General features: G+C 58.9%; 48 protein-coding genes (1 of these 48 running past the window's edge). 26 read left to right on the forward strand and 22 right to left on the reverse strand.

Features of this window, described 5'->3' with window-relative positions:
* Positions 1-27 precede the first annotated feature (27 nt).
* Positions 28-543, reverse strand: coding sequence for a hypothetical protein (locus A1355_RS13040; RefSeq protein ID WP_064028783.1), 516 nt, complete (start codon positions 541-543; stop codon positions 28-30).
* A 372-nt stretch (positions 544-915) separates the two neighbouring features.
* Between A1355_RS13040 and A1355_RS13045 the strand changes: the two genes are divergently transcribed.
* The gene (locus tag A1355_RS13045; RefSeq protein WP_064028785.1) at positions 916-1,206 is read left to right on the forward strand and encodes a hypothetical protein; all 291 of its coding nucleotides are present in this window, start codon (positions 916-918) and stop codon (positions 1,204-1,206) included.
* Positions 1,207-1,365: 159 nt separating this feature from the next.
* Positions 1,366-2,733: a DNA repair protein RadA gene (radA, locus tag A1355_RS13050; RefSeq protein ID WP_064028787.1), complete on the forward strand. Its 1,368-nt coding sequence runs from the start codon at positions 1,366-1,368 to the stop codon at positions 2,731-2,733.
* Here radA and A1355_RS13055 read toward each other — a convergent pair.
* Together A1355_RS13055 and A1355_RS13060 are read right to left on the reverse strand one after the other, a co-directional pair.
* A complete protein-coding gene (locus tag A1355_RS13055) occupies positions 2,730-3,323 on the reverse strand; it encodes a hypothetical protein (protein WP_064028789.1) in 594 nt (197 codons plus the stop codon). The genes radA and A1355_RS13055 overlap by 4 nt on opposite strands.
* Positions 3,323-4,150, reverse strand: a complete 828-nt coding sequence (locus A1355_RS13060) for a leishmanolysin-related zinc metalloendopeptidase (protein WP_064028791.1) — start codon at positions 4,148-4,150, stop codon at positions 3,323-3,325. The genes A1355_RS13055 and A1355_RS13060 overlap by 1 nt, the downstream gene beginning before the upstream one ends.
* A 268-nt stretch (positions 4,151-4,418) precedes the next feature.
* Between A1355_RS13060 and A1355_RS13065 the strand changes: the two genes are divergently transcribed.
* Genes A1355_RS13065 through waaC form a run of 3 tightly spaced genes read left to right on the forward strand, consistent with a single transcriptional unit; the run spans position 4,419 to position 7,380 of the window.
* Positions 4,419-5,345 (forward strand): branched-chain amino acid transaminase, encoded by a 927-nt coding sequence (locus A1355_RS13065; RefSeq protein ID WP_064028793.1) that lies wholly within the window; start codon positions 4,419-4,421, stop codon positions 5,343-5,345.
* 57 nt (positions 5,346-5,402) lie between these two features.
* Entirely contained in the window at positions 5,403-6,359 is a 957-nt protein-coding gene (gene waaF / locus A1355_RS13070) for a lipopolysaccharide heptosyltransferase II (RefSeq protein ID WP_064028931.1), read from the forward strand.
* A gap of 4 nt (positions 6,360-6,363) precedes the next feature.
* Complete coding sequence (waaC, locus tag A1355_RS13075; protein WP_064028795.1) at positions 6,364-7,380, forward strand: lipopolysaccharide heptosyltransferase I; 1,017 nt, start codon at positions 6,364-6,366, stop codon at positions 7,378-7,380.
* A 15-nt stretch (positions 7,381-7,395) separates the two neighbouring features.
* On the opposite strand, the gene A1355_RS13080 is transcribed toward waaC, so the two are convergent.
* Together A1355_RS13080 and A1355_RS13085 are read right to left on the reverse strand one after the other, a co-directional pair.
* The gene (locus A1355_RS13080) at positions 7,396-8,556 is read right to left on the reverse strand and encodes an HD-GYP domain-containing protein (protein WP_064028797.1); all 1,161 of its coding nucleotides are present in this window, start codon (positions 8,554-8,556) and stop codon (positions 7,396-7,398) included.
* Between the two features lie 20 nt (positions 8,557-8,576).
* On the reverse strand, positions 8,577-9,773 hold the full coding sequence (locus A1355_RS13085; protein WP_197471804.1) for an HD-GYP domain-containing protein: 1,197 nt from the start codon (positions 9,771-9,773) through the stop codon (positions 8,577-8,579).
* A 473-nt stretch (positions 9,774-10,246) separates the two neighbouring features.
* On the opposite strand from A1355_RS13085, the gene A1355_RS13090 reads away from it, so the two are divergent.
* Complete coding sequence (locus A1355_RS13090) at positions 10,247-11,704, forward strand: GumC family protein (protein WP_064028801.1); 1,458 nt, start codon at positions 10,247-10,249, stop codon at positions 11,702-11,704.
* A 232-nt stretch (positions 11,705-11,936) separates the two neighbouring features.
* On the opposite strand, the gene A1355_RS13095 is transcribed toward A1355_RS13090, so the two are convergent.
* Positions 11,937-13,163 (reverse strand): HD-GYP domain-containing protein, encoded by a 1,227-nt coding sequence (locus A1355_RS13095; RefSeq protein WP_231883661.1) that lies wholly within the window; start codon positions 13,161-13,163, stop codon positions 11,937-11,939.
* Positions 13,164-13,319: 156 nt separating this feature from the next.
* Here A1355_RS13095 and A1355_RS13100 point away from each other — a divergent pair, with 156 nt between their 5' ends.
* The 3 genes from A1355_RS13100 to A1355_RS13110 all read left to right on the forward strand — a co-directional run bounded on the left by A1355_RS13100 (position 13,320) and on the right by A1355_RS13110 (position 15,436).
* On the forward strand, positions 13,320-13,595 hold the full coding sequence (locus A1355_RS13100; protein ID WP_064028806.1) for a cupin domain-containing protein: 276 nt from the start codon (positions 13,320-13,322) through the stop codon (positions 13,593-13,595).
* A 115-nt stretch (positions 13,596-13,710) separates the two neighbouring features.
* Complete coding sequence (locus A1355_RS13105; RefSeq protein ID WP_064028809.1) at positions 13,711-14,916, forward strand: MdtA/MuxA family multidrug efflux RND transporter periplasmic adaptor subunit; 1,206 nt, start codon at positions 13,711-13,713, stop codon at positions 14,914-14,916.
* A gap of 13 nt (positions 14,917-14,929) precedes the next feature.
* Positions 14,930-15,436: a M48 family metallopeptidase gene (locus A1355_RS13110; protein ID WP_064028811.1), complete on the forward strand. Its 507-nt coding sequence runs from the start codon at positions 14,930-14,932 to the stop codon at positions 15,434-15,436.
* Between the two features lie 64 nt (positions 15,437-15,500).
* Here the strand turns inward: A1355_RS13110 and A1355_RS13115 are convergent, their stop codons facing one another.
* The 5 genes from A1355_RS13115 to A1355_RS13130 form a co-directional block, all read right to left on the reverse strand.
* Positions 15,501-16,337, reverse strand: coding sequence for a penicillin-binding protein activator LpoB (locus A1355_RS13115; RefSeq protein ID WP_231883662.1), 837 nt, complete (start codon positions 16,335-16,337; stop codon positions 15,501-15,503).
* A 324-nt stretch (positions 16,338-16,661) separates the two neighbouring features.
* Complete coding sequence (locus tag A1355_RS13120) at positions 16,662-19,694, reverse strand: DEAD/DEAH box helicase (protein WP_064028817.1); 3,033 nt, start codon at positions 19,692-19,694, stop codon at positions 16,662-16,664.
* 151 nt (positions 19,695-19,845) lie between these two features.
* Positions 19,846-19,992 carry a type II toxin-antitoxin system HicA family toxin gene (locus A1355_RS24610; protein ID WP_231883664.1) on the reverse strand — a complete coding sequence of 49 codons (147 nt, stop codon included), beginning with the start codon at positions 19,990-19,992 and terminating at the stop codon, positions 19,846-19,848.
* A gap of 62 nt (positions 19,993-20,054) precedes the next feature.
* The gene (locus A1355_RS13125) at positions 20,055-20,264 is read right to left on the reverse strand and encodes a type II toxin-antitoxin system HicB family antitoxin (protein ID WP_064028819.1); all 210 of its coding nucleotides are present in this window, start codon (positions 20,262-20,264) and stop codon (positions 20,055-20,057) included.
* Between the two features lie 828 nt (positions 20,265-21,092).
* Positions 21,093-26,405 carry a RecQ family ATP-dependent DNA helicase gene (locus tag A1355_RS13130; RefSeq protein WP_082885533.1) on the reverse strand — a complete coding sequence of 1,771 codons (5,313 nt, stop codon included), beginning with the start codon at positions 26,403-26,405 and terminating at the stop codon, positions 21,093-21,095.
* Positions 26,406-26,600: 195 nt separating this feature from the next.
* On the opposite strand from A1355_RS13130, the gene A1355_RS13135 reads away from it, so the two are divergent.
* The 17 genes from A1355_RS13135 (at position 26,601) to A1355_RS26415 (ending at position 45,494) form a co-directional block, all read left to right on the forward strand.
* A complete protein-coding gene (locus A1355_RS13135; RefSeq protein WP_064028821.1) occupies positions 26,601-27,710 on the forward strand; it encodes a sensor histidine kinase in 1,110 nt (369 codons plus the stop codon).
* A gap of 2 nt (positions 27,711-27,712) precedes the next feature.
* Positions 27,713-28,129 (forward strand): response regulator, encoded by a 417-nt coding sequence (locus A1355_RS13140; protein ID WP_064028823.1) that lies wholly within the window; start codon positions 27,713-27,715, stop codon positions 28,127-28,129.
* Entirely contained in the window at positions 28,126-29,469 is a 1,344-nt protein-coding gene (locus A1355_RS13145) for a PAS domain S-box protein (protein WP_064028825.1), read from the forward strand. Before A1355_RS13140 ends, A1355_RS13145 begins: the two co-directional genes overlap by 4 nt.
* Before the next feature lie 189 nt (positions 29,470-29,658).
* On the forward strand, positions 29,659-30,426 hold the full coding sequence (gene rfbF, locus A1355_RS13150; RefSeq protein WP_064028827.1) for a glucose-1-phosphate cytidylyltransferase: 768 nt from the start codon (positions 29,659-29,661) through the stop codon (positions 30,424-30,426).
* Entirely contained in the window at positions 30,390-31,502 is a 1,113-nt protein-coding gene (gene rfbG, locus A1355_RS13155; protein ID WP_231883663.1) for a CDP-glucose 4,6-dehydratase, read from the forward strand. The genes rfbF and rfbG overlap by 37 nt, the downstream gene beginning before the upstream one ends.
* Positions 31,499-32,050 (forward strand): dTDP-4-dehydrorhamnose 3,5-epimerase, encoded by a 552-nt coding sequence (rfbC, locus tag A1355_RS13160; RefSeq protein ID WP_064028829.1) that lies wholly within the window; start codon positions 31,499-31,501, stop codon positions 32,048-32,050. The genes rfbG and rfbC overlap by 4 nt, the downstream gene beginning before the upstream one ends.
* Positions 32,047-33,270 (forward strand): class I SAM-dependent methyltransferase, encoded by a 1,224-nt coding sequence (locus A1355_RS13165; protein ID WP_157197874.1) that lies wholly within the window; start codon positions 32,047-32,049, stop codon positions 33,268-33,270. The genes rfbC and A1355_RS13165 overlap by 4 nt, the downstream gene beginning before the upstream one ends.
* A gap of 48 nt (positions 33,271-33,318) precedes the next feature.
* Positions 33,319-34,164 carry an NAD-dependent epimerase/dehydratase family protein gene (locus A1355_RS13170; protein WP_064028831.1) on the forward strand — a complete coding sequence of 282 codons (846 nt, stop codon included), beginning with the start codon at positions 33,319-33,321 and terminating at the stop codon, positions 34,162-34,164.
* A gap of 49 nt (positions 34,165-34,213) precedes the next feature.
* Positions 34,214-35,242: a radical SAM protein gene (locus A1355_RS13175; protein ID WP_064028833.1), complete on the forward strand. Its 1,029-nt coding sequence runs from the start codon at positions 34,214-34,216 to the stop codon at positions 35,240-35,242.
* Positions 35,243-35,267: 25 nt separating this feature from the next.
* Positions 35,268-36,593: a glycosyltransferase family 4 protein gene (locus tag A1355_RS13180; protein ID WP_064028835.1), complete on the forward strand. Its 1,326-nt coding sequence runs from the start codon at positions 35,268-35,270 to the stop codon at positions 36,591-36,593.
* A gap of 5 nt (positions 36,594-36,598) precedes the next feature.
* On the forward strand, positions 36,599-37,597 hold the full coding sequence (locus A1355_RS13185) for a radical SAM/SPASM domain-containing protein (RefSeq protein WP_064028836.1): 999 nt from the start codon (positions 36,599-36,601) through the stop codon (positions 37,595-37,597).
* Positions 37,598-37,642: 45 nt separating this feature from the next.
* The gene (locus tag A1355_RS13190; protein ID WP_064028838.1) at positions 37,643-38,836 is read left to right on the forward strand and encodes an FkbM family methyltransferase; all 1,194 of its coding nucleotides are present in this window, start codon (positions 37,643-37,645) and stop codon (positions 38,834-38,836) included.
* Positions 38,833-39,930 carry an FkbM family methyltransferase gene (locus A1355_RS13195; RefSeq protein WP_064028840.1) on the forward strand — a complete coding sequence of 366 codons (1,098 nt, stop codon included), beginning with the start codon at positions 38,833-38,835 and terminating at the stop codon, positions 39,928-39,930. The genes A1355_RS13190 and A1355_RS13195 overlap by 4 nt, the downstream gene beginning before the upstream one ends.
* Before the next feature lie 36 nt (positions 39,931-39,966).
* Positions 39,967-40,785 (forward strand): cephalosporin hydroxylase family protein, encoded by an 819-nt coding sequence (locus A1355_RS13200; protein WP_064028842.1) that lies wholly within the window; start codon positions 39,967-39,969, stop codon positions 40,783-40,785.
* 37 nt (positions 40,786-40,822) lie between these two features.
* Positions 40,823-42,010, forward strand: a complete 1,188-nt coding sequence (locus tag A1355_RS13205) for a glycosyltransferase family 2 protein (protein WP_064028847.1) — start codon at positions 40,823-40,825, stop codon at positions 42,008-42,010.
* Positions 42,011-42,573: 563 nt separating this feature from the next.
* Positions 42,574-43,845 (forward strand): HD-GYP domain-containing protein, encoded by a 1,272-nt coding sequence (locus A1355_RS13210; protein ID WP_064028849.1) that lies wholly within the window; start codon positions 42,574-42,576, stop codon positions 43,843-43,845.
* Positions 43,842-45,494, forward strand: a complete 1,653-nt coding sequence (locus A1355_RS26415) for an ATP-binding protein (protein ID WP_064028851.1) — start codon at positions 43,842-43,844, stop codon at positions 45,492-45,494. The genes A1355_RS13210 and A1355_RS26415 overlap by 4 nt, the downstream gene beginning before the upstream one ends.
* Before the next feature lie 381 nt (positions 45,495-45,875).
* On the opposite strand, the gene A1355_RS13220 is transcribed toward A1355_RS26415, so the two are convergent.
* From A1355_RS13220 to A1355_RS13265, 11 genes are all read right to left on the reverse strand, one after another.
* The gene (locus A1355_RS13220) at positions 45,876-46,979 is read right to left on the reverse strand and encodes a glycosyltransferase family 2 protein (RefSeq protein ID WP_064028853.1); all 1,104 of its coding nucleotides are present in this window, start codon (positions 46,977-46,979) and stop codon (positions 45,876-45,878) included.
* 228 nt (positions 46,980-47,207) lie between these two features.
* Positions 47,208-47,411 (reverse strand): hypothetical protein, encoded by a 204-nt coding sequence (locus A1355_RS13225; RefSeq protein ID WP_157197876.1) that lies wholly within the window; start codon positions 47,409-47,411, stop codon positions 47,208-47,210.
* Between the two features lie 215 nt (positions 47,412-47,626).
* On the reverse strand, positions 47,627-47,941 hold the full coding sequence (locus tag A1355_RS13230) for a hypothetical protein (protein ID WP_064028857.1): 315 nt from the start codon (positions 47,939-47,941) through the stop codon (positions 47,627-47,629).
* Between the two features lie 79 nt (positions 47,942-48,020).
* On the reverse strand, positions 48,021-48,287 hold the full coding sequence (locus A1355_RS13235; protein ID WP_064028859.1) for a hypothetical protein: 267 nt from the start codon (positions 48,285-48,287) through the stop codon (positions 48,021-48,023).
* A 91-nt stretch (positions 48,288-48,378) separates the two neighbouring features.
* The gene (locus A1355_RS13240) at positions 48,379-48,834 is read right to left on the reverse strand and encodes a hypothetical protein (protein ID WP_064028862.1); all 456 of its coding nucleotides are present in this window, start codon (positions 48,832-48,834) and stop codon (positions 48,379-48,381) included.
* Positions 48,835-49,713: an RHS repeat-associated core domain-containing protein gene (locus A1355_RS26420; RefSeq protein WP_064028865.1), complete on the reverse strand. Its 879-nt coding sequence runs from the start codon at positions 49,711-49,713 to the stop codon at positions 48,835-48,837. It abuts the gene before it with no gap.
* A gap of 238 nt (positions 49,714-49,951) precedes the next feature.
* A complete protein-coding gene (locus A1355_RS25245) occupies positions 49,952-50,365 on the reverse strand; it encodes a hypothetical protein (protein WP_157197877.1) in 414 nt (137 codons plus the stop codon).
* Positions 50,366-51,860: 1,495 nt separating this feature from the next.
* Positions 51,861-52,928 carry a cobalamin-independent methionine synthase II family protein gene (locus A1355_RS13250; protein WP_064028867.1) on the reverse strand — a complete coding sequence of 356 codons (1,068 nt, stop codon included), beginning with the start codon at positions 52,926-52,928 and terminating at the stop codon, positions 51,861-51,863.
* A 275-nt stretch (positions 52,929-53,203) separates the two neighbouring features.
* Positions 53,204-54,943: a tetratricopeptide repeat protein gene (locus tag A1355_RS13255; RefSeq protein ID WP_197471805.1), complete on the reverse strand. Its 1,740-nt coding sequence runs from the start codon at positions 54,941-54,943 to the stop codon at positions 53,204-53,206.
* Positions 54,944-54,969: 26 nt separating this feature from the next.
* The gene (locus A1355_RS13260; protein ID WP_197471806.1) at positions 54,970-56,313 is read right to left on the reverse strand and encodes an HlyD family type I secretion periplasmic adaptor subunit; all 1,344 of its coding nucleotides are present in this window, start codon (positions 56,311-56,313) and stop codon (positions 54,970-54,972) included.
* Positions 56,310-57,671: the 3' portion of a peptidase domain-containing ABC transporter gene (locus tag A1355_RS13265; RefSeq protein WP_064028874.1), read on the reverse strand. 780 nt of this gene lie beyond the right edge of the window; only the last 1,362 of its 2,142 coding nucleotides appear in the window; its start codon lies off the right edge, out of view; the stop codon is at positions 56,310-56,312. Before A1355_RS13265 ends, A1355_RS13260 begins: the two co-directional genes overlap by 4 nt.

Below are 57,671 nucleotides of genomic sequence, written 5' to 3' on the forward strand. Positions count from 1 at the left end.
TCCTTCAAAGATCGCTTACGTTAGACGTCACTTTGCGTTGGCAGGCAAGAGTTGCTTGAAGGCCGATTGAAGGATGTTCAGGCGCGATTCAATCAAGGGCTTGATTTCAAGAGCCATTCTTGGATCCCCATGAATTCTGCTGACAAAAGTTGGTAGCGTAACCGACAAGAGGTCGCCGTCTGTGCCATATCTCTTGAGCGCAGCTGTAGCGACTTGTATAAGTGAGGAGGTTCCGTATACTGCACGCATCTCCGGTGGAAGCTCTTCGCTTGACTCTGCTTCAAAGGTCTTCACGTATACCTTCTCGGCTGCCAATATGGCCTTGTCCAGAAGTTCCGGACGAACTTCGTTTCGAATAATGTCTCGACAGATGCTTCCCATGAGAAATGACAGCTCACAGGTTACTGCATTGTTTGGAAGGTCGGTCTTCCTAAAGTCCGATGCGACTTCCCAGTTCTTATCCGGATCGGTTGCCATGAACATCAGATTTCCGGCCAGTTCTTCCAAGGGCAGGGAGTCTTGCTTCTTCTTGCGCCAGAACATGTGAGTAGTCCTCTTGGTTAACGGGTCTGAAGGGTGGACTTGTGACGCCTAACTAGTTATTAGAAAGTTTCCGTATATCCACCGAAGGCAAATAGGTAGTACCGGCCAACATCACATTGCCGACATTGAATCAGATCAGGCGATAGACCGCAATGGGGCTGCGCCTGACCTAAAAGCTGCGACAATCAGTCACTCGCAAGCTTAGAAACTTAGCTAGCGCTGCTGCGTCACCCGATTTCCGCCCGAACCGCAGGTTTTTCATCAATGCCGATAGCGGTCGAAAAACTGCAAAGCAGGAAAATTTTGCTATGTAAGACAACCTAAGGCTCATAATACCGAGCCAAATTTTGCGCCAACGAATCAGGAGCCGCCATGAGTATTGCCGTCACCGATATAGTGCCGCTTTCCGAAGCCTGGACTCAGTTATCCGCTTGGGCGAGCGAGGCGCAAACCGGCAAGAAAAAAAACGGCGAAAGCGTAGCGGCGTTGATCGGCGCGGAACGCTTGGATCGTTACCATCGCCTGGAACGGGCGCATATCCACTTATTGTTATTGCATGAAATCGAACGCGGATTGGCCGATGTAGCGGCGGGGTGCCACCAGGATGCCCGCGAAGCCTTGAAGCAAATCAAACAAGCTCGGGCAAATTCGGCATCCGTTTGAACCGCTCTGTAGGTTTTGCCGATCACTTTCTCGCCAATTTGCAAGACATCAACAGCAAATTGTACCGGCCGACGCATGTATCCGCTCGCTATTAAACACCACCAACAACTCGGCTATGACTTGGCTGGCTTGTGGCTAAATCGTTAAACCTTTATCGCTATGGCTAAAAAAACCAAATCCGCCTACGTCTGCACCGAGTGCGGCGCCGATTATCCCGGCTGGTCCGGGCAATGCAATCAGTGCGGGGCGTGGAACAGCATCAAGGAGGTGCAGTTGGGTGGCGGCAAGACCGCGCGCGACAAATCCGGTTACGCCGGCGCGCGCAGCGAGGTGCGTTTGCTGTCCGAGGTCAATTTGGCCCAGGCCGAGCGGATTTCCAGCGGCCTGGCCGAGTTCGATCGGGTGCTGGGCGGCGGTATCGTCACCGGTAGCGTGGTGTTGATCGGCGGCGCGCCGGGGGCCGGCAAGAGCACCATTCTGTTGCAGGCCATCGCCCATATCGCCCGGCATTTGCCGGTGTTGTACGTGTCCGGCGAGGAGTCCTTGCAGCAGATCGCCGAACGCGCCCACCGTCTGCAATTGAATACCGTCGGCATCAAGATGCTGGCCGAAACCTCGGTACAGCAGATTTGCCAAGTCTTGGACGAGGAACAGCCCAAGGTGGTGATCATCGATTCGATTCAAGTCATGTACACCGCCGATTCCGATTCGGCGCCAGGCTCGGTGTCGCAGGTGCGCGAATCCGCCAGCTATTTGACCCAATACGCCAAGCGCAGTGGCGTGTCATTTTTCATGGTCGGTCACGTGACCAAAGACCAGTCGCTGGCCGGGCCGATGACCTTGAGCCATATCGTCGATGCGCAAGTGGTGTTGTCGTCCACCGACGACTCGCGCTTTAGAGTATTGCGCGCCGACAAGAACCGTTTCGGCAGCGTCGGCGAATTGGGCTTTTTCGCGATGGAAAGCAGCGGTTTGAAGGAAGTGAAAAACCCGTCGGCGATGTTTTTATCCCGCGCGGAAAAGCCGTCGCCGGGCAGCGTCGTGACGGTACTCTGGGAAGGCACGCGGCCGCTGCTGGTGGAGATTCAGGCCTTGGTCACCGAAAGCCAATACGGCAATCCGCGCCGCTTGGCGGTGGGTTTGGATCAAAACCGGCTGGCAATGCTGTTGGCCGTGCTGTCGCGCCACGGCGGCATCTTCACCGGCAACGACGAGATTTACGCCAACGTGGTCGGCGGCATCAAGGTATCCGAAACCAGCACCGATCTGGCGATCCTGGTCGGGGTGGTATCCAGCCTAAGAGACCGCATCATTCCCTACGACACGGTGTTTTTCGGCGAGGTGGGCTTGAACGGCGAGATCCGCCCGGTCGCCAACGGCCATGCTCGGCTCAACGAAGCCGCCAAGCACGGCTTCAAGAAGGCGATTATTCCTAAGAGCAACAAGCCCAAGGACCCTATCAAGAATCTGGAGATACACGCGGTCAGCAACATTCAGGAAGCGCTGGCGGTATTGGCCGAGCTTTAACGCAGACTGTCCAGCACTTCGCGCAAGCGGTTTTGGATCGCCCGCAACCGCTGTAACTCGGCGATCTCCGGAAATTGGCTGGCGCCGGCATCGACCGCGTAAAATTCGACGCTGTGCCGGTGTTCCGGTAACGCCAGCTCGATGCGCGTGGTTGGCGCGTCGGCGATATTGAATAAACGCCCGTCGGCGGCCCGCAAGGCCCGTATCCGTTCGGCGATCGAGGCGGCGGCAAGATCGGGCAAGCGCTGGTCGGCCAGCAGATACGTCAACAAGGCTTGCACCTCGGCCGGCGCCAGTTGGCGGCTGCGATCCGCGCCGTCGCCGAACCAGGCGGCGGACCCGGTCAAGCGGCCGCCGGCCGTCAACGTCAGTAACGGCGAGTCGGCCGGCCGGGACTGCATTCCGCCGGCCAAATCGAAACGCAGTATCACCGCGTCGGCGTCGGCCGGCAACGCATACCCGCCAGCCCCGGCCGGCCCCGACAACGCCAGACCCAATACCAGCCAGACCCGCGCCGGAAACGCCCGCCACCATCGGCGGGCCGAGCAGCCGGATGCGCGCCGATGCCGACCGCTACCCGCGCCCGCCATCAAGCCGGCCGGCGTCGGCCGGGCAATCCGACGAATCCCAGCAGCGCGCCCGCGAACATCCATAGCGAAGCCGGCAGCGGCACCGGCGCGACCACGGAATAACCCAGGTCGCGGAACGACTGTATCGTGGTATTACTCAAAAAGGCAGGCGCATTCAGCCAGCCGGTCATCAGTTCGTAACGCATGTCGTGGCCTTCGGTATCGACGATGCCGGTATTGGCGGCACCTTTGTCGACCTCGTTCCAATGGCCGTCGGCGGTACCGCTGCCGCCGCCCTGTTCCACCGGTACGTAAGTCGCGCCGGCTTGACCGAATTCGCTACGGTAGGCCGCCACCCCATATTCGCCGGTGTATTGGCCGCTGCCGCTGGTGTATAAGCCATTGGCTTCCCACAAGGTACCAAAGCCCAGCACGTGAGCCATTTCGTGCTCGATCACCGATAAGAACGTGCCGTTGCTGATCATGTTGGCGATGTCGGCGGTATCGAATTTCATGTCGCCAAGCCGGGTAAGCGAGTAGCCGCCGGTGTTGTAACGACTGGTTTGCCAGGTCTGGGTAGGTCCGGCCGAGCCGAGGGTTCCGCCGCTACCGTCGATGGCCGCCGCCGAGGCGCTGATCGTGACGCCGTTGATGCGTTGATCAGTTACCGCGCTATCGTAGCCGGTGATAATGGATTCCCAAAATCCGGCGGCGTCTTGGAAATAGCTTTCCTGTTCGCTGGTCAAGCCGCTAAAGTTCAAATTGATCTGAAACGATGCGGCGTCGGCCTGACCGACCGCCAGCATCAAACCGGCGGCAACTCCGGCCCATTTCCTTTCACTGCACATGCTTCCTCCTGATTGTTAAAGTCGATCGCAAACGCCGCCCCCTGAATATCCGCTACGGAGCGACCGTGGATGAATTTTAACCGGCAAGGCGCGTAAAACCATGCCTGGAAAGGTAAATTTTGGTAAACGCGGCGCTGGAGAATGGCCCGGTTGGCGAAAACCGCCCGGCGTGCCCGACCAGTGCCGCGATTGTCGGGTTTATAGTACAATTTGCGCCCGATTCTCGCCGTAGCGGCGCGCTAACTCAACAACACAGCAGGTTCAGACGATGACAACGATGGATGACAGAGACGGTTGGATATGGCTAGACGGCCAATGGGTCGCTTGGCGCGATGCGAAAGTGCATGTACTGACTCATACCCTGCATTACGGCTGCGGCGTCTTCGAAGGCTTGCGCGCCTATAAAACCGACGCCGGCACCGCGATTTTCAAACTGGCCGAGCATACCGACCGCCTGTACCGTTCCGCGCATATCATGAACATGAAAATGCCGTTTTCCAAGGACGAAATCAATCAGGCTCACCGCGACGCGGTCGCCAAGAACAACCTGGACAGTGCCTACATCCGCAGCATGGTGTTCTTCGGCTCCGAAGGCATGGGATTGCGCGCCGACAACCTGAAAGTACACGTGATGGTTGCCGCCTGGACCTGGGGCGCGTATCTGGGCGCGGAAAACATGGAAAAAGGCATTCGCATCCGTACCTCGTCCTATACCCGCAACCACGTCAACAGCACCATGTGCAAGGCCAAGGCCAACGGTAATTACATCAACTCCATCCTGGCGCTTCAGGAAGCCTTGTCCACCGGTTACGACGAAGCGCTGTTGCTGGACCATGAAGGCTTCTGCGCCGAAGGCAGCGGCGAGAACCTGTTCATCGTCCGCAACGGCAAGCTGTACACGCCGGAAACCACCTCGGCGTTGGAAGGCATCACCCGCGATACCTTGATCACGATCGCTCGCGAGCAAGGCTACGAAGTCATCGAAAAACGCATTACCCGCGACGAAGTTTACGTGGCCGACGAAGCCTTCTTTACCGGCTCCGCCGCAGAAGTGACGCCGATCCGCCAGTACGACAACCGCGACATCGGTTCCGGCAGCCGGGGACCTGTCACCGAAAAACTGCAAGCCTTGTACTTCGATTACGTTCACGGCCGCCGCGCCGACCGCAAGGAGTGGTTGAGCTTGGTGTCCTAAGCCAACGTGCCTTCCCCGCATCGCATCCTGGTCGTCGGCCCGTCCTGGGTCGGCGACATGGTGATGGCCCAAAGCCTGTTCATCGCCCTCCAGCAACAACACCCCGAGTGTCACATCGACGTCCTGGCGCCGGCCTGGTCGCTGCCTCTGTTGGCGCGGATGCCGGAAGTGCGCGACGGCATCGCGATGCCGTTGGGGCACGGCGAGTTCGGGCTGAGCGCGCGTTTTAGACTGGGCCGGTCAATTCGCGGGCGTTATGACCGGGCCATCGTCCTGCCTAACTCGTGGAAGTCGGCTTTTATACCGTTTTTCGCCGGTATTCCCCAACGCACCGGCTATCTCGGCGAACTGCGCTGGGGCTTGCTGAACGACGCTCGCCGGCTGAATAAGCGCCGCTTGACGATGACGGTGCAACGCTTCGTCGCGCTGGGCCTGCCGGCCGACGCCGAACAACCGCCGGCCTATGCGTTTCCGAAATTGGCGATAACCGCCGAACAACGACAGCGAGTCGCAGACCAGTTTGAGGTGGCGACCGACACTAACATCTTGGCGCTCTGCCCCGGTGCCGAATACGGTCCGGCCAAACGCTGGCCGGCCGAGCATTTCGCCGCCGTCGCCAAGGCCAAACACGCGGAGGGTTGGCAGGTATGGCTGTTCGGATCGGATAAGGACCGCGAAGTGGCTAACGCCATCAACGATCTGACAGGCAGGGTTTGCCGCAATTTCGCCGGCGCAACCGCGCTGGCCGAAGCGGTCGATTTACTGTCGCTGGCCGATGCGGTCGTCAGCAACGACTCGGGCTTGATGCACGTCGCCGCCGCCCTGGACAAGCCGGTCGTCGCGCTGTACGGCTCGTCCGATCCGGGATTCACGCCGCCTTTACACCCCAACGCACGAATTCTGACCCTGGGCCTGGACTGCTCGCCGTGTTTCCAGCGTGACTGCCCACTCGGTCACACCCGCTGTCTGGCCGACATCGCGCCGGAACGGGTATTAGCGCTACTCGCCCCCTGAGCGGATGAAAATCGCCATCGTCAAACTGTCCGCTCTGGGCGACATCGTCCATGCGATGGTCGCGCTGCAATTTATCAAGGCCGCCCTGCCCGATAGTGAAATCGACTGGATCGTCGAGGCTGGCTTTGCCGGTGTCATCGAGCACAATCCGCACGTCAACCGAGTCCTGACCGTCAATCTGAAAGCGCTGAAATCGAACAAAGCCGCGATTTTTAGCGAAATTGCCAAGGTGCGCGGCTATGCCGCCGCGAATTACGATCTGGTCATCGACGCCCAAGGCTTAATTAAATCGGCGCTGGTCGCGCGCCTGTTGTCGGCCAATTGCGTCGGATTCGACCGCGATTCGATCCGGGAGAAATTCGCGGCCTGGTTTTATCGGGAAACCGTGGCGTTTCCCTACGATGCCAACACGATAGACCGCAACGTCGCGGTGCTGACCCAACCGCTGGGCCTGGACATCGGCCCCGACCGGATTTTAGCCAAACAACCCTTTCTGTACTTCACGCCGCCGACCGCCGAGTTGAACGAGTACTTCGCACCGGACCAAGCCAACGTCATTTTGGTGATCGGCTCGACCTGGGCCAGCCGCAATTATCCGCTGGAGCAGTACCTGCGGGTCATTTTCGGCTTGGAAGCTAATATGCTGATTTGCTGGGGCAGCCAGCAAGAACACTGGATGGCGCAATGGCTGGCCGAACGTAGTCTGGCGCGGCCGCTGCCGAAACTGAGTTTTAACGACCTAAAGGCCGCGATTGCCCGTTGCGACCTGTTGATCGGCAACGACACCGGACCGACCCACATGGCTTGGGGTTTGAACCGGCCATCGATTACGCTGTTCGGACCGACGCCGGTCAGCCGAGTTTACCAGACGGCCATCAACAAGGTGTTGAAGTCGCCGTCCGTCGTCGACCCCTTCAAACTGAACAAGCTGGATTTCTCGATCAATCAAATCAAGGCCGACAGTGTCGTGGAGTTGGCGAGAAGCTTGCTGCCGGCCCGCGCTAAAAGCCAACCGGGCTAAGTTTCGCCGACGGCTTTAATGGCCCCCGCATTGCCGCAGGTAATAGCGGACAAATCGGGCAATCGGGTCCGCCAACGACAGTATGCGGACGATTTCACTCGCCGATACCCTCACCGTGCGATTGGGATCGGCGGCAAAATCAAGCAACTCCTTCGCCGAATTGGTGACCGGCCTTAGGCTAAGCGCGCCGAATTCGGATGCCGGAATGTCTCCAACCACGGCCAACTCGCCGCCGGCCAGTTCGACCAAACAACCCGGCGGCCAAACGCCTAGCGCCCGCACGAAATCGGCCGTCAAATCGCCGTCGAATAGCCGCGCTCCGGCGTTATAAATGCTTGCCAAGGCTTGTAAACCGCTCATCGCCGGGCGACCGGCGTGTTCCCAGCACAAATCCTCGCACTCGGCGGCCATCGCCGCGATTTGCCCCGCTCTGCTCAAATCTCCCCCGCCGAGTCCGCGCGGATAGCCGCTGCCGTCCGCTCGTTCATGGTGCTTTAGCACGATGTCCAATACCTCGATCGGTACGTCGGAAGCCGCCAGCAACATATCGCGTCCGCATTGCGGATGCTGCCGAAACAAAGCCGTTTCGCCGGCATCCAGGGGCCGCTCGGCCGCTCGTATCGCGTCCGGCAAACGTTGTAGGCCAATGTCGAGTAACAGCGCGCCGCTGCCCAAGTGTCTTAAAGCCTCGGCCGACAGTCCTGTCGCCAGCCCCCAAACCAACGCCAACGCGGCGGCATTGACCGCTTTCGCGGCCGGGTCCGGTTGGGTGTCGCGCATCAAGCCCCCCCAAACCCGCCCGGAGTCCGGCGAAATCCCCTGCTCCAACTCCGCCGCCAGCTTATCAACCGTCGCAAAATCCAGCGTATTTTCCGCCGCCGCGCGCCGCAAAACGTCGGCGTAGCCGAGACGAACCGCCGCGTAACAGCCTTCCCAAGTCGTCGTATCCAGATCCGCGCTCGAGGGAATCGCGCCGGCCGGCGGCGAATCGCTAATATCCTTGCCTTTGGCGGTGTCAATGCACACAAACCGGCAATACTCGCGCAAGGTCGCGACTTGTTTGGCCGAGGTCACCGGAAAGCGGGTTCGAAAAAACGGCAAGTCCAGCCATTTTCGATCGGTATCGACGATATACATCCCGATCTCCAGCTGCTCGGCGTTAATTTTTTTGATCATGCCAGCCGTCCGCCGCGCCCCTAGGCTCCGGCTATGGCGTAGTCCTTGACGAACAAGCCATCCCGGTAATATTCGTTCAAATCCAACCGATAATCCTTGGCTCGCACCACTTGCTTGACGGCATAGCGGTTTCCCTGTGGATCGGCCACCGGTTTGGCCAAGTCCAGCAACCGGGGCTCGATGTCGCTACGCTGGCTATCCTTGACGATCAATATCTTTGGTTTCAAACGATCGGCCTTGTTTTGTTCGACCACGATGCCGATTTCGCCGCTACTCAATTCGACGGCATTGCCCTGCGGATAAAAGCCGATGCAGTTAATGAAATGCGTGACGTAATGGGCTTCGTAACGTTGGCTCATCCCCTTGACCAGCGTGCCCAACGCAATCAAATGCGGTTGACCGTGCTGATAAACCCGGTCGCTGGTCATTGCGTCGTAGGTATCGACGACGGCAACCATTTTGGTGAAATCGGACAACGCCGATTTATCCAAGCCGCGCGGGTAACCGCCGCCGTTTAGTTGTTCATGGTGATTGTGCGCGACATCGACCGCGCCGGGGAATGCCCCTCTGGCCGACATCAACACGTTGCGGCCGTAGACCGTGTGATTGCGCATGATGTCCAGTTCGAACTTGTCGAGCTTGCCGGGCTTGTTCAAAATCTCCAACGGCACCTTCATTTTGCCGACGTCGTGCATCAACCCGCAAAAGCCGATCTTGTTGAGGTCTTCGACCGAATACTTCAATTCCCTGCCGAGCAGGATCGCCAAAATGCACACATTCATACAGTGTTGAGCGGTGTATTGATCCTGGTCCTTCAACTGGGTCAGCAATAACATGGTTTCGGGATGTTCCAGCACTTGGTCGACACATTCGGCAACCGCTTGCTTGACTGCCTCGGTATTGAATTGATTGCCGAAGCGAATATCGTCCAGCACGGTCTTAATCAAATTGCCGACGCGCTGAAAGGTGACGGCGGTCTGTTCGAAAGAACGGGCAAAACTGAGCTGTTTGCGCGCCTCGGTCGAGCGAGTCGGAATGGCTCCGGTATGGTCTTTTTGAAACTTGACGTCGATATAAACGTAATCGCAAACCGCCTGTATGGCCTGAATATCCGCATGGCTTTCGATGACAATGCGATCCAGCATAAACGGATTTTCGCCTTTCGGTGCTTCCAACTCGCATACGCACATTCCGACTCTGAGTTCGTAAACATGCATTCTGATTATTCCAGCTTTATTCGCAGACATAGACCCCACCAAAATCGAGCCGGCATTGTGCAATAGATCGACCGGCCTAACACGCTTGGATGCCACAAAATATTGATTTGTCTCGCACATTTTGCGAATCCGCCGCCGTGCCATTCCAAGACCGCTCGCATCGCGGCGCACCGTGGGCGAGCCAACGCTTCTCCCCTTTCCCCATCCACCGCTATTCCCGGCGGCGCGCAAACGCCCATCGCAATACATGAATAGGACTATAGCCGACGCACGTCGCCCGACAACCTGGAAAACCCGATTACACTCGCCGCCGATTGCGTTACACTGCGTACCTCGGCGGACCTCCCTGCCCTTTCCAGCCACGCCGGCGATCTTCCGGCGCCTTGCTTCGGCCCAGCTCCACCGCACGGTCCGGCACATGCGCCGGCCGCAAGAACCACCGTAATTTGTGCCGACATGAGGAGAACACAGCGATGTTTCTCAAATCGTTCCGACAATACGCTAACGCGTACCCAACACCGCCATTAAGAATTCCGCAGCGCATCAGCTTGTTTTTGCTGGCCTTCCTGCCGTTGTTTACGATTTCTCAAATTCTGATTTTTATGCAACCGGCCATATACCGTAGCGAGGCTTCGGTATTGACCAGCGAATCCGCCCAGGTCGACCAAGCGCCGGCCGAGGCCGATCCGCAACAGACCGGCATCCAGGCCCAGGTCTTGCTCGGCCAGGACATCCTCGAAAAAACCGCCGCGCGTCTCAGCGAGCGGTCCGCGCCGACAGACGTCGCGGATCTGCATAAGATGCTGGGCGCCACGCCGGTGGCCGACAGCAATCTGATTAAATTACACGCCGAAGGCTACGACCCTGGAAAACTGCAGGTGATTCTGAACGCCTGGATAGAAACTTATCGACAACTCCGCGAAGACTACATTCGCCAAGTCACCGCCCAATCCACGGCGACCCTGGACGGCGAACTGGATCGGGTGGGACTATTGTTGTCGGCAAAACGCCGCGAATTGGATCAGTTCCGACTAACCCACAATATTCTGTCCCAAGATAGTAGCGACAACCAAGCCCACGCCCGCCTGCAGGGTCTCAACGCCTCCCTGAATAACGCGCTGGAAGAAGAAGCCAAGGCGAAAGCGAAAGTCGGAGCGATCCGCGCCGCGATCGAAGAAGGTCGGCCGGTAATTCCGAACCAAGACAGCCGCAGTTTGGCGGTTCTGCAAGAAACCGCGGAGCGCTTGCGCGACAAACTGGAAAACCTGCGCGGCCGCTACACCGAGCATTACATCGATTTTCATCCGACCATGAAAATCGTCAAACAGCAGTTGAGCGAACTCGATGCCAAGATCAGCGAAAAAGAGCATAGCGGCACCGATTTCATGTTGCAGGAAGCAAACACCGCCTACGTGGCCGCCCGACGCACCGTCGCGGATTTGCAAAAGCAACTGGCTCAACACAAGCAAAAAGCCGCCGAATACACTGGACAATTCGAAAAATACCAAGCGATGCTGCAAGAACTGGAAGGCCTGGAAAAACTGCAGCAAGACACCAAGCAGCGCTTGGCGGACATCGAAGTCAAACAGCGCCAGACCCATCCGCAATTGAGCGTGATCGATTGGGCAACCCTGCCGACCGAACCGATTCGACCGGATTATTGGCTGGCCGCCGCGATCGCGTTGGCCGCCAGCGTGGGGGCGGGTCTGTTCGCGGTCTGGCTGGCGGACTATCTGAATCCCAATCCACAATTGCGCAACTTGCAAACGATAACCGGCATTCGGGTTTACCCGCACCGGCCGTCTCCGAACGATCGCCGACAATTGCTGGACAGGCGCCGACCGCCCGACGCACTGGGCTTCGATCCGCTACAAGCCATTAACGAATCGCCGCGCGAAGACGGCGAGGACCGCCGCCGCGACCGGCGCTAACCTAACGGTCCCTCCCCCTGCATCCCCACGAAAAATGAAAGCCGGTGGCGTAGGCCGGGATTTAGCCGTGCTGGAAGGCTCTCCGGCACCGGAAGAGTTTTGGTCTTTCCGACGAACGCCGCGAACGACAAACGCCCTTCTCCCTACAAATCCTGCCTTTTCGAGCGGTCTCCGCTGCCGAGCGAGTACCAGAACCTTGGTCAAGACAGAGTCGGTCGCCGACAGTCTAGCGTCAGGCACTCGCCAATTGATAGTAAGCCTCCGCGCGCGCCGCCAACTTGCCGACTACGTCCGGGTCCAGCTTGCCTTCCGCGACGCGCCGGCGCAAATCAGCCAAAGCTTCTTCCGCCGTCACGCTGGGACGGTAAGGCCGTACCTGAATCAATGCCTGAAAAATATCGGCCACCGCGATGATCCGGCATTCCAAATCCAATTCCTTGGGCTGACTACGGAACGGATAACCGTCTCCCACCAGGGTTTCATGGTGATAGCCGGCCCAAATCGGGATTTTGGAATCGGCGAACACCCGCAGTAAAATCCTGAAGGTATCGTAACTGTGCCGGTGCATCGTCGCCCGTTCGGACGGCGTCAAGCCTCCCGGCTTATTGATGATGTCCTCGGACACGCGCAGTTTGCCGATGTCGTGCAGCAAGCCGGCGATTTCAATCTGCTCCAGATGGCAACCGGATAATCCGAAATCGGCGCCCAATTCGCGGGCTATCAACGCCACCCGCTGCGAATGCTCGTCGGTAAATGGGGTCTTGGCGTCGACCACGCGGGAAAACAAAGTCGCCAAATCTTTAAGCTCGGCCATGTCCAGCAACACCGGTTCCAAACCGGCGCCAATCACGCGCAAGTCCTCGTCGAGGTATTCCGGCTCCATCGCCAGCCAGAACGCCTCGACCTCCGCCAACTCGGCGAACGCCTCGACCAATTCCGGGCAAAACAGCAAGCCGGCCAAACCGCGAATCCGGGCGATGATATTCGAAAATTCGTTCAGAATATGCTCGCTATTCAAGAACGGCGCCTGCAGCACATCAATACGATCGGCCAGAAACAGCAAATTGGTCCGCAAGCGCAAGTCCGGCGCCAGCGGCAATTCCAGCAAGGTCCGCCAACGGGTGTGGTGATAGCGAATGTCGTCGGCCAGATGGGCAACCGGCCGGCAGGCCGCCAAATACTCGGCGCCGCGGATGCAATGATCTTCCGCGCCGTCCCATTCCAGCGTCTCGGTCAACTGACGGTGCTCGTGAATCCGCGACACGCCGCAATCGTGCAACATGCCGGCATGCAACATCGCCATCCGATCGGTGGCCGACCAACCCAGACGATCGGCAACGCCGCGCGCGATCATGGCCACCCTTTTACCGTGGCGGACTTCGTCGACGCCCACCAGGTCCAGAGCGCCGCTCAACGCGGCGATCGCCTCGTGCATATTGACGTGTTGTAGAGTCTTCAAAATCGGCCCCCGCCCGAAATGTGCCGGACTCGAACTGTGACGCCCGGCCCCGCTTGACTAAAATTACCGAGCCATTCTAGCACGCGGCCGCGTGGCCCCGCGCCGCCGACAATGGTAGAATCAAACCCTCTTACCACCCGAACCCGAAAGGAAGTCATGAGTCAGATTATTATCGAACACAATCCCAGCGAGGAGCGTTTACAGGAATTGGGCGTCTCCGAATGGCCGATCTGGGAAAAAGAAGTGTCCAAATTCACGATCGATTTCGACGAAACCGAAACCGCCTACGTCCTGGACGGCGAAATCTTGGTCACGCCGACCGGCGGCGAAGCGGTGCGCATCGTCCCCGGCGATCTGGTGATCTTTCAAGCCGGTTTGGACAGTCATTGGGAAGTAGTCAAACCGCTACGCAAACACTATCACTACGATTAAGGCGCGGCCGGCCCGAGGTTTGGAAAAGGCATCCACCGGATGCCTTTTTTATGACAACGCCTCGAAGTCGCCGGGCCACTCCGCCCCGCCGACAAGGACACCACGGTAAGCCCGCATGGACAATCCACGACCTCCCGAAACCCGCGCCGCCGGCCGGTCAGGTTGGCCGACCGCCGCGCTGCTGTTCGCGCTGACCGCCGGCTACGGCTACTGGCGCCTGCACGCCACCGAAGAACCTAGAGAGCGACCCGGCTTGACCGGCGCTGGGGACACACCAGCGGCCAGCGTCACCACCGCCACCGTCAACCAAGGCGACCTGCCGATTTATCTGCACGGCCTGGGCACCGTCACCCCGCTACAAACCGTGACGATCAAAAGCCGAGTGGACGGCGAACTGGTCAAGGTAGCCTTCCGGGAGGGCCAAACCGTACAAGCCGGCGAACTGCTGGCCGAGATCGATCCCCGCCCTTATCAGGTGCAATTGCACCAGGCCGAGGGCCAACTGATGCGGGATGAAGCACTGTTGAGCAATGCCGAGCAGGATTTGCAGCGCTATCGTACCCTGCTGGCACAGGATTCAATCGCCGCCCAGCAAACCGCCACCCAGGAGGCACTGGTACGCCAATACCGGGGCACCGTCGAAATGGACCGAGCGCAAGTCAACAACGCCAAGCTCCAACTCGACTACACCCGCATCGTCGCGCCAATCGCCGGTCAAATCGGCCTGCGGCTGGTGGATAAAGGCAACATCGTCCGCGCCGGCGACACCACCGGTCTGGCCGTTATCGCCCAAATTCAACCGATCACCGTGCTGTTCACGCTGCCCGAGGATCAGGTGCCGGCGGTGATGCGCCGCTGGCGTAGCGAACGCAATCTGACGGTGGAAGCCTTCGACCGCTCCGGCCTGCGCAAATTGGCCGACGGCAAATTGCTGGCGGTGGACAACCAAATCGATACCGCCACCGGCACCCTGAAACTCAAGGCCTGGTTCGACAACGCCGAGCGCGGACTGTACGCCAACCAGTTCGTCAATATCCGGCTGCGGCTGGACACCTTACCCGCCGCGACGCTAGCCCCGGCCACCGCCATTCAGCACGGCGCCAACGGCGATTTCGTTTACTGGGTTAAACCCGACCGAACCGTCACGATTCGGCCGATCAAGACCGGGCCGGTCGACGCCGACCGCGTTGCCGTTTTGGAAGGCCTCGCTCCCGGCGATGTCCTGGTCGTGGGCGGCAGCGACAAATTACGCGAGGGCAGCCGAATCAAGCCGGCCGACGCCGCCGCTTCCCCAGAGACCGCGCCGGTTCCGGCCCGATAAGCCTCTCGGTCCAATGCACACCCCGGTTTCCAAATATTTAAACGGTTATCCGGCCGAATTGGTCGAGCGCGCCGAACAATGGCTGACCAGCGGCAAGCTGGGCGACTGGCTGGCCGACAAATACCCGCGGACTCACCACGTCCAAACCGACAAGGCGCTTTATCACTACGTGACGGACTTGAAAAGCCAATATTTGCGTCAATCCGCTCCGCTCAGCAAAATCGTCTACGACGACAAACTGGACATCGTTCATCAAGCATTGGGCTTGCACAGCGTCGTCGCCAGGGTGCAAGGCGGCAAACTCAAGGCCAAAACCGAAATCCGCATCGGCGCGGTTTTCAAAACCGCGCCGGCCGCCTTCCTGCGCGCCATCGTGGTCCATGAGCTGGCCCATTTGCGCGAAAAAGACCACAACAAAGCCTTTTACCAACTGTGCCGCCACATGGAACCGGACTATCACCAACTGGAGTTCGATCTGCGCCTGTATCTGGCGTTTCAGGAAAGCCGGCGCGGGCACTGAATCGCGAGCCGCGACTTCGAGCGGTACGCGGTGCGTAGCCGGTCCAAGCCATTCCGCCCCGTCGCTATTGAAGATTCAACACGCCGCCGGTACCGGCACCGCTCTTGATTTCCTGCGCCTTGTAGTTTTTAACCGCGACGACCAGTTGATTGTAGGCATCCAAAAACGCCGCCGCCGTGGACAAACCTTCGGGCGTGTTTTTGAAGCTCGCCAAACCGACCACCGCGCCAACGCTGTCCCCCAAATAGCCGCCCCAGCCGTTGGTTTGCAAACGGTTGGCGGTGGCGCTGCCTTGCGAGATGCCGATCTGCACGGTCGAGCGAATATCGGTCAAGGTCAGGGTCACATCGGTGGTCCGTTTATCGGCAGCGTCCGCCATCGTGGCGGCCAGCGAGTCGGCCAGAATGCCGCCCAACGAAATTTGCCCCGGCGGCGAGTAATGGCGGTAGCCGGTGCCAAAGGCGCCCGCCCGATGCCCTTCGGTCGATTCGTTCAACACGATCACTTGCGGTTCCATCAGATAATCGGCGGCGACCCGCTGACCTTTATGCTGTTTGGATCCGGCCCGGTATTCGCCGGAATTGCGCTGTTCGCCGACGATTTCGTTGATCAACGCCCGCGTGGCGGTGTTGCCGATCGCGGTAATCACAAAACAATTGGATTGTTGCACCGCCAAGCGGATCAACGGATCGACTGTCGTCACCGCCTGCGCGCCGGTGATGCGGCCGTCGCTGACCGCCAAGGTCCCCATGGGGCTGGAGCAACGCTCCAGCGTTTTATTCGCATCGACGCTGGTCCCGCCCGCCGCCGATCCGGACACCAGATTACCGCTGCCTCCGGTCTGCAAGCCGGGTTTAGCACATCCCGACAGCAAGACCACCAAGCCGATTTTCAAAGCCATACCTCGATTCATCAGACACCCTCGCCGAAAGTTGGAGCTTGATCCAAGCGCGAGAATCATAAGACAATTTGCCGCCGACGTCTGCATAACAAATACGCTAGAAAGCTTCCATTGCCCACTAGCGCCACAAGCGCCTCGGACCGAGTCGGCGTATGCCCCCTTGGTCCGGACAACCCGCACAGCTCGGAAAACCGCATTGGCGTGAGAATCGATGTCGGAATCGGCTATCGCGACGTTGAGCATCCACTGATCGGAACGGCGCCAAATGCCTTGCTCTTAGCGCATTGAGCCTAGTTTCGTCCGGTCCGGCCGGGTGGGCGACCGTCAAGTCGCGGCATCGATGAAGCGCTCCGCGTCCGCGGCGACCTGTCGCAGCAGCGGCTCCGGAACCCAAGGGCTTAAGCTTAGCGATACGGCTTGCACAATCAACGCAACCTGTTCGGCCGTCAGCGACGCGCGCGGCACAATGTCGGCGTAAAGCCAGATCGCCGCTTCGTTGGGCGGCGGCGCGCGGTCCGCCCCGGCCAGCGCGGCGACCTTGTCGAGCAGGGCTAACGCCAGCAAATCCATCACGCCGGCCGTGCATTGTTGTTCCAACAACACTTGCGCCGAGCGCAGTTTTTGCAAGGCCGTTTCATGCAACGGATTGACGGGCGCGGGCTCGGCGGCGGCCTCGTACACGGCCCGCGTTTCGGCCAATGGCGAGGCGGAGCCCAACCGCTGCAAACTACGCCAGGTACGGCGGTCGATCACCGCGACCGGCAAACCGCCGTCAGACACGTTTTCGGCGGCCTCTTCGTCGCCTTCCCGCCAGCTTTCGACCACGACCAGCAAGCCGCCGGCCTTGGCGAGCACGCGTTCGATGCGCGATCCAAAGGCGGTCTGGATGCCGGCCACGGCCAGCCTTACGCTGTCTTCGTCGTCGGCACCAGTTTCGAGCGGCACATGGACGGCGGCCGGACGCGGCGGTTCCGCTTCGGTTTCCGGAACCGCCCGCGGCTCGGGCGTTTCCACCCTGGCCGCATCGTCGGCCGGCGGGCCGCCCGCCAGATCGTCGATCAGGGTTTCCAGCATTTTCTTGGTCAGGCCGACCACGTCCTCGCTGGCGTCCGGCTCGATGACGTTGTCGAACAAATCGCGTTTGCCCTTCACCAATTGCGCGACGCGCTGTTCGTAAGAATCCTCGGCCAGTAAAATGAAAATCTGCACCTTGTGTTTCTGGCCCAGGCGGTGAATCCTGGCGATGCGTTGATCGAGGATCGCCGGGTTCCACGGCATGTCCAGATTGATCAGCACCGTGGCTTCCTGCAGATTCAAACCGGTGGCGCCGGCATCGGTGGAAATGAACACCTGCACGGAATCGTCGCCACGAAAACGCTCCATCAACTCGCCACGCCGGTTGCTCGGCACGCCGCCGTGCAAACGCACGCAGCCCAGGCCCATGCCGCGCACCAGCGACTCGACCATCTCGGTCATCAGCGCCCATTGCGAAAACACCACGGCCTTGCGGTTGCTTTGCAGACACAGTTCTTCCAGCAGCCGCGCCAGTTCGTCGAGTTTCGGCGAACCGACGGTTTCCTTGTCCACCAGTCCCGCCGCGTTGCAAGCCATCCGCGCTTGTTGCAAGGCCGCCAACAACCGATTGCTTTCGCCCGGCGTCAGCGGCCGGCGCTTGGCGATCTGCGCGAGCTGGCCGGCGGCGGTCAGCGCCGAGCCGTGCAACTCCTGTTGCTTGTCGTTCATCGCAATGTCCAGCGTCACTTCGGTGCGATCCGGCAACTGGTCGGCGACCAGTTTGCGGTCGCGGCGCAGCAACACCGGCGCGATGCGGCGGCGCAGCTCCGACAGGTTGCGGTAGCCGATGACCTTGCCGCGTTCGTCGGTGACGTGAAAATCCAGCAGACAGCGCCACAGCGGCCCCAACACTCGCGCGTCCACCAACTGCAGCAGACTGTACAAATCTTCCAGGCGGTTTTCCAGCGGCGTGCCGCTGAGCACGAACACGTAGCGAGCCGGAATCAGTTTGACGGTCGAAGCCAGTTTGGTACGCCAATTCTTGATGCGCTGGGCTTCGTCGAGGATCAGCAAATCCGGCTTGAGCGCTTCGCCGATCAAGCTCAGGTCGCGCAGCACCAATTCGTAATTGAGGATGAAAAAGCTCGCATCGGCGCGGTATTGCACGCCGCGCTGCTCCGGGCCGCCGCTGACGATTTGGGTGGAAAGTCCGGTGAACTTGGCGATTTCCCGCGCCCACTGGTGTTTCAACGACGCCGGGCAAACCACCAGGATGCGTTTGACGCCTTCATGCTCGGCCAACCAACTGCCGGCGGCGATGGCTTGCAGCGTCTTGCCCAATCCCATGTCGTCGGCCAACAAGGCCCGGCCGCGCGAAGCCAGAAACGCCACGCCGTCGACCTGATACGGAAACAGTTTGACCTTCAGCCCCGGCAGCACGCCGTTGCCCTGCTGGATTTGCCGGGTGATGTCCTGGCCGCGCAAGGCTTGCGCCGCGTCTTCGGCGCATTGCTGGGCGTAACGTACCGTGTCGTCGCCCAGCAGGAAGTCGTCGCGACCGTAAACGAGTTGCGAGCAGCGGAAGAAATCCTCCGGCAAGCGCCCCGAGAAGCGGTCTTGTTCGTCGAAGAACTCGGCCAGCAACACCGCCAAGTCTTCGGCCATATCGGCGCGGCGCTGCAGTTTCAGCACCGGCCGGGTCGCCGATTCCCAGGCCAAATAAACGAAGGACAGCGGGCAACCGGCGTCCTTCAAACGTTGGTAATGCGGTTGCTTGCGAGCATGATGCAGCACTGCCTCGATGTGCTTGCAGGTGCCGAGCCGGTTGCTGGCTAGATCGGGGCAAGTACAGTAATTGACGCGCTGATCCAGCGAGCGAATCTGCACCTGATAGGAACGCTGCCAATGCGTCGCCGACACCAACGACGTGGCCTGCCAGATGCCGAAACCCAGATTGCCGCTCAGCAATTTGACCCGGACTTCGTTCCGGCCCTTTTTAACGCGCTCCTGGATCGCCTCGTCCACCGCGCTATCCAGACCGGTGGTGTCGATAGTCGCGAATTGGTCGGCATAGGCATACAACGCCGCGACGGCATGGACACAGACTGTGGCTTCGGGGTGGCAATCGCAACCCACCAGCAAATTACCGTCGGCATCGGCCGCGAGCTCCAGCCAATATTGCTCGCCGTTTTCGTCCTCGACCTGAGCCGTCAGCCGACCCTCTTCCAGTCTAACGCCGATCACCCGGTTGTCGTTGAAATAGCGCAAACCTTGCTTGACCAAGTCTTCCGAGGCGATGGCGTGCAAACGGTCGGTGTCGTAGAGGTAAATGTCGTTGTCCATGACGGGTCCGCGGCTGGCAAAATTGCCCCGATTTTACCGCCAAGCGGCGGGAAGATGAAATTCAAACGGGGGGTACGGCGTATTCCCCGAAAAAGAAGCGCGGTGCGCCGCCTACGGAACTATAGGATGTCCGCTTCGAGCGCCGAGAAGGTTACAGATCATCTGGAGATAGGCCAGTATGCTTTGCAACGCGCGCCAGCATTTTGGGGCCGATTTCATCGCCATCATGGAAGGCGAAAACAAAATCGTGCCAGCCATTACGGGTAAGTGTTCTATGCGAACCGGATTGTCGTTTGATCTACCAACCGAGTCGGAGCAGCGCCGCGAGAAGACGCTTTGCTTTGACCGATGGTCATTGGCTCATGCCGCAATCGGAACGGTAATATTGATGGAGCAGGGGCGGCTCTCGTTGTTTTCGAGCCGTTCAGCAATCACGCGAAGGGCGAGAACTTCAACTTTGGACACCGCTTCCAGCGAAGATGTGCCGTAAGCAAGGACACCCGGCAACTCCAAGACCTCCGCCAACCAACGGCCATCAGATTCTTGCTCCAGTTCAATGGTGAAATTCATTTTGCCCTCCTGCTCAATTCATACGGATGGCTTAATTCTACTCCCAAATTGCTATAACCCTAACCTTGGCGTTGCACGTAAACGTGGCATCAAAAGGCGTCTATCTATCCAACTTTTTCAACACCGCAAAAGTCCGAGTTCCGCATCGTCAACGCCGCAAAAGGTATGAGGTACGTACCCTACGGGACTGGCCCGCAGGGCGAAAACCAAGGACGGTTTTCGTAGCGAAAGTATCGCGGTTGCCGGTCCGCGAACCGGCGTTAAATTGGGCTTCGCGGAAGCGAAACGATTAAAACAAAAGCATTTGAATCAAAAACATGCGTCCGATTACGCTGGCGCTAATCGGACCTACGCGGACTTACGATGGAGGGCCTAGAAAATAAAGTATTGACCATAATACTGCACAGGTTAGACAAAAAAGGCCATATGTGATGACAACAAGCCGCATTCCACCACGCCATCCAAGTAACCTGCCTTCCTTGTTGGAGATTCGGTTGCTGAAAAACCAACCGCCCAGGCCCAGGTGTAAAACAAAGCTATAAAGCAGACTTAGACCGATAGGTAACGAAACATCCCAGATATTTGATGCAGCACGTCCGAGCGCGATTATAAAAAGCATCAACAAGGAAAACAAAAAGGAGTGCGTCCAGCTAACAACGGAGCCATGCATAATTCTGGCAGAAAGCTTGAGATAAGCTGAATACCAAATAGTGAACAGAACGATTGATATCAAAGGGATTATTAACTGCATGTGATTCCTGTTTGCCCAACAAGTAATTAGATAGTTTCCTTATATCATCCCCGATATTCCGCGGGCAACACAACCCATCAACTAACCCAATACTCAATCTCAACCAACACCACCTCCCACCTCTCGCACCGCAATTCACCCGAATCCCCCGGCTTCCGCTGCCGAGCCAAAATCCCAGCAACGCGAACCGCGACGATAGTGCCTTGCGGCGGAACGAAGGCCTGCGCCATGCGGGTGACGGTTGTGCCGTTGGCGTCGGCGAGTTCCCAGCCGAGTTTGCCGTCGCCGCGTGGGCGCAGGGTTAGCGGGTCGCCGTAGTCCAAGGCGGCGATGGCGCGGTGGATGGCATGGTTGGCGGCGAAGTAGCCGGGCCAGGACAGGACGACCTGTTCCGGACCGGCCAGCCAGCGACGTTGCCGGGTTTCCGGGATTTCGCTGACCGATTCGACGCTGCTGGTCAGGCACAGCGGCGCGCAGTCGGCGATGAAGGCGTGGCGGCCGCCTAGTCTTTGGCACAGGGTCAAGGTCTGGCGGGCGCGGGTCATTGCTACGTAGAACAGGCGGCGTTCGTCGTCGCTGGTCTGTTGCCAGCCGCCGGCATCCAGGATCAGGACGTGGTCGAATTCCAAACCCTTGGCGCGGTGGGCGGTCAGCAGCAATAGCGGTGCGTGCGGGCCGTCGGCGAAACGGGCTTGGCGACCGCTGCCGAATTCGTAGAGGGCTTCGATCAGGTCGGCGGCGACTAAGCGGCCCTGCCCCCTCACCCCCGGCCCCTCCCGGCAACCGTTCCGGACGTTGCTCTCACTCCTGCTTCCTTTCAGTCGTCCCCCAGGGAGAGGGGAGATGAAAGGCACGTTGTCTGTAGAACTCACTTCGGCGTCTGCGATGAATTGTGCCAACATCGCCCGGTAGGGATGGCTGATAGCCTCGGTAACCGACTGGCCGTAGCGGCGGCGAAACCAGCGGGATAGGGAGCCCGGGCGTATCAATACGCGCCGGCTACTGCTCTCCCGGCGGCGTCCCTCTTTTGGCAAGCGCCCTTCGACTGGCTCAGGGCGAACGGATTTCCGGGACTGACCCGACAGCAAAGCCAACAACGCCGCCCCTTCGCGAGTGCCGTGCAAGGCCGGCAACTCGTCGTCGCGCAGCATTCGGGCCGGAATTGCCTGACTGCGGCACAGCGCTGCCAAGGGTTCCAGGGCTTGCCAGTGACGGGCGATCACCGCGAAGCGGCCCCAATGAGCAGGGCGTTCGCCAAAACGCAACGCGTTCAAGCGCTTCAATTCGGCCAGCGCTGCCGCCAATTCCGCGCCGGTTGACGACGGGGTTTTCAGGATATGCACCCGGCCCAGTGTCAACGGGTCCAGCGCCTCGAATTCGCCGCCGGCCGACTGGTCGCGGCGGAAGTGGTCGACGCGGATAAGCTGCTCGCGCTTCATGCGTTCCTTGGCGCCAGTTATGACGCGGTTGGCGCAGGCGATGATCTGCCCGGTGGAGCGGTAATTTTCCACCAGGTAACACACCTTGGCCTGATAATCGACTTCGAACTGGCGGATGAAACGCACGTTGGCGGCATTGAAGGCGTAGATGTTTTGATCGTCGTCGCCGACCGCCATCAAGGTCAATTTATCGTCGGCACCGCTCAAGGTTCGGCCGGCAAGAGCACTGATCAAGTCGTAATGGTCGGCGTTGATGTCCTGGTACTCGTCAACCAACACGTAACGCAAGCCGGCCAGCAAACGGTCGCGGCGCGCCGAGGCGCCGGCTTCTTCATTTTCATCGGCGCGGCGCAAGTTGGCGGCGGCGTTTTTGATCACCGCGGCAAAGTCCACCACTTCGCCGCGCTCGGCGGCCACCGCGCAACTGGTGCCGGTCAGGCGCAGGGCCAGGGTGTGCAGGGTTTGCACGGTGACGCCGGCGGCATCGGCGCCGGCCAAGGCCCACAGCCTGCGGCGTATTTCAACCGCCGCCGCCCGATTGTAAGTCAGCACCATGATCGCATCCGGCGCGACCAGCGCCTCGCGCAGCAGCCAGGCCACGCGATGGACGATAACCTTAGTCTTGCCGGCGCCGGGTCCGGCCAGCACCAGTAAATTGGCGTCCGGCGGCGCGGCGACGATGGCTTGCTGCTCGGGATTTTTCAGGTCGGTGAGGATGCGGCGGTGGGCGGCCTCGCTGGTTGCCATTTCCAGGATGTCCTCGCGGCCGGCGAAATAGCGGCGCACGAATTCGGCCCGTTCCATACCAAAGTAATCGACGATGAAACTCATCGCCGCCTGGATCTTGCCCAGCGCCAGCTTGGCGTATTCGGCCATCACGTGCACCTGGATGATCTTGTCCTTGTAATGCAAAGCCAGCTCGGCGTAATCGGCATTCTTAAACTGGCGGCGGCGCGCCTCGGGATTCAGTTGAATATGCATCGCCGAACGGAAAATCGCCTTGCCGCGCGCCAAGTGCAAGACCTCGTTGGCGTCCAGATACAGCAACGCGGCGGCCAGCGCCCGTTGCCAGTCGCTGATTTCCAGGTCTTGCAAGGTCAAATCGCTTTGCAAGGCGGCTTCCAACACGCCCTGTTTGCAGGTCACCAACAGATTGTTGCCCTGGCGCAGCCCGGCGAAATAGCCGACCAGGGCCTGAGCCAGCCGCATGCGCTTGGCGCGGATGTGCTCGATTTGCCGCCAGTCGCGCAACAGCTTGACGTAGCGGTGGTCCGGGCCGCCGGGGCGCAACGCAAAAAAGCCGCGCCGGGATTTGTCGCCGTCGTCGCCGAAAGTTTCGGCAAAAGCTTTCAGCAAGCGGGTCAAACGATCCGGTTCCAATTCGACGCCGGCGTCGCGGCGCAAGGTGTCGCACAAGCGGCGCATTTGCAGCATCTGCCATTGTTCCAGATCTGCATCCGGCGCGGCTTCGCGTAGGCAGTTGACCAGCGCGTCCTCCAGTTTGACAAGGTCGGCCAGCCTATCGACGGTGTCCGGGTCGCGGTAAAAGCTCACGCCGATTTCAGCGTCGTTGGACACCAGCTTGAAGCGATCCAAATCGCGGAGCAGGTTTTGCACCACCTGCGCCGGCTGGCCGGTGGCCAATATCAGGTCGTCGGTGCTGATGCCTTCGTCGTCGCCGGCGTTGAGCAATTCCGCGAGCACGGCCAGATAAGGTTCGGGATCGGCGTTGGGCCCTAGCTTTTGCTTCAACAATAATCCGGCTTCGTCCAGCGTCGCGACTTGCAAACAGCCTGGAAACACCCGGGTATGGTTTTCCTGGCGCTCCAGCAACCGCGCCTCTTCCAGCCAGGCCACGGCGATGCGCACCTTGGTGTCGGCATCGGCGGCGTCGGGGTCGATGCCATGCTTGTCGGGGATTTCTAAAAGGATTTCGCCGCTGGTGACGACTACGCTGCCCTCGCTCCTGTCCTTGCGTTCGATGCTGCGCAGGGCTTTGAGAATCGCGTAAATGTCCTGCTGGGTCAGCCTGGAATTACGCAACAAGCGAAACTGCACGTCCAGGTCGGCGTCGTCGTACAGCAAGATGCAGCGCGCCGGCGCCTGATCGCGGCCGGCGCGGCCGGCTTCCTGCAAATAATTTTCCAGCGAGCCGGGGGTATCGAGATGAATCACTAGCCGCACGTCGGCCTTGTCCACGCCCATCCCAAAAGCATTGGTCGCGGCGATGACCCGCAACTCGCCGGCGATGAAGGCTTCCTGCATCCGCCGCTTATGTTCGGGCGGCATGCCGCCGTGGAACTGGCCGCAGTCCAGGCCGGCCTGAGTCAAGAACTCGGCCATTTCCTCGACGGTTTTCTGCCGGGCGCAAAACACGATGGCGCCGCCGTCACCGCGCAAGGCTGCTTCCAGCAAACTCAACACCGCCGGGTATTTGGCCTGGGCCGGCACCGCGTGGACTTCGTAGTTCAAGTTGTCGCGACTGACCCCGCCGCTCAGCACCGCCAACTCCATGTCCAGCCGCTGCTTGAAATGGCCGACGATGTCGGCGACCACGTCGGGCTTGGCGGTGGCGGTAAAGCAGAATACCGGCGACGGTTTATCCTTCTGCCGCGATTTGATGAAGCGCGACACGTACAGATAATCCGGGCGGAAGTCGTGCCCCCATTTGGACAAGCAATGCGCCTCGTCGAACACCCAGGCGCCGACATCGCGGTGAGCCAGGGCGTTGGCAAAGGCGCTGCTGCGGAATTGCTCGGGTGCGACGAAGATCAATCCCAAATCGCCCAAGCGCAGTTTGTCGAGCACGACCCGCCGCTCCAACGGGTTGAGCAGGCTGTTCAAATAGCCGGCGCAGGCGATGCCGCGCGCTTCCAGATTATCGACCTGATCCTTCATCAACGATTGCAGCGGCGAAATCACCACGGTCAGGCTGCCGCTCCGGTAATAGCGGGCCAGGGCCGGCAACTGGTAACACAGCGACTTGCCTCCGCCGGTCGGCAAAATCGCCAGCATCGGCCGACCGGCGAAACCGTGCTCGACGATGGTTTGCTGCAAGGAGCGGCCGTCGGCGGTGGTGGGCGTGGCGCGAAAATCCGGGATGCCGGCGAAGTAGCGCGCCAGCAGTTTTTTCAAGTCGTGCTGTTCGCTACACCAAGCGCAAGCCGGATCGCCGCAGGGCACGTCGCGCAGTTGGCTAATCAGGATTTTGGTTCGAGGAAACTGGCTGCCGACCCAGGGCGGCAATACCGAATTGCCACCGGCCACCCGCAGCCAGGCCAGCACGTAGGCCAGCGGCTTGTGCCAATTCGCATCGGGGAAACAATCTTCGGCGACGCGGTGTTGGGCGTTGCTGCAAACCTTGCCGGTGGTCGCTTTCAACCAGGCCGCCTGGGCTTGCGCCAAGGTCGGCCTTAGCGCATTGCGCAAGGTCGCGAAGAAACTGGCGACGCCGCGTCCGCTTTCCGGCGCCAACAAAAAATGCAAACACAGCATTTCATCCGGCTGATCGGCAACCCGTTGCAACAAGGCCTCGCGCTGCTCCAGAAACAGCTCGTAAGCCAGTTCGGCGTCGCGTACCGGATCGTTGCGGGTCGTCGTGCAGAGTTTGTAATCCTTGACCAGCCGATGGTAAGGATTCTGCGGGAAAGCCACCGGCGACAGTTCCAGGGTATCGACCAGCGGCAGTTGATGAAGAGACAGATCCGGATGCAACAGCGCCAAGGCCGGCTGGTCGAAGGCGACGACGTTATGCCCCAACACAAACGCCGCGCCTAGACTGATGTCGTCCAGCCGCGCGCTCAAGTCCTTAGCCTTGCCGGAAATGCGCAGTTTCGCGCCGGTATCCGGGCGAACGGCGCCGATTTCGCGCAGATGCAAGCTATCCTGGCGGGCGGTTTCGATGTCCAGGCACAGGCAGCGGGGTTTAAGAGGATGGGAAGCGAATGTCATCGGGTCGGATTGTAATAGACGGTTTCGGCACTACTTTAGTACAGCAACGCCGGTACGCGCGACAGTACCGGCGCACTCTTTCACACGGCCGGACAGACGCGCGCCAGCCGGAGACAGTTTTAGAGAATGCTTATTTTCTCTGAATTTATTGTATGATCCTGGCCCTTACCGTCGGCAGGACCGAGGAGCATCCGCATGATTGCCGCTAGAAATATCTTGAACGGACACGACGCCGGCTGGCTGATGGAGATCGCCGCCGACGCGATGTTGGTTGCCGACACGGACGGCCGGATTCTGCTCGCCAATCCGGCGGCGGAACGCCTGTTCGGCTACGGCACCGACGAATTCACCCGGTTGACCGTCGAAGACCTGATCCCGCGCCGCTTCCGTCTCGCGCACACCGAAAAGCGCGCCGCTTACGCCGAGCATCCAGAATACCGCAAAATGGGCAGCGGTCTAACGCTGTGCGGACTGCGCAAGGACGGCAGCGAATTCGCCACCGACATTAGCATTACCCCGATCGAAAGCGGCCGCGTGCTGGCCACCGTGTACGACATCACGCCGCGCAAACAACTGGAAGAACAAAAACTACGCATGATCCACGAACTGGAAAGCGTCAATGAGGAATTGAAGAATTTCGCCTACGTGGTCTCTCACGATCTGAAAGCGCCGTTGCGCGCGATCGGCTCGCTGGCCGACTGGATTGCCGCCGACCAGTCCGAACGCCTGGATGCCGAAGGCCAGGAACACTTACGTCTGTTGATTCAGCGGGTGCGCCGATTGGACGGCTTGATCGACGGCGTGCTGCGCTATTCGCGGATCGGCCGTATCCACGAGGCGGTCAGCTCCGTCGATTTCAACGAATTGGCGCGCGAGGTGATCGATGCGCTGGCCCCGCCGTCCCACATCGCGGTCTCGGTCGGGACCGATCTGCCGACGCTGGCCGTCGAACGCACCGGCATGCAGCAGGTCCTGCAAAACCTGCTGTCCAATGCGATCCGTTATCTGGACAAACCCGAAGGCCGCATCGCCATCGACTGCGCCGAACAGCCCGACGCTTGGCAATTCAGCGTCGCCGACAACGGCCCCGGCATCGCCGAGCGCCACTTCGAACGCATCTTTCAATTGTTCCAAACCCTCCACCCGCGCGACCGGGTGGAAAGTACCGGCGTCGGGCTGTCCATCGTCAAAAAAATCGTCGAACAAAGCGGCGGACGGGTCTGGCTCGACTCCGAGCCCGGCCAGGGCAGTATCTTTTATTTCACGGTACCCAAACAAGCACCCGCAACCCAATTGAACCCGTAACCATGAGAATCAAGAGCAATCCCATCCTTCTGGTGGAAGACGACAGCGTGGACGCGATGACGGTCAAGCGCGCCTTGAAAGAGCTGCATGTCTCCAACCCACTGACCCACGTCGAAAACGGCGAGGAAGCCCTGGCGCACCTTCAGGATGCCAGTCAAGAACAACCCTGTTTGATTCTGCTGGACTTGAACATGCCGGTGATGAACGGCATCGAGTTTCTGCATGCCGTCAAATCGCTGCCCGAACTCAAACGCATCCCGGTCGTCGCGTTGACCACCTCCGACGAACAGGAAGACAAGGTGGAAAGTTTCGAGTTGGGCGTGGCCGGCTACATGCGCAAGCCGGTCGAATACCAGCAATTCGTCGAGATCGTACGCGCCATCGACGCCTATTGGACGATCAGCGAGTCGCCGCTATGACCGATTTAAACGGTAAACCGGTCATCCGTCTGCTGTTGGTGGAAGACGACCAAATCGACCGGATGGCTTGCAAGCGAGCGCTAGCCCAACACCACGACTGCGAGTTCGTATTGTTCGAAGCCGAAACCGGCAACCAGGGCTTGAAGCTGGCGCGCGACGAGAAGATCGACTGCATCCTGCTCGACTACCATTTGCCCGATTTGAGCGGGGTCGAGTTTCTGTCCGAATTGGCCGAAGCATCCGGCGAACTGCCGATGCCGGTGGTGATGCTGACCGGCTCGGATAATGCCATGATCGCGGTGGACGCCTTAAAACTGGGCGCCCGCGATTACGTCGTGAAAGGCTCCAACGCCAACGGCGAAACGCTGCAATGGCTGCCGGCGGTGGTGATGCGGGCGATGCGCGAACAACAAGCCTTGCTGGATAAAACCGAAGCCGTCGAACAATTGCGCGAAGCGGAAGCCAAATACCGCTGCCTGATCGAGCAAATGCCGGCCATCACCTATATCGCCTCGCTGGATACGCCGGGCAAACTGCTGTACGTCAGCCCACAGATCCGGCAACTGGGTTTCGCGCCGGACAGCTGGCTGGAAGGTAGCGACGGCTTCTTAAAACGGGTGCATGCCGAAGACCGCGATGCCGTCGTCGAAGCTTATTCCGCGACCTACGAACACTATACCCCGCTGCATTGCGAATACCGTTTGCTTAACGATAACGGTCAAGCCCGTTGGTTTTTGGACGAAGCCAAGGTGGTCCGCGACGAAGCGCGCGGCGCGCTGTGTTTGCAAGGTCTGTTGATCGACGTGACCGCCGATAAGGAAACCGCTCAGGAATTGTATTACTACCGGCGCCGCCTGGAAGAACTGGTCGCGCAACGCACCGAGCAATTGGAAAAGCAAAGCGCGATTCTGGAGGCGGCCAATGCCCGCATGGACCACGAACTCTGCGAACGCAAGCGAGCCGAAGCGGCGTTGCGCGCCAGCGAAGCCCGTTTCCGGTTGTTGCTGGAGTCTGCCGGCGACGGCATCGTCGGCGTGGACGGCAAGGGTCTGTGCCACTTCGTCAATCCGGCGGCCCTGGCGATGCTCGGCTACAGTCAACAGGAACTGCTCGGCCAGAACGCTTGTACCACGATCCACGGCGATACGTCGGTCGCCGAAGAGCAATGCGGCATTTACGCCGCCTGCCACGACGGCACGCCTCGCCACGGCACCGACCTGTTCCGGCGCAAGGACGGCAGCACGTTTACCGTGGAATGCTCCGCCCACCCGATGCACGTCGACGGCAAACTGGTCGGCGCGGTGTTGACCTTTCGGGAACTGAGCCCGCCCGGCGCTTAGCGCCGATCCGGCGACGCGCCTGGCATCCCAAAACGCTCCGCCACCGGAAACGCTCCATCCCGGCCGCCATAACCCGAATCCCTCCCAATTGCGGTATCATGGCCGCCGTTTAGCCGCCGGCCGGTTTGACCAATGCCGGCGCCGGAGCAGCGAGTAATCTCTTCCCGCCAACGCCTTAATCGAACTCCTATGAAAGCAGTCATACTGGCCGGCGGCCTCGGCACGCGGCTCAGCGAGGAATCGCATTTAAAGCCCAAACCGATGATAGAAATCGGCGGCCGGCCGATACTCTGGCACATCATGAAGCTGTTTTCACATTACGGCATCAACGAGTTCATCATCTGCCTGGGCTACAAGGGCTACGTGATCAAGGAATACTTCGCCAACTACTTCCTGCACATGTCCAACGTCACCTTCGATATGGCCGCCAATCGGATGGAAGTCCACCAACGCTACGCCGAACCCTGGCGCGTCACGCTGATCGATACCGGCGAAGCGACGATGACCGGCGGCCGCCTGAAACGGGTGCGCGATTACCTGGACGGCCAAGCCTTTTGTTTTACCTACGGCGACGGATTGTCCGACGTGGACATCGGCGCATTGATTGATTTCCACCGCCGCCACGGCAAATGGGCGACCGTCACCGCGATCCAGCCGCCCGGCCGCTACGGCGCGTTGGACATCGCCGACACCGCCGTGAAGGGCTTTCAGGAAAAGCCGGCCGGCGACGGCGCATGGATCAACGGCGGCTTTTTCGTCTTGGAGCCGGATATTTTCGAAGTCATCGATGGCGATCAAAGCAGTTGGGAAGGCCAACCGCTGGCCGATCTGGCCGCCAAGGACCAACTGCGCGCCTACAAGCACGCCGGCTTCTGGCAGGCGATGGATACCTTGCGCGACAAGACCCAATTGGAAGAACTGTGGCGCCTCGATCCGCCCTGGAAGGTTTGGGCATGACGCTGTTCAACGGCCAGTATCGCGGCCGGCGGGTGCTGGTTACAGGCCACACTGGTTTCAAGGGCAGCTGGCTGAGCCTGTGGTTGCGGGAACTGGGCGCCGAGCCGATCGGCCTGGCCTTGCCGCCGGAAACCGCGCCCAACCATTGGCAGCTACTCGGCCTGGACATGGTCGAATACCTTCAGGATATGCGCGTCAGCGCGGCGGTGGCCGAAATCGTCGCCGATGTCCAACCCGACATCGTCTTTCATTTGGCCGCGCAACCCTTGGTACGGCGCGGCTACCGGCAACCGCTGGACACCTGGACCAGCAACGTCGTCGGCAGCGCCAATCTGTTGGAGGCCTGCCGCCACGTGCCGGCGGTGAAAGCCATCGTCGTCGTCACCACCGACAAGTGTTATCAAAACCGCGAATGGCCGTGGGGCTATCGGGAAACCGATAGCCTAGGCGGCCACGACCCTTACAGCGCCTCCAAGGCAGCCGTGGAACTGTTGGCGGCCAGTTATCGCGATGCTTTTTTTCAACGCGCCGGTACGCCATTACTGGCCACGGCCCGCGCCGGCAACGTGATCGGCGGCGGCGATTGGTCGGAAGACCGGCTGATTCCGGATTTGGTCCGCGCCGTCGCTGCCGGCGAGACCCTGGAAATCCGCTCCCCGCAAGCCACCCGGCCCTGGCAACACGTGTTGGAATCGTTGAGCGGTTATCTGCTGCTGGGCCAACACTTGCTGGAGGAACGGCGCGATGCCGCCGACGCCTGGAACTTCGGCCCGGACGCCGAAGGCAACCGCAGCGTGGCCGACGTATTGACCGAGTTGCAGCGGCATTGGCCGGAACTGCACTGGCAAATCGGCAGCGATCCGCAACCGCACGAAGCCGGCCTACTGTATCTGGACAGCAGCAAGGCCAAAAGCCGACTCGATTGGCGGCCGGTTTGGCCGCTGGATACCGCGCTGGCCGCCACGGCAGCTTGGTACCAAGCGCCGCTGTCCGCCAAGCCGGCGGTCAGTCGGGCCCAATTGCAGGACTATTCGGCGGCGGCCAAGCAAGCAGGCATCGCCTGGGCACGCTCATGAAGCAGCTGCCGACCCCGCTGGCCGGCGTCGTCGTTGTCGAGACGCAAGCGTTTCAAGACTCGCGCGGCGGGTTCGCCCGCTGGTTTTGCGAGGACGAACTGGCGCAAGCGGTCGGCGCGCGCCGCATCGTCCAGATCAATCATTCGCTGACCCACTCGGTCGGCGCGGTGCGCGGCCTGCACTATCAGCGGCCGCCCCATGCCGAGACCAAACTGGTGCGCTGTTTGCGCGGCCGGGTCTGGGACGTGGTGCTGGATTTACGGACCGATTCGCCGACCTTCCTGCAATGGCACGCCGAGGAATTGAGCGCGGACAACGCCCGGATGCTGGTGATTCCGGAAGGCTGCGCCCACGGCTTTCAAGTCTTGGAAGCCGCCAGCGAACTGCTGTATCTGCATACCGCCGCCTATTGCCCCGAGGCCGAAGCCGGCGTCTCGCCGACCGACCCGGCCGTGCAAATCGCCTGGCCCTTACCGATCGGCGACTTATCCGCCAGAGACAGCCAACACCCCGCCCTGCCCCCCGACTTTCGCGGAATCGCCTTATGAACTGCCGCCACTGCCACGCGCCGCTCGAACACGTATTCCTAGACCTGGGTTTCGCACCGCCGTCGAACGCCTACTTGAATGCCGCCGACCTGAACAAGCCCGAACTGTATTACCCGCTGAAACTCTACGTCTGCGAACAATGCTGGCTGGTGCAAACCGAGGATTACGCGGCGGCCGAGCAATTGTTCGATCGCGACTACGCCTATTTTTCGTCGGTGTCGCAAAGCTGGCTGCGCCACGCCGCCGATTACTGCCAGACCATCCGCGAGCGCTTGGCGTTGGATGCCGACAGCCTGGTCATCGAAGTCGCCGCCAACGACGGTTATTTGCTGAAAAACTTCGTCGCCGCCGGCATTCCCTGCCTGGGCATTGAACCCACCGCCAGCACCGCCGCCGCCGCCGAAGCCCTGGGCATTCCGATTCTGCGCGAGTTTTTCGGCGACGCGCTAGCCCGCCGCCTGGCCGACCAGGGCCGACGCGCCGATCTGATCGTCGGCAACAATGTCTACGCCCACGTGCCGGACATCAACGACTTTACCGCCGGCCTCAAAACGGCGTCGAAACCGGCCGGCACGATTACGCTGGAATTTCCGCACCTGTTGCGGCTGATCGAATCGGCCCAGTTCGATACCGTGTACCACGAACACTATTCCTACCTGTCGCTGCAAACCGTCAGCCGCATCTTCGAACGGGCCGGCTTGCGGATTTGGGATGTCGAGGAATTGACCACCCACGGCGGCAGCCTGCGCATCTACGGCTGCCACGCCGAAGATGCGCGCGAGCCGACGGCGGCGGTCGCCAAGGTATTGGCCCACGAGCGCGACTTCGGCCTGGCCGACTTGACCGTTTACCGGGCGTTTCAGCCGCGCGCCGACCGCATCAAAAACGATTTGCTGGCCTTTCTGATCGAGCAACGCCGGCTCGGTCGGCGAGTCGCCGCCTACGGCGCGGCGGCCAAGGGCAACACCCTGCTGAACTATGCCGGCGTCAAACCGGATTTGCTGGCCTATGTCTGCGATGCCGCGCCGTCCAAGCAAGGTAAATTCCTACCCGGTTCGCACATCCCGATTCTGCCGCCGGCCGCGCTAGCGGAGCGCCAGCCGGACATCCTGCTGATTCTGCCGTGGAATATCCTCGCCGAAATCGTCGCCGATTACCGGCGAATCCGCGACTGGGGCGGGCAATTCGCGGTCGCGGTACCGGAACTGAGCGTGTTTTAGGCCGCCGATGCCGACGCGAATCCAGCCAAGACTCGCCCGGAGCCGACCATGAAGGTCCTGGTCACCGGCGCCAGCGGCTTCGTCGGCCGCCACGTCGTCACACAATTACTGGAACGCGGCCACCGCGTCACCGCGCTGGCTCGCGACGCCGGCAAGGCGCAAGGTTTGGTTTGGTTCGACCGAGTCGAGTTCCTGAGCGGCGACGTACACGCCGACCGCTTGCCGGACCGCTTGGGACAACTTGACGCGGTGATCCACCTGGCTTGGCCGGGACTGCCCAATTACCGCGATCTGTTCCATTTCGAACAAAACCTGATCGGCGATTACCGCTTCCTGAAGTCGTTGGTCGAACAAGGCGTCGGGCAATTATTGGTCGCCGGCACCTGCTTCGAATACGGCTTGCAGAACGGCTGCCTGAGCGAAGATTGGCCGACGCTGCCGGCCAATCCCTACGCGCTGGCGAAGGACAGTTTGCGAAAATTCCTGCAACAACTCCAACGACATCATTCCTTCACGCTGCAATGGGCTAGACTGTTCTACCTGTACGGCGAAGGCCAGCACGCCAACAGCCTGCTGGCGCAATTGGAGCGGGCGATTGCCGACGGGCGGCCGACGTTCGATATGTCCGGCGGCGAGCAGCTCCGCGATTACCTACCCATCGAAGTCGCCGCCCGCCGCCTGGTGCAATTAGTCGAACGCCCGGACGCCGACGGCGTCTACAACGTCTGCAGCGGTACGCCGATTTCGATCAGAACGCTGGTCGAGCGGCATATTCGCAAGCGAGGCGCCGACATCGCGTTGAATCTGGGCTACCATGCCTACCCCGATTACGAACCGATGGCGTTTTGGGGCGATCGGCGCAAACTGACCCAGTTGTTGGGAACGCTCGACTGAGTCGTCGGGCGCTATCGACACCGCAGGAGCCAACCCTAGGAAAACCTTGATGAAAGCACAAATCAAACCTCGCATTAACCTCGACGAACGCACCCCGCTGCAAGACGTGATTCCGCTGGAAACGCCGTTCGTGTTGTTCGTCGATCCGGCCAGTTCCTGCAACTTTCAATGTACGTTTTGCCCGACCGGCGACCGCGAACTGATTAAGCAAACCGGCCGCTACCAGGGCGCGATGAAGCTGGAGCTGTTTAAAAAGATCATCGACGACTTGGCGGACTTCCCGCAAGACATCAAAGTGTTGCGGATGTACAAGGACGGTGAGCCGCTGCTGAACAAACACCTGGCCGAGATGGTGGCCTATGCCAAGCAAAGCGGCCGGATACCTTACATCGACACCACCACCAACGGCACGCTGATCGATCCGGACCGGATGGGACCGCTGATCGAAGCCGGCCTAGATAAGATCAATATTTCGGTCGACGGCATGAACGAGGAGCAATACCAACGCTTCACCAAGTTCGACTTCGAGTTCCAGCGCTTCGTCGATAACATTCATTGGTTGTACGAGCATAAGGGCGATTGCGAAATCGTCATCAAAATTCCCAGAGAGTTGATTACCGAAGCTCAGCAGCAAGAGTTCTACGATACCTTCGGCGATTACTGCGACCGGATTTTTATCGAAAATTTCGCGCCATGCTGGCCGGAATTCGACGTGGAAACCCGCACCGGCTTCAAGATTACCGAAGGCATTTACCAGCAACCGATCACGCCGACCGACACCTGCCCGTATATTTTTTATTCGATGTCGGTCAATGCCGACGGCTTGGTCAGCTCCTGCTTTCTGGATTGGGGCCGTAAATTGATCATCGGCGACGCCAGGGAACAATCGATCCGCGACATCTGGCATTCCGACGCCTTCAACCGCTTGCGGATTCAACATTTGGAGGGCAAGCGCCGGCAAAACCCGGTGTGCTCGAAATGCGGTCAGCTCACTCATTGCCTGCCCGACAACATCGATCCTTACCGCGAGCAATTGCTGCCCAAGCTGTTGCGACGCAGCGTCCTAGAAACCGCTTGAACCGACGGCCTCCAGCCAACCATCGATGATCCGGGTCCTGCACATCACCCCGCACCTGGGCGGCGGCGTCGGTAAAGCCCTGTCGGGCCTAGCTCTGCAAGCGGCCGACGAGAACGCTGGCGTATCGCACCGGTTTATCTGCCTGGAAGCGCTGGAAAAAACCCAATTCGTCGAGGCCATCGCCGCGCTGGCCGACCCGGATTTTGCGGTCGAAGTCTGTCCTTCGCCCGATAGGCTGCGCGCGGCGATCGCCGAAGCGGACATCGTGCAATTCGAATTCTGGAACCACCCGCTGTTGCCCAAGTGCTTATGCGAAGCCGAGCTCCCGCCGCACCGGGCCTTGTTTTGGTGCCATATTTCCGGCCTGGGGAATCCGCGTATCCCGGCCGGTTTAGCGGCGATCGCGGACCGCTGGGTGTTCACCTCGGCATGCTCGCTGGATAACCCTGCCTTCGCCGATTTGAGCGATGCCGAGCGACAAAGCCTTGGCGTGGTCTCCAGCGCCGGCCTCGCCGACTTGCCGCCGCTCCCGCAACGTCGAGGCCGGCCGCCGCGTCTGGGTTACGTCGGCACCTTGAACTTCGCCAAGCTGCATCCGCGCTTCGTCGAGTTTCTGGCGGCGGTGCCGCTGGCCAACCTACGCGTTAAATTGCTCGGCGACATCGCCAACCGCGCCGAACTGCAAGCGCGGTGCGCCGCCGTCGGCCGGCCGGATTTATTCGAATTCGCCGGTTATTCCGAGGACATCCTCGCCGCCTTGGCCGACCTGGATATTCTGGTATATCTGCTGAACCCGCTGCACTACGGCACCGCCGAAAACGCGCTGGTCGAAGCGATGGCGATGGGCGTCGTGCCTATCGTGCTGGACAACCCGGCCGAGCGCCGAATCGTCACGCACGGCCAAACCGGTTTGGTCGTCAACGGCCCCGCCGAATTCGCCGAGACGCTGACCGGGCTGATTAACCAACCCGAACAACGCTTGGCCTTGGCCCAGCAGGCCGCCGGATTCGCCAGAACCCGCTACACTTTTGCCGAAATGACTGCCGGACTCAATGCGCATTACCTGGATTTGATGAACGCCGAAAAACGCCAACCTGCTTACGCCGCCGTATTCGGTAACTGCCCCTGCGACTGGTTTAAAGCCTTCCAAAACCCGAACGGCCCGTATGCCGACGACGGTAGTATCCCCGCCGGCGCGGACTTGGCGCATGGCGATTTCGAGCGCTCAAAAGGCAGCGTGTTTCACTTTTTGAAGTACTTTCCGGACAACCCGAGACTGCGGTCCTGGAGCCGGGCGCTCGCCGAGCCGCCCCGTTCCGCACCGCGCAATGCCCGGCAAACCCTAGCGTAAGTTTTATGCTCACCAAACAAGAAGCCAAAAACATCGACATCGCCGCAACCCGGGTCGACAATCTGCTCAAGGCGCTGGCCGAAAAACGCATCTTGAGTCTGATCGTCGAGCCGACATCGGAATGCAATCTGAGTTGCACCTTCTGCGACATGCACTCCGGACGTTACGACACCGATCACCGCAAGGGCATGATGAGCGACGCGGTGTTCGACAAACTGCTAGCCGATCTGCAAGCCCTGCCTTACAAAATGGCGATGATTCAGTTTCACGGCTACGGCGAACCGCTGCTGAACAAAAAGATCGCCGCGATGCTGGCCGCCTGCAAGTCGCGGGGGCTGGCCGAAAAGCTGCGCATCATCACCAACGGCACCGTCCTGAAACCCGAGATTCTGGAAGAACTGTTGAATTCCGGCGTCGACGAAATCCACATCAGTCTGGATGCCTTCAGCCGCGAGGAATACCAAACCATCAAGGGTAAGGACTTCTTCGACAAGTTGATGCGCAACATTTACGCGGCGGCCGAAGCCGTCGAACAGCGTCAAACCGCCCAGCTTTACATCAAACTGGCCTCATCCGACGCCGAGTTGTACGGCATCACCGACAGCCTGTTCCAGCGAGGTTGGGACGGCCTGAAAACCTTATGCGAGCATTCGCAGGTGGTCCATCTGAAAGACATGCCGGTGTTCCACACCCACGACGGCCAAAAAATCGGCTTCGCCGGTTCCAACGCACCCTGCGAAATGCCGTTCTACATGGCCTACGTCAAATTCGACGGCAAGATTTCGGCCTGTTGCGCAGACATCTTCGGCGAATTGGCGATCGGCGATCTGAGCCAACAAAGTCTGCGGGAGATACTGGAAGGCCGCGCGCTCAACGACATTCGCAAAACCATGCTGGGAGGCGATCTCAAGCACCAGAAACCAATTTGTTATTACTGCGGCGCCAAAACCGTCGTCGATCTCAGCACCCATGCCGAACAAATCCGGACGCTGTTGGACGATTGAAGCGCCCCGATTCGTCGTGTTCCCGATCGCAAATCCGTTCAGCCGATGATCTTGCAACATCCCATCGCCCGGCAATTTAGCCGCCTACCCGATCCGGCCGAAGCCCGCCGAATGCTGCGCCGGTTGCACTCAGCGCCGTGCCATGCCGCCCCTCGCCGAGTAGACAAGCCGGTAACGTTGTACGGTGCCGGCAATTTAGGCAGACTGGCCCATGCTTACTTCCAGCGCATCGGCGTCACCGTGCAAACCGTCGTCGACGCCAACGCCGGCACGCTGGCAAACACCCCGTTCTGGGAACAAACCCGGTTGATCGCGCCCGAGGACGTCCCGAACAAACTCAAAACCAAGACCTTGCTGGCAATCAGCATCGCCAACGATCCTTTTACACCGGTGGCCGAATATTTGACTCGGCAAGGCTGGCAGGATGCCGTGCCGTTTTACGACATTGCCGAAGCCTACCGCGATCGCCATCCGCTCTCCAACGGCTGGTTCGCCGACCCGTTCAGCGACACCGATCTGGACCGCATCGAAACGGTAATGGACGGCTGGCACGACGCCGTGTCCCGCGCGCACCACCTGCAATTCATCGCCTGGCGGCGGCTGCGCCAGGAATGGACGTTTTCCGCCGCGCCGGTCACGACCGACGACCGCTTCTTTATCCCCGAAGTGTTGGACTGCCTAAACCACGAGGAGCGTTTTATCGATTTGGGCGCCCATACCGGCAGCGTGACTCGACGTTTTTGCCAGTTGACCGGTGGCCACTTCTCTGAACTATGCTTGATCGAACCTGACCGAACCAGCCTTGAGCAACTCGAAGTCACCATGGACGAACTGGGGCTTTGCGACGATTCCCGGTTGCGGGTCATGGATTGCGGAATCGCCGCTCGAACCGGGATGGGGCGGTTTTACGAAGGCTTGGACTATGCATCGCAACTGACTCCGCTCGGCAAGCGCAAATTGCCGGTCGTCGCGCTGGACGATTTGGAGTTTACGCCGACCTTCATCAAACTACATCTGGAAGGCGGCGAGCTCGACGCGCTGAAGGGCGCCGAGCAGACCTTGTTGAGTCATCGGCCTATCGTCGTCGCCACGTCCTACCACAACGTCCAAGGACTCTGGGAATTGCCGCTGTGGCTGATGCAAACCTTGCCGAATTACCGGTTCTTGCTGCGCCTGCACAGTTGGTGCGGCACCGGCGCGGTGATCTACGCCCTGCCCAACGAACGGAGCAGCCATTGAGCGATTTTTGGACGCGCGCCGCCGATCTCCGCGCCGAACAACAGCCTTTGGTTAGCCGCTTTCAGGCGGCATTCTCGACCGGCATCGTCGTCTACGGTGCCGGATTCGTCGGCACCTGGGCCGTCCAGTATCTGCAAGGACTCGGTGCCAAGATCGTTTGCGTGGTGGACCGCAATCCCGCCAAATGGCACACGGCGATACGCGGCGTGCCGGTGGTCGCGCCGGAAGACCCCGCCGTCGCCGAAACCGGCTGGGTGCTGGTGGCCGCCCGCCACGCAGCTAAAGCCGTCGTCGAGCAATTGACCGCAACCGGCCTGACCGCGCTGAGTTTCGATGCGTTTTTCGCGGTCAGCCGCTATCCAGACATTCTGGAAATCAACGAGGCTTTTCTCGCCGACGAATTATCCCGGCAAACCTTGGGCGCCGTGGTGTTGGCTTGGCTGAGCGGTTCGCCGGCGCCTTGCCGGGACGTGCAAGCCCCCGATCAATATTTTTGCCTGCCGGGATTTGCCGACGACGACCGCCACATTTTCATCGATGCCGGCGCCTATGTCGGCGATACCGTCGAGAAGTTCATTTGGGCCTGCCACGGCGCCTTCAAACGCATTCACGCCTTCGAGCCGGGCGAGCGGCAATTTGCCGCGTTGCGCCGGCGGACCGAGCGCTTGACGGCGGAGTGGGCATTGGACGACGGTCAAATCGCGCTGGTCAACGCCGGCGTTGCCGAGGCCAGCGGCCGGATGGCTTGCGTCAACGTCAGCGGACCGGCTCAAAGCTTGAATCTGGTCGAGGCCGCCGCCGATCGCGACGATCTGCCGACTAGCGCGGTTTACAGCCTGGACGACTACCTGCAAGGCCAGCCGGCCAGTTTAATCAAAGCCGACGTGGAAGGCCTGGAACTGGCGCTGTTGCGCGGCGCGGCCGCCACGATCCGCCGCTGCGGCCCCAAAATGGCGCTCAGCGTCTACCACTTCCCCAGCGATATTTTCGAGATTCCGGCCTACGTGCGTAGCCTGGATTCTAGCTACCGCTTCGCGTTGCGCCACCATTCGCCGCTGCTGATGGAAACCGTGCTGTATTGCTGGAAAGAATAACCACCCGATTTCGCCCCCACCACACCGAAACCTCTCATGGACGCTAACAAGCAATTCGAAACCTACGTCGCCGACAACATTCGCCGGATCGGCAACGACCGCGATTTCATCGGACTCTCCAACATCTGGGTGCGCGAGTCCATCCGCCACAACTACGCCCAGAACTTTACCTGGCTGGGCCGGCCGGTCATCCAGGTGCCGCAGGACGTTTACGCGATTCAGGAATTGATTTGGCGGGTCAAGCCGGACCTGATCGTCGAAACCGGCATCGCCCACGGCGGCTCGCTGGTGCTGAGCGCATCGATGCTGGCCCTGCTGGACTATTGCGACGCGGTCGCCGCCGGCCAAGCCTTGGACCCGCTGCAAAGCCCGCGCAAGGTATTGGGCATAGACATCGACATCCGTCCCCACAACCGCGCGGCCATCGAAGCCCATCCGCTGGCGCATAAAATCGAGACCCTCCAGGGATCGTCAATCTCCCCGGACATCGTCGCCACCGTCAAGGCCCGCGCCGCGCAAGCCCAATGCATTTTGGTTTTCCTGGACTCCAACCACACCCACGACCATGTACTGGCCGAGCTGGAAGCCTACGCGCCGCTGACCTCGGAAGACAGCTACTGCGTGGTCTGGGATACCGGCGTCGAAGATCTGCCGGAAGGTTTTTGCCGCGACCGTCCCTGGGACAAAGGCAACAACCCGAAGACCGCGGTTTGGGAATATCTGCGCCTGCTGCGCGGCGAAGGCCGCCAAGCCGCCGACGGCAAGGTGCTGAATTTCGAGATCGATAAAACCCTCGAACATAAAATCGCCATCACCGCCTCGCCGGACGGCTTTCTGCGCCGAGTACCGGCTTGACGCCAACCATGGTTCGATACCTCACACCGAACGCGCCATGACTCACGAAGTTCCGCTCATCGCCACCGGCGGCCGGCACTTTCCGCCATTGCCCGCCTCCGCGCAAGCCGCGATTTTATTGCCGACCGCGCGCTGGACGCCGATGGCGCGCTCGGTGATCGCCTCGCTGATCGGCACCGCCAACGAGGAAACCGTGGTGCTGGTCGCCGACAACAGCGAAACGCCGGAAAAACGCGAATTTCTGGAGCGCATCCGGGCCCTGAATCCCTATATCTTCGCGATCGCACACCAGAAGAACGTCGGCGGCGCAGGCAATTTGAGCTATCTGTTCGAGTGGTGCGGCGACTTGCCCTATTGCGCGATGATGGCCGACGACGACTGGATGTCGCCGACGTATCACACCGACGCCTTCGAACTGCTGCGCGGCGATGCCAAACTCAGCTGCGCCGAGGTCGGCAGTACCTTCGTGGACATCGGCGACGGCAAGCTGGTCAACGTCAGCCAAGCGGCGATGCAGGGTGCGACCCCGGCCGAACGCTTGCCGACCTGGCGCCCCGAGGTGGCCCGCGCGACGATGTACAACGCCTCGCGGCGCGGCGCGCTGAACCACGCCTTGCAATTCCTGGCCGCGACGCCGCTGCACGGCCTGACCTTGGCGGAAGACTTGTGGGAATTGAATCGGCTGGCCTTGGGCGATTTCGTCAGCCTGCCGGGGCCGGGCTGCTTGGTACATTATCCGGCGAACGGCTCGCAAAACGGCGACGGCACCCAACGCTTCTACGAACTGATCTGCAAAGGCGTCGGTCTGCAGTTTTCGTTCGTGTATTTCACCGCGCTGAGTACCGCGGTCCAATGCGCCTTGTTCTTGGGCGGCAGCCACTCGCCGATTGCCGACCCATTGCAACGCGCCGTCTGCGCCCAACAGGTATTCGCCAAAATCTACGCCGCCGGCTTTCTACCGATGGTCAGTGCCGAATCCAGCCACGCCGCCGCCCGCATGCTGTTCGCAGAGCACCCGCGAGCGCTGGCCGGCTACCTGAAATTTTGCGCGCCGCCCTACAGCTTGCAACCGGTGTTTGCCGCCGACGTCGTATGCTGGTTCATCGAGTTGATCGAAGTCTTCGAGGATAAAACGCCGCCGGCTCCCGAGCGGCTATCACGCCGCTTCGCCCACTTCGTCGACGGTCTGATGCCGGGCTTGCTAAATGCCGACGGCGATTGCTGATCCGAGATTCTCAGACCCTAAAAGCAGCGGTTAGGCAAAGTTAGGCCCACCAATGGCGGGACGCTCTCGATCGCGGCTAAAGCCGCCCCACCTGCCTTTTTCAGTATCCTGGGTGACAAATCACTTCATGACCATTAGGGCGAACCACCGCTATCGCACCACCCATTCACTTGTGATTGCTGGAGTTGTTATGTTAGTGTGCAAACACGCGTTGACAGACACTGAAAATTAGTGCCGCAATTCGAAGGAATTCGGCGGACAATGAACGCCAGACGAACTCCATCGGCAATCGCAAGCCTTGGTTGCGGCGTTTCACATTGGTTTTCCGGAAAAGATAGCGGTGGGCGTCGCAAAGGCTCCGAGGCACAAATTAGTGGGGCGAAACCCACCACCACGGGCACGATAATCTCGGATCGGCGTCCGCTCAATCACACTGCGGCGGTGCTTACATCCCTGTGAAAACGGATCGCAAAACCTTGAGTGGCCGGGCGCGGAATATCGGTCGAGACCGCCGAATTCCGCAGTATTCCATTTGACACAAGTAGATCGGACTGTCGCTACCGATGCCAGATAACTTCAACATTACGATGGATCAGCTTCGGGTCGGGTTATATATCCACCTCGATCTCAAGTGGTTTAATCACCCGTTCTCGTTCAGCAATTTCAAGATCAAGAACGAGGCACAGATCAAGACCATCCAGAGTCTCGGGCTCAAGTCGATTCGTTACGATCCGGCCCTCAGCGATGTCAATCCGCTCCCTCAAAAGACACAGCCGGTACAGCAAACACCGGAAGCGGCCAAACCTGATATTTCGCCGGTGTTGGCGGCCAAGGTCGCGCTGGTAGAGCGAATCCAGCGGCAGCGAGAGGCGGCGGCGCGGATTGAAAATGCCTTTATCGATACCGCTAAAACGATACACGGCATCGAGAAAAGCCTGTTTACCATGCCGGCGGAAACCGTGCGAAAGGCGGGACAATTGGTGGATCAAATTATCGACTCCCTGCTTTCCGCGCCGGAACTCGCCATACACGTCATGATAGGCAAGGCAGGTGCCGAGGAAATGTATTACCACTCGTTGAATGTCACCATGCTGTCGCTGATGATGGCGCGCGACATCGAGTTGCCCCAAGAAGTGGTCGGCACTTTGGGCATAGGCGCGCTATTTCACGATATTGGTCATAAGGAGATTCCGTCCAAGATCTTGATGAAAAAGGAGCCGCTCAATCAGGCCGAGCGGCATTTATTCGAAATGCATTGCCAGTATGGCGCGGATATCGGCCAGCGACTGGGGCTCGCACCCGCCGTCTTGACCATCATCAGCGAACATCACGAATTGTTCGATGGTACCGGCTACCCGAGCAGACTCAAGGGCGAAGCGATAGGCTTGCTTTCCCGCATCGTCGTCATTGCCAACCATTATGATGAACTTTGCAACCCGGTAAACATTAACAACGCGCTGACGCCTCACGAGGCTTTGTCGACGATGTTCGCCAAGTTGCGCAACAAATTCGATCAGAAATTGCTCCAGGTCTTCATCCGTTGTCTTGGAGTGTATCCGCCCGGTACGATCGTGCAGTTTTCCAACGGCGTGATCGGCATGGTCGTCACCGTCAATACCGCCAAGCCGATGAAACCACTGGTGCTCATTTACGACGCGGATATTCCCAGGGACGAGGCTATCCTGGTGGACATGGCCTGCGAAGCGGATGCGAATATCGCGAAGGCGATCAGACCTGCGCAGGTTCCGAGGGAAATATACAACTACCTCAGTCCTCGCAAACGGGTCAATTATTATTTCGACCCGAGCAGCCCCGGCCAGGAGCAAGCCAGATGAGCAGCCTCGAACATCTGATGATCGATTACTGCCAACATATGATGCTGCTGGTTGAACCCGGTGAGTTGCGGATCATCGTCGCCAACAAGATGGCAGAGAAAATGCTCGGCTATTCGGAACTGGATTTGCTGGCCATGGCGATCACGAATATCGAAAGTTCATTGCAGGACGTGTTTTATTGGGAAGACGTCCGCAACGGCCAATACCAGGATATCGAGACCCAGGATGGGCTTTATCAATGCGCCGACGGTTCGCTGCTGACGGTGACCAAATCGGTCAAGATCATTCACCACGAAGGCCGTCCGCTGATTCTGATCCAAGCCAGGGATGTCCAAAACGAACACAAGGCCGAGGATGCCCTGGCCCAGCTATTGTCCCAGCTCAGGGCCACGCTGGAATCGACCGGCAACGGCATACTGGTCATCGATTGGCACGGCAAGATCGCCAACATGAACCGCCAGTTCAGTAGCATGTGGGGCATTTCGGACGACTTGCTGTTTGAGACAGAAGAAGCCGATATTCTTGAGTTCATTGCCGGGCAGGTCGTCGAGCCCGAGGCATTTCGTGTGCGCTTACAAGAGCTCGTTGGGGACGGGGAAACCGAAGATATCCTGAGTCTCCAGGATGGCCGGGTTTTCGAATGCCGATCGCGGCCGCAATATCTTGGCGAACACATCATCGGTCGCGTCTTCGGCTTCAACGATATCACCGAACACAAACGCGCCGAGGAAGCGTTGCGCGACTCCCGAGATAAACTCGAAGAGCAGGTTCAAAAGCGCACCGCCTCGCTGCAAATGGCCAATACCCAACTGCTGGCCGAGAAGGCGCGTCAAGAGGACCTGATCAAGCAGCTTGAAGAAACCCAGATGCAACTGCTGCAATCCGAAAAAATGGCTTCGATCGGTCAGCTCGCGGCCGGCGTGGCTCACGAGATCAATAATCCCATTGGCTTCGTCAACTCCAACTTGAGTACCTTGCAGGAGTATGTGGATGGAATGCTCAGACTGCTGGCGGCTTACGAAGACGTCGAAGGTAAGCTGGTGAATGAGGCCTTGCAGGACATTACGCTTCTGAAGCAGGAAATCAATATCGGCTATCTGCGCCAAGACATCGGCGAACTTCTGGCGGAATCTCTCGACGGTTTGCAGCGAGTGCGGCGTATCGTTAAGGATCTAAAGGATTTCTCTCACGTTGGCGAATTGGAAAAGCAGTCGGCGAATCTTGAGGCGGGGCTCGACAGCACGCTGAACGTGGTATGGAACGAAATCAAGTACAAAGCCGAGGTCGTCAAGGAATACGGCGCAATCCCCGAGATCAACTGCATCGCGTCCCAACTCAACCAAGTGTTCATGAACCTGCTGATCAATGCGGTACAAGCCATCGAGGATCACGGCCGAATTACGCTTCGCACCGCTTATGACGAGAACAGTGTCTGGGTTGAGGTGGAGGATACCGGCAAGGGCATCAAGCCGGAACAGCTTGGAAAAATCTTCGATCCGTTCTTTACCACCAAGTCGGTCGGCATGGGCACCGGCTTGGGTCTTTCCTTATCCTATGGCATCGTGAACAAACACAACGGACGCATCGAAGTGAAAAGCACGGTCGGCAAGGGCACTTGCTTTCGAGTCTTGTTGCCCCGGACCGGCTGACAGGCTTTTTGAAAGACATATACCTTTCGCACTTCAAATTTCGACGCATCCGCTCCCTCGCCCTCCGGGAGAGGGCTGGGGTGAGGGAATCAAAAAACCGAAATTTGAAGTGCGATGACTATAGAACGGCTTACATTAAAACAGCGGCGGCTCTTTGGCTATTCGCGTGAAAAGCCTTTCGGCCATTCCAGTCTAATTTGGCGAGGTCGCCCGTGCTTGCTTTGCCGCCTCAAGTTCGCGGAAGTTGGACCGGCCCAGCAAGCCGCTTTGGCGAAGCGCAACCGTAAAAAACGGATCGATAGCGGCAGTCCGCGTTACCAACAACCGCCTTCTTCAAACGCAGAATCCGAGCGTCTTGATTGCTCAAAAAAGCCCTCCCCGCTACACCCCCAACTGCGCCCGCCAAAAGTCGTTTAGTACGTTGGTTTCCTGGCCGCCGCCTTGGTAACGGTCCTCGAAGCGCTGAAACTCCTGCTCCAACGCGCTGAATTCCTGGCGTTGATGGTAGGACAGGCCGGCCGATAAATCGTTGGCGGCCCAGGTCGTGGTCCGGTAGCGCTGGAGTTTTTCGCGGGAAAACTCGTAATCGAAATAGCGCAAATGAATCAGCGTCAGGTCGTCGGCTTTTTCGCTGCGTTCGTAGCATTGGTGCTGGCCCGGCGTGAACGACACGGGGTCGCTGAGGATGGCCACCTTGTCCAAGGCGGTGTTGCGCAACAAGGCCCGCCGCTGGCCGACGATGGGCTGAGATAGATCGATCGCCGCGTCGCTGCCGCGCAGATGCACCAAATCCCAGCCGGTCGGGATTAACCGCCTGGGCGTATCGACGGACAAGCGGGTCACGTAATCGGCCAAACTAGAATACGCGGAGCGGGTCGGCACGATGAATTCGTCCGAATCGGTCACCACCACCAAGTCGTAAGTCTCCAGCAGAAAATGTTGGAAAATGCCCAGACTGCGCGACAGCCGCCACGAATCGAAACTGGTGCGGGGCTGGCGAATCACATTTACAGCCGTCGGCAGATAAGTGCGCGGATCGCGGTCCGAGCCGTCGTCGATCACATACAGATTTTCCAGACCGAACTGGCGTCCGTAGTAATCCACCCATTTCGGCAGCACGAAGTCCTCGTTATAGGCAATCGTCAGCGCCGCCACCCGCGTGACCGTACTCGGCCTAGCCCGGTAAACCCCGGCTTGCAAGGCTTGCCGGGCTAACAGCGTGGCGGCCAGATTCAACCGGTGCGCGACCGCCCGTTGCGTGTCGCCGTTGTATTCGTGGAACACCAGGCGCTCCAACTCCTCGCTCCGCTCGGTGCCGATCGGTATCGCGATCGGCAAGGCCGCGCCGGTCAGCGGAAAGCGGCCCAGCACGACCTCGGCGCCGGCTGCGTCGGTCTGGCAAACCACCAGCACGCCGTCGCGAGGCATCTCCGACAACATGACCTGGCACTGCTCGTAATTCAAAAAAGTAATATCGATTTTCATAGGCTACTCAAAATAGGCCGGAACCCTGCCGGCGGTGACGCCAAGTCGGCAACGCAGCCGACCGCCAACGCGCAAGGCCGCGACCGGGAAACAGATCGCCGGCGAGATGATGCCGGTTATGGCGCGGCATCTTTCGGGAATTTGTGAACCGCGTTAAACGCCACCGCTCAGGAACCGACGCTAAGCATAGCCAACATTTGCCCGACTGCCCGGTATCTAAGAGCGCGGCTAGCCGCCGGCGCGGGGCGAGAAGTAGCGGGTGTGGTTATAGTGCAGGCCGGAGAAGGCGTCGCAGTACTGGCCGGGCGAGCGCAGGTTGAAGGTGGTCTTCGCGCCGTTACCGTCCGGGTCGTCCAGGGCCGGGGTATCGCCGTAGGGGGAGATCGGCCAGGCCCAGATTGGTTGGGTCAGGTCGCCGGCCACCCGACGCAAATAGCGCGGGGTGTTGGCGAAGTCGGTTTCGATGTAGGCCAGTTTGACCAGACTTCCGTCCGGCCGTTGGTCGATGACCGCCAGCGGGATGTCGCCCAGCTTGCGTAGCTCCGATTAGCGAAGCGTAATCGGAGGAATGAATTAAATACATGCGTCCGATTACGCTTCGCTAATCGGACCTACGGTCCTATCAGGCTTCGATAGGGCGTTAGTAGTTACGAAAAATCAATCGTAAATTTCTCGATCGCTTCTTCTACTGATGGATATAACCCAGATCGACTGTCGGGGGCTTCTTCGATAAAAAGCTCCAATGCTTGCTTTTCAGAGTTATATAATTTAACGTCAGTTATTGGTTCGTTAAAATAATCAGCACTTTGAACACAGAACATTTTGTTATCTAGTTTTTCAAAGCATCGATATATTACCACCCCCCCGTTATCGTTGATTCTCCATACATTAAACTGTCTATACATAACCCCACCTAATTCCATTCTTACAAATATAGATAACAGCGCGCCAAACGCTAGCATGAATTAACACCTGAATAGCCAACTTTAGTTTCATAGCATGATTTAGCACAGACACCGAAATATCTATATTAGGTTAATTTTAAAGTACCAAAGGGTCGAATATGGAGCGTTTAATCGTAATATTCGTTAAAAAGTATTTTGGTTCCCATCTACCGGACTCAATTCTTTTGAGGGTATTGCTTCTTGAGTTTTTAAATTGGGTTACGAGATTTCCATCAGAATCTTTAACAACAACACGATCGCCTTTCACATAGGCTATATTTCCATTTTCATTGTCAGTGTACTCTCGCCCTTCTTCTACAACTCTATTTGGATCTCCGACTTGCCCGTTGGCGATCTTTTGCATGGTCAGTCAGCGTATCTCCGATTAGCGAAGCGTAATCGGAGGAACGAAATCACATACGTCCGATTACGCTTCGCTAATCGGACCTACGGTCCTAGTCAAACTCTAGTTTTACTTTGCCTGAATGCGTTCTATCGACAAAATAATTTGAATTCTGGTGCTCGATTGCATCAATTGCTGCGTGCGCATTGGCGCGCGTTTCAGTATCGGTAGCGTTTGCTTCTAACTCTTTCAATGCAGATAATGCATTCGCATTTAAAGAACACGCTAACAACATGCAAGCTCTATATCTGACGACCTTTGATTTGTCTGAAAGTGCTTGAACTCCCAACTGAACCGCCTCGTCAACAACTCTGGCAAAACGGATAGAGTGGAAAACGCAAGAACATCTTGCCTGCCATTTTCTTGATGTTTGATACTTCTTTAGCAATAACGTAGGCAACTTGTCCCCTAACTTACCTAGTTCGCGTGCAGCATAAAACTCCTGGTCTGAACCTAAGCCATCTAATTTGTCTAGTAAATCATTAATATCGGATTCAAGCATTTTCATTTAATTTAACAATTTAAGGATAATTTCCACATTCGAGTCATTACCTCTAATCACATTACCATGTTTATCGCTGTTCGAAGGATTATTATCGAACTCAACGCAGTAGTGGCACCCATCTTGGTCATATTGGACATCGGGTCTGTTATTGCCAACTTTATCGCCATTTACATCTACTTGTTGTTGGTTTTTACGAATATTTTCAACACTCGGGTCTTGTTTAAGATCATCGATTAAAGCGTCAATCGCACCGTTATGTGTATCGCCTCCATGAGGTTTCGCATCTCCATTATTGGCTTCGGCTTGATAGTATGGCGTCTCATCGCTTTCCAACGATGACGGATAAACAGCCCCAACGCCCCCTCCAACTACCGTAGCCGCTCCTATTGACACGTTAGAGACCAATCCGCTGAAGAACCCGCCCGAACTAAACATGGAGCTAAAGTTAATCGACTCGAAAAAGGAGGCAACCGCTTCAAATGCCCAAGTCCCGGTCGGATCGGTATAGCTGATCGGATTACCGTTGGCGTAAGTATACACATTGGTGCCACCTTCCAGGCCGATCAGGTCGGGTTGCAGGTAGCGGCCGGCGCGGGGCGAGAAGTAGCGGGTGTGGTTGTAGTGCAGGCCGGAGAAGGCGTCGTAGTATTGGCCGGGGTAGCGCAGGTTGAAGGTGGTCTTCACGCCGTCGCCGTCCGGGTCTTCCAGGGCTGGGGTGTCGCCGTAGGAGGCGATCGGCCAGGCCCAGATTGGTTGGGTCAGGTCGCCGGCCACCCGACGCAAATAGCGCGGGGTGTTGGCGAAGTCGGTTTCGATGTAGGCCAGGTTGACCAGACTACCGTCCGGCCGTTGGTCGATGACCGCCAGCGGGATGTCGCCCAACTTGCGTAGCTCCGATTAGCGAAGCGTAATCGGAGGAATGAATTAAATACATGCGTCCGATTACGCTTCGCTAATCGGACCTACGGTCCTATAGCAACAGGTGGATTGCGCCGCGAATCACCCGGCAAAATCACAATAATCCGCCGCGCGGTCGTAGGCGAGCCGCAATCGAAATGCCACATACGGCGGAACCGCGATTCGTTCCACCTTACGAGATTTACCCAGCCGGCAACACTTCTTACGGCATTGGTATGTTATTACAATCGTCTTTTTCACTAAAATTATTTAGTGTTGCATAACGTAACTTTTCGTGTATTAAATTTTTAATTAATTCGGTGAATTGATTAAAATCACCAGCCTCCCAACTAATTCCAAGCATAAATAAGCAAATAGAAACTCCATTTGCATCTTCAAAAACCACAACATCTTTAGGCTGTAAGCTACAATCCAAAAGCACACTGGGTTTTACGCTACAAGACATATTGTTTGCCAAAGCATAATTTTCCACTGCTGAAATGATTTCAGCTTTATTTGCTTCATAGCGAGAAACAAATGAAAATTCGCTAGGCCTTTGAAAATCAAGCCGCTTAATATAAAAAACATCACACCCGTTCAAGCTAATTATTAAAATAAAAAACCAGAACCTAGGCATAAGCGGTAACCGTAAAAATTGATAACAGCATTAATACACACATTCCTCTGAAAGTTGGTCTATCTGCATTCATTACTTTTTATATTATTTAGTGCTAGTTGTATTTTTATCGGTTGCATCAATAGCTTGTGCGGGTCATGCAGGCCTATGCAACATACCCAATAATCTATATATCATTGAACTTTATATGAAATAATTTACGAACTAGCACCAAAGGTTATTACAAAGTTTCATTTTCTAGAAAATGCATCCACATCATAATTGTCACCACGGAGACTGAGGGGACGAATACGGCCCAACTTCATTCCAGTTCGCACTCCCTCCCCATAACCCATTGAAGATTAATCCTGCTGTACCACCTAAAAGATTTGATGGCAGATATAAGGGGCCAAGTTGTTCACCTTGTATTGTATGTTGAAACTCGTGATTACCTACTAAATTGCCATTTTTAAATTTCTTAGTAGGACCAAAATCAATCCTCTCAACTTAAGTCTCAACAAGAAGATTTATAAGCATGTTTTCGATGAGGCTTGGGTGCTTTGGCCTGGGTTTTGTGGCGCCGGGCTTAAACCTAATCAGGTTTCTGGCGAGCCCGCGTAGCTCCGATTAGCGAAGCGTAATCGGAGACATACCAACCATTCGTCCGATTACGATTCCCAAATCGGACGGTCCTGATCAAGCCACAATCGCTATCCGAAAACATCCCGTTCCGGCTCAAACCTCGGGCCAACGGGCCGGAACGCTCGACGGCGCGGTTTCAAACCTCACCGTTGCGGATTGAACAGGGACGATTCCGGCAGCGAGCGGCAGCAGTCTCTGTTAAACATGCACGCTTCTCTATTGAAACCGCATCGTTACAGCTTCGATAAGCAGCGTGCTTGTTGGAACACGGAACGTTTTACGATGAACGCGAATCGGCCTAGAAAGTTTTTGAAGCGTTCCACGATAACCATGGAACGCCGCACTGCGCCACCTCGGCGATCTGCGTCAATCGGACAATGTTCTTTGGCGGGCATCGAGCGGTCTATCTCAACCAGACACTGGTCTATGTTCAACGGCGAACGTTGCAGGTTGCCGGGAAATCGTTAGCTGTTTTGTCGAGAATCCTGCGCTTTCAACAGCGGCCGTTGCGAGTTCACGTTGGATGCTTCCCGGTCTAAACCGGAACGGTCCAGTGTGATTGGCAATGTATGTGTGATTTTGTTGGAGCGCTGGTCTTCAGCTCAGAGTCGCCGGACCTGTCGGGCACATCGCGGCGGATTGGACAAAAAACGCCGTGAAGCGCGCGAACATTAACGTTCCGCCGCTCAAGCTCCCGGCGCGACCCGGACAAGGTCTCTCCCCCAAAAATGCCTCGCCCGGCAAACTGGCCATCGGCGCCGATGTGTGGGCCTAAGACACCAAAGCGAGGACAAGCACGGACGCTTCGCTGATATGTCCGCCCGAAATCGCGCGGATTCAAGCTGGCTTCGGAACGGTTTACATCAACCGCTGCCTACCCCAGTTTCAGCGCGGCCTCGGCCAGTTTCGTGCCGATTACGCGGGCTTCGATTTTGGCGAATGCGGTGTCTCGCCCGGTAGAGCGGTCGTCCTCGAACGGCGAAAATCCGCAATCGTCGGTGCTGCCCAATTGGTGGACCGGTATAAATTCGGCGGCTTGCAAGATCCGGTCGCGGACCGATTCCGGCGACTCGACCACCGGATCAAGCACATCGATGACGCCGACATAGACTCGCTGATGGCCCCGGAGATGGTCGCGGACCACGGCCAAGACCTGTTCCGGTCGGCTTTCGCTCGCCAGTTGCATATAAAAATGGCCGGCCTGAAGTTGAAACAGCTCGGGCAACAGTTCGGCATAATCGACGTCGGCGCTGTGGGTGGAATCGTGGTCGCCGCCCGGACAGGTGTGGACGCCGATCCGTTGGCGTTCGTCCGCCGTGAAATGCGCCAATACCCGGTTGTTCAACGCGATGAATTGCCGGAGCAGTTGTTTGGACGGATCGAGCTTCACGGACAATCGGCCTTCGGTAAAATCGATCTGCACATGGTGCGCGCCTTGCGCCAGACAACCGCGGATGTCCGCCACGGCTTCCCGGATCAGATCGTCGATAAACGCCTCGCGCGTATAGCCTTCCAAGCCCTGTTGCGGGTAAAGCAGACTGAGCGCCGACGCCGAGATGAGGGCCTGTTTCAGCGGCCGTGCGGTATAGCGTTTGGCGGCGCGGACATAATCGCCGGCATAAGCGCCGTAGCGGAACGGCCCGGCATTCAACCTGGGCAGTTGCCGGGTATGCCCGTCGGCGAACGGGATAACCACCCCGTCGGCGGCAAGATTGTCCAGCCCTTCCAGCGGATAGGTGGCAAAACTGGATTTGGTCTGCTCGCCATCGGAAACGACCGGCGATCCGGTACGTTCGAAGCGTTCCAGGGTGTCGCGCAGCGCCGCGTCGTAGCAGGCATCCAGCCGTTCCTGCGAAAGCCGGCCGTCGCGGAACTCGCCCAGCGCATCCAATAATTGCGGCGGACGAGGGATGCTGCCGATGGCTTCGGTGGGTATTATCATGGGCTTCTCCGGGTGATTTGCAGGTTGTCGTAGGTCATTAATCCTAAAAAAATCCGGTGGGTAAAGTACCGACATACCGGTGGCCGGACGCCGTCAATCGCCGCTAAAGCCGCCCCCACGCCCTTTTTCTCACGCCTTGGGGCTAACCCTTTCATGATCGTTAGGTTGATTCGCCAATTTCGGCTAGCGGCGAAAGCGTCGAAAACCGCCAATCAAATCGCGCGGAACCGCCTTCGAACCAACGGCCGGCCCCGCAGTGCTTGCCCGGTCCGTCCTTAGTCGAACAACCCGGCGATCGTCGCTTCGAAGTTTTTGACGAAGCGGCGGGTGTCGAATAGCGCGGAACTGCGGCCCTGGGTGTGCAGGCGATGTCGATAGCTTTGCAACGCCGTCGGCTCCGATGCCAACCCCACCGCCAGATTTTCGTAATCCAGCCAGCTGGTGGTAATCAATTCCGGCAGACCGACCGCGTGCAGCAAGCTGCCGGCCATTCGCGACGCGAAGGTCTTGCCGGAACAGGTCAGCACCGGCAAACCGGCCCATAACGCGTCGCTGGCGGTAGTGCCGGCGTTGTAGGGATTAGTGTCCAGCAATAAATCGGCCGCCCGGTAGCGGGCCAGATACTCGGACGGGGCGGCTTTGTCGGCAAACACCAGCCGGCCGGGATCGACGCCGCGTTTTACCGCCTCGGCCGCCAGATTGCCGCGCGCCGTCGGGTTGTCAATCGCCAGCCACAGCACACCGTTCGGCACCCGCCGCAGGATATTCATCCATACCGAAAACACCGGCTCGCTGATCTTGTAACTCCCGTTAAACGAGCAGAACACGAAAGCGTCGTCGGGCAAACCGCAGGACGCCCGGCTCGGCGTCTCGGCAATCGGGCGCTGGCTGTCATTGGCTTGGTAAACCTCCGGCAAATACAGCGGCTTCTCGAAATAGTAGCGGGCCAACGCTTCCGGAAACACGTAGCGGTCGGCCAGGATGTAATCGATCTCGGGCATGCCGCAACTGCCGACATAACCCAGATACGAAATCTGCACCGGTGCCGGCTTGTGGGCGACGATGCCGGGCCGGGCGCCGGCGGTCAAGCCGGTCAGGTCGATCAATACGTCGATTTCGTGGCGGCGTATCGTTTGCGCCGCCTCCTCGTCGGACAGCGCATGGATAGGCAAATGCCTATCAAAAGCCGCCAGCATCCGCTGCCGCATCGTGCCGCCGTCCTCGGGACTGAAATCGATGCCGTACACTTCGAAGCGCTCTCTGTCGTGCAGTTCCAGCAACTCGGCGGTCAAAATGCTGACCGCGTGCCAGCGAAAGTCGCAGGACAAATAGCCTATCCGCAATTTGTCGTGCCGATAGCCGTCGAGCGGCGCCATCCTCGGCAGATTGCGCGGCACCTTGCGCTCCACCCAGGCGGTGATCGCCGCCAGTTGCAGGGTCGGATCGTCGCTGGAGGCCAGCAAGCCCAAGGGCCCGACGTTCTGTTGTAAAGTCCGTAACGGGATGCCGGCCACGCCGTCGAACACCGGCCACTGGCATTTTTTCTGGCGAATATGCAGATAATGCTGCATCACGTCGGGTTGATCCGGCATCACCGCCAAGCTGCGCCCGAGCAAGGCTTCGGCTTCGTCGAAGTTGCGGTTGACCTCTTGCAGACGGCCAGCGTGATTCAACAACAATGTCTGCCCCTCGGCCGGTTGCAAGGCCTGCAACCAGATCGCCATTGCCCCGGCGTGATTGCCCTGGGCTTCCAACGTCAAACCCAAATTTACCGCCGCCTGATAAAAATCCGGCCGCAGTTGCAGGGCCTCTTGATAGGCAGCGATCGCCTGCTCGATGCGTCCGGCCGGACGCAGCAGGCTGCCGAGATTGAACAGCGCCAGGTGGCGTAGTTGCGGCTCGGCGCCGGGCGAGTCCAGCCAATCGGTATAACAGGCGATCGCGGCGGCGCTGTCGCCGCTTTTCGCCAACGCGTCGGCTTGCGCCATGACCTCCACCAAAGTCGTCGCTTTCATGGTTGCATTACTTGTGTTGTGTGCCATCAGGGTTCTTGTATCGATTCGTCCAGCGCCTTGGTCAGCGGCCAGAGCAGGTAAGAAATCACCGAACGCTTGCCGACCACGATTTCGGCGGTCAAGGTCATGCCCGGCAACAATCTGGCTTGGCCGGGCAGGTTCTTTAGCCGCCCTTCGCCCAAGGCCAAGCGGCTGGCGTAATAGGCCTCCATGCCGGGACCGGCCGATTCGCGGCGAAACGCGTCCTCGCTCAGCGTCCGCACCGTGGCATCCAAGGTACCGTGCAGTTGGAAGGGATAGGCGTCCAGTTTCAGCCTAGCCAGATCGCCCGGTTTGACGTAGCCGACGTCCAGCGAATCGATCTCGACTTCGGCTTCCAATTCGGCCTCCAACGGCACCAGCGTAAACAGCGGTTCGGCGGCCTTGGCTACCGAACTCAGCGACAATTTCGCGACATCCAGCACCACGGCTTCGGCCGGCGATACCAACGTGACCAGTTTGTGGCGTTTTTCGGCTTTTTGCAGTTGTTCGTTAACCTCGTCGCGCTCGCGCTGAGTCGCCAGCAAATCTTCCATGGTTTTTTGCCGCCAGCCTTTATCGAAGGCCGCCTTTTCGGCCTCCAGCGCGGCCAGCTCCCGCTTCAATTCCTGTTCGCGGTTCTTTGCCAACTGTAAATCGCGCTCGACTTCCATGCGCTTCTCCTGGGCTTCCAGCATTTGCACGCGCGCGCCGTAATGGCGGTTGACCAAGTTGTTCTGCATTTCCTCGATCTCCAGCAGCGGCTTGACCCTTGCAGATAGCGCTTGCTGATCGCGTAGATTAGTCGTAATCCCGGCATGCAGTTGTTGAATTTTTTCCGAGAGCTGCTTTTGCTGGGCCTGATAATTGGCTTTGCGTTCGGCGTCCAGTTGCGCCTGCAATTGCCGGTCGGCCGTGTCCGATTCGGCATCGGCCGACTTGGCCCCGGACAGTTCGGCATTCAGACGTTGCACTTGGGTGTTTAAACTATCCAGACGTATCCGTAACTGGGCCTGATCGGCTTCGGCGAAGGTCGGGTCCAGAGTCGCCAATTGCTGACCCTTGTGGACGATTTGGCCGACCCGCACGTCCAGGCTGGCGATGATCGAGGTTTCCAGCGGCTGCACGACGATATTGGGCAGCGGTGTGACCAGGCGACCCCGCGCGACCACGACCCGATCGACGTCCGAGTAAATAGCCCACAGCAAAAAGCCCAGCAAGGCCGTCAACAGCACGTACAGCGTGGCGCGGGCCTGGCGCGGCAACGGACTGCGCTCGATTTCGTCGGCATCCGGCAGGAAGTCCACCGCCAGTTCGTCGGTGGCGTGCTTATTCGGAACGCCGGGTTTCACAGATGACTGGTTTGTTGGTTCCATAATTGCCGATAGGTATCGCAGCGGCTTAATAAGTCCTGGTGGCGACCGCTGTCCACCAACTTGCCTTGCTGCATCACTAAGATCCCGTGGGCGTTGACCAGCGTCGATAAACGGTGGGAAATCATAATCACGGTGCGGCCGACGGCGATGCGGGACAGGTTGCGGATAAAGATCGCCTCGCTTTCCGGGTCCAGGGCGCTGGCGGCTTCGTCGAGGATCAATATTCGCGGCCGCGACAGCAAAGCGCGGGCGATCGACAACCGCTGCTTTTGCCCGCCGCTCAGGTTGGCGGCGTTTTCTTCCAGCAAGGTATCGTAGCCTTGCGGCAAGCGTTCGATGAACTCGTCGGCGCCGGCGGCCTGCGCTACCGCGACGATGTCTTCGAAACTGGCGCCCGGCTGGGTAACCGAAATATTCTCGCGGACGCTGCCGCGAAACAAGAAATTCTCCTGCAGCACCACGCCGATTTGCCGCCGCAAATGAGACAAATCGATTTCGCGCATGTCCACGCCATCGAAACGAATAATGCCTTCCTGCACCGGATACAAACCTTGGATCAGTTTGGTCAGCGTGGTTTTACCGGAGCCGCTCCGGCCGACAATGCCGATCACCTTGCCGGCCGGGATCGTGAAGCTGGCTCTATCCAGCGCCGCGACGCTGGACCCCGGATAGCGAAAAGCCACCGCGTCGAAGGCGATGGCGCCGGCCAATTGCGGCCGCAAACCGCCGGCGCCGGACCGGCCTTCCGGGGCGCGGTTCATGATCTCGCCGAGCATCCGCACCGACAGCGCCGTTTGTTGATATTCGTTGATCAAGCCGACGATTTGCAACAACGGCGAGCTGACCCGGCTGGACAACATTTGAAACGCAATCAAGGCGCCGACCGACAAGGTCTGATCGAACACGTCTTGAGCGCCGATAACAATGATGACGATCGGCAACAGCTTACCGAGGAAATCGGTGATGGTTCCGCCGGCGATCGACAATTTGCCGACCCGAAAATGCATCGTGATGGACTGCGCGGAAAATTGGTCCCAGATCCGCCGTTGCATCGGTTCGATCGCCAGCGCCTTGACGGTACGCATGCCGTGTATGGTTTCGACCAGCAAGGCCTGGCGCTTGCCCTCGGCACTGTACAAGGCATCCAACCGGCGCCGGTAACTGGGCAGCAAGACCGCGATAATCGCCGCGATCACCACCGAAAACCCCAACACGATCATCGCCAGCTTGACCGAATAAGCGAACAAAATCGGCAGAAATATCAGCAGCGCCAACACGTCCAGCGCGGTAAAGAACAGCCGCCCGGTCAGAAATTGGCGTATGCCTTCCAATTG

This window comes from Methylomonas koyamae (genome assembly GCF_001644025.1).
In the GTDB taxonomy this organism is placed as follows: Bacteria; Pseudomonadota; Gammaproteobacteria; order Methylococcales; family Methylomonadaceae; genus Methylomonas; species Methylomonas koyamae_A.

Bases quoted from the DNA above. Each gene is read 5' to 3' on its own strand.
- A1355_RS13040 (WP_064028783.1), bottom strand. From the start codon at position 543: ATGTTCTGGCGCAAGAAGAAGCAAGACTCCCTGCCCTTGGAAGAACTG.
- A1355_RS13045 (WP_064028785.1), top strand. From the start codon at position 916: ATGAGTATTGCCGTCACCGATATAGTGCCGCTTTCCGAAGCCTGGACT.
- radA (WP_064028787.1), top strand. From the start codon at position 1,366: ATGGCTAAAAAAACCAAATCCGCCTACGTCTGCACCGAGTGCGGCGCC.
- A1355_RS13055 (WP_064028789.1), bottom strand. From the start codon at position 3,323: ATGGCGGGCGCGGGTAGCGGTCGGCATCGGCGCGCATCCGGCTGCTCG.
- A1355_RS13060 (WP_064028791.1), bottom strand. From the start codon at position 4,150: ATGTGCAGTGAAAGGAAATGGGCCGGAGTTGCCGCCGGTTTGATGCTG.
- A1355_RS13065 (WP_064028793.1), top strand. From the start codon at position 4,419: ATGACAACGATGGATGACAGAGACGGTTGGATATGGCTAGACGGCCAA.
- waaF (WP_064028931.1), top strand. From the start codon at position 5,403: ATGGTGATGGCCCAAAGCCTGTTCATCGCCCTCCAGCAACAACACCCC.
- waaC (WP_064028795.1), top strand. From the start codon at position 6,364: ATGAAAATCGCCATCGTCAAACTGTCCGCTCTGGGCGACATCGTCCAT.
- A1355_RS13080 (WP_064028797.1), bottom strand. From the start codon at position 8,556: ATGATCAAAAAAATTAACGCCGAGCAGCTGGAGATCGGGATGTATATC.
- A1355_RS13085 (WP_197471804.1), bottom strand. From the start codon at position 9,773: ATGCATGTTTACGAACTCAGAGTCGGAATGTGCGTATGCGAGTTGGAA.
- A1355_RS13090 (WP_064028801.1), top strand. From the start codon at position 10,247: ATGTTTCTCAAATCGTTCCGACAATACGCTAACGCGTACCCAACACCG.
- A1355_RS13100 (WP_064028806.1), top strand. From the start codon at position 13,320: ATGAGTCAGATTATTATCGAACACAATCCCAGCGAGGAGCGTTTACAG.
- A1355_RS13105 (WP_064028809.1), top strand. From the start codon at position 13,711: ATGGACAATCCACGACCTCCCGAAACCCGCGCCGCCGGCCGGTCAGGT.
- A1355_RS13110 (WP_064028811.1), top strand. From the start codon at position 14,930: ATGCACACCCCGGTTTCCAAATATTTAAACGGTTATCCGGCCGAATTG.
- A1355_RS13115 (WP_231883662.1), bottom strand. From the start codon at position 16,337: ATGGCTTTGAAAATCGGCTTGGTGGTCTTGCTGTCGGGATGTGCTAAA.
- A1355_RS13120 (WP_064028817.1), bottom strand. From the start codon at position 19,694: ATGGACAACGACATTTACCTCTACGACACCGACCGTTTGCACGCCATC.
- A1355_RS13125 (WP_064028819.1), bottom strand. From the start codon at position 20,264: ATGAATTTCACCATTGAACTGGAGCAAGAATCTGATGGCCGTTGGTTG.
- A1355_RS13130 (WP_082885533.1), bottom strand. From the start codon at position 26,405: ATGACATTCGCTTCCCATCCTCTTAAACCCCGCTGCCTGTGCCTGGAC.
- A1355_RS13135 (WP_064028821.1), top strand. From the start codon at position 26,601: ATGATTGCCGCTAGAAATATCTTGAACGGACACGACGCCGGCTGGCTG.
- A1355_RS13140 (WP_064028823.1), top strand. From the start codon at position 27,713: ATGAGAATCAAGAGCAATCCCATCCTTCTGGTGGAAGACGACAGCGTG.
- A1355_RS13145 (WP_064028825.1), top strand. From the start codon at position 28,126: ATGACCGATTTAAACGGTAAACCGGTCATCCGTCTGCTGTTGGTGGAA.
- rfbF (WP_064028827.1), top strand. From the start codon at position 29,659: ATGAAAGCAGTCATACTGGCCGGCGGCCTCGGCACGCGGCTCAGCGAG.
- rfbC (WP_064028829.1), top strand. From the start codon at position 31,499: ATGAAGCAGCTGCCGACCCCGCTGGCCGGCGTCGTCGTTGTCGAGACG.
- A1355_RS13165 (WP_157197874.1), top strand. From the start codon at position 32,047: ATGAACTGCCGCCACTGCCACGCGCCGCTCGAACACGTATTCCTAGAC.
- A1355_RS13170 (WP_064028831.1), top strand. From the start codon at position 33,319: ATGAAGGTCCTGGTCACCGGCGCCAGCGGCTTCGTCGGCCGCCACGTC.
- A1355_RS13175 (WP_064028833.1), top strand. From the start codon at position 34,214: ATGAAAGCACAAATCAAACCTCGCATTAACCTCGACGAACGCACCCCG.
- A1355_RS13180 (WP_064028835.1), top strand. From the start codon at position 35,268: ATGATCCGGGTCCTGCACATCACCCCGCACCTGGGCGGCGGCGTCGGT.
- A1355_RS13185 (WP_064028836.1), top strand. From the start codon at position 36,599: ATGCTCACCAAACAAGAAGCCAAAAACATCGACATCGCCGCAACCCGG.
- A1355_RS13190 (WP_064028838.1), top strand. From the start codon at position 37,643: ATGATCTTGCAACATCCCATCGCCCGGCAATTTAGCCGCCTACCCGAT.
- A1355_RS13200 (WP_064028842.1), top strand. From the start codon at position 39,967: ATGGACGCTAACAAGCAATTCGAAACCTACGTCGCCGACAACATTCGC.
- A1355_RS13205 (WP_064028847.1), top strand. From the start codon at position 40,823: ATGACTCACGAAGTTCCGCTCATCGCCACCGGCGGCCGGCACTTTCCG.
- A1355_RS13210 (WP_064028849.1), top strand. From the start codon at position 42,574: ATGCCAGATAACTTCAACATTACGATGGATCAGCTTCGGGTCGGGTTA.
- A1355_RS26415 (WP_064028851.1), top strand. From the start codon at position 43,842: ATGAGCAGCCTCGAACATCTGATGATCGATTACTGCCAACATATGATG.
- A1355_RS13220 (WP_064028853.1), bottom strand. From the start codon at position 46,979: ATGAAAATCGATATTACTTTTTTGAATTACGAGCAGTGCCAGGTCATG.
- A1355_RS13230 (WP_064028857.1), bottom strand. From the start codon at position 47,941: ATGCTAGCGTTTGGCGCGCTGTTATCTATATTTGTAAGAATGGAATTA.
- A1355_RS13235 (WP_064028859.1), bottom strand. From the start codon at position 48,287: ATGCAAAAGATCGCCAACGGGCAAGTCGGAGATCCAAATAGAGTTGTA.
- A1355_RS13240 (WP_064028862.1), bottom strand. From the start codon at position 48,834: ATGAAAATGCTTGAATCCGATATTAATGATTTACTAGACAAATTAGAT.
- A1355_RS25245 (WP_157197877.1), bottom strand. From the start codon at position 50,365: ATGCCTAGGTTCTGGTTTTTTATTTTAATAATTAGCTTGAACGGGTGT.
- A1355_RS13250 (WP_064028867.1), bottom strand. From the start codon at position 52,928: ATGATAATACCCACCGAAGCCATCGGCAGCATCCCTCGTCCGCCGCAA.
- A1355_RS13255 (WP_197471805.1), bottom strand. From the start codon at position 54,943: ATGAAAGCGACGACTTTGGTGGAGGTCATGGCGCAAGCCGACGCGTTG.